The organism is Micromonospora sp. NPDC002296, assembly GCF_040296145.1.
GTDB lineage: Bacteria > Actinomycetota > Actinomycetes > Mycobacteriales > Micromonosporaceae > Micromonospora.
Genome location: NZ_JBEOWQ010000008.1, coordinates 134107 through 190652 on the forward strand (window position 1 = coordinate 134107; position 56546 = coordinate 190652).

Below are 56546 nucleotides of genomic sequence, written 5' to 3' on the forward strand. Positions count from 1 at the left end.
CGAGAGGCAGGGGTTTGATCCGCAGTGGGTGTCCGCGAATGGGAGTGGTCGGGCGTGAGCGGCGGAGGGTCTCGCTCCTGTGTGGCCGGTGTCTTCGTTGTTCTGGCATGGCGGGGACGGAGCGCCGTACACCGATCGTGGTGGTGCGAGACCGAGGACTCCCCATAACGGCGAGGGCCGACCGTAGGCGGGTGACCGCACTGACCGTATTGATTCACGAGTGGTGGTCGGGTGACCGGAGTCGCAGCGCCGATGCTGCTCCCGGTCAGCCCGGCGGCGCTGCGGCGGGTGACCCACGATGAGCCGGATAGGGCATACGTCGGCGTGTCGTGCTACCGGAGCAGGCCTGGTTGCGCAGGCTGTGCTGGCCCTGATTGCGTCTCCGGGAGTACTACCGTCAGGGGTGTGAGGAAGCGTGCTGCACGGTATGAGCCGCTGACGGTGGCGCGGTTGGGTGCCCTGCTCGTCGGGGCCGATGGGACGCGACGGTGGCGGTTGGTGGCGGAGTTCTTGGAGGAGTGCCGATGGGACGAGTTTCCCCCGCTTTGATGAAGCGGGTGCCGTTACAGTCGGCGTCAGGTGATACGGCGCATCACCTGATGGACAGCCTTGACCGCCACGGTCCGCAGCTCCGGCGTTCGCACCACTTTGCCGACGACAATGGCTCCCGCGACGGCGGTGGTCGCTACGGCCGGGCCGTGCTCGATGACCTTCTCCGTCGCGGCTTGCTGCCACGGCTGTGCCTGCCACAGCTCGCCAGGTCCCGCATCGATACCGACCAGCCCGTACAGATCCGTGACCAGCGCGGACAGCCGGTTACTAGCGTCGATGACCGCCGGCGACTTCCACGGGTGCCTGAAGACGTTCGCATTGGCGGTGCCGACAACGGTGTCCATCCGCGCCCGTAGCGCTGTGGTGCGCTCAAGGATGTGGTCAAGCTGCTTGCGCCGGTCGGCGCGGACACCGGCGCGGTAGGCGTCGACCCGGTCGGGGGTTTCCCGGCGCACCTGGTCAAGTTCGATCACGTTGAGGCCGTCTTCTAGCTGGAACGACCGGGCGATCACGACCAGCCACCGGTGTGCTTCACGTTCGGCCTTGCTGGCTTCCTCCGCGAGAGTCGCGATTCGGGTTTGGCTCTCCAGCTTCTTCACGATCCGTTCGAGCTGACCGAGGGCGTACCCGCGCGCGGTCCTGATCGTCTCGTACCCGCCTTGCACGGTGGACCACAGCGTCCCCGACACCTCTATTGTCTTTTCCCGGATTGTCATCGTCCGGTCGATCGTCGAACCGATGCTGTACATGGCGGCCAGCTCGCGGATCTCCTGGTTAGCGAGGATGTCGGTGACACCGGAGTCGATCCGCGACAGATAGGCGGTGATCCGCGCCATCTGTTGCTGGGCCGCGAGCTGCGAGATGATCCCGGCGACGCCCGCGACCGCCGCCGGGTTCAGCAACGACCCCGGCTCTTTCGCGAACTGCACGTACGTGCGGATACGACCCTTGACGCCTTTGATCACGCCGGTCGGTGCGCCCGTCCCGAAGTCAGCGCGCAAGCCGAACTTCTCACACAGCGCCGCCGAGTCCTCGGTTAGTTGAACCCACCGGAATGCGCCCGCTGCGATCTCCGTGCCCTCAGCGACGATCGCGGCCCCGGCCCCCAGGATCGCGTTGGCCTGCTCGCGGAAGTCCTGCGATTCGGTCCACCAGCCGTTTTCGACAAGGAACAGCTCGACGGCTTGCGCCTTACCGATGACCGCCAGGCCGTGACCGTCACTTATCAACTGAATGGCGTCGTCCATCCCTGGCCTTTCGATCGGCTACCGCCGTTGAGGTTAGTCGGACTGCTCCACCCGTGAACGCGGCGCCTCGCCACCGACGTGGCTACGTGAGTTCGGTGATGCCGTACAGGAATCGCAGCCGATGTCCGGTTGTGTCACTGAGGTTCCACGGGAGATTGGCCCGGGAGGGCTGGTCCAGCCCTGGGTGGTATCCAGGCACGCCGGTTAGCGGAGTGCGGAGCATGATCTGGTCGAGTGCGCTCAGGCAGGCGGGGAACAGCTTGTTGATGAGCTGTCGGCCCTCGAATATGAGCGTGCCCTCGAGCGGGTCGGCGGGCCGGGGCGCGCCGGTCCGCCGCACGGTGACGCTGTAACGGCCGGTGCCAGGCAGCCATTTCGCCGCAGTGGCGCCGCCGGGCGGCTGGACGCGGATCCCGAGATCGGCGGCGTCCCATCCGGTGTGCCCTTCGCGGAGGAAGCCACGGAGGTCGTCCTGGGTTCCGCTCTCCACGGTGACGTAGAACCTCTGTTTCTCCCTGGTCAGGTCGAGCGCCTCGTTATGGACGCTGTTGCGTAGCCATCGCAGGACCTGGAAGGCGCGCTGCATCTCGGTGCCGGCCGCAGTGGCATCGTAGAGGTCTTCCGCGATCGGCTCGAGCCGCTTTTGCCAACCGTTGCTCTTGGTGTACTGCCAGCCGACGCTTCGTCCGCCGTTCATGCCGAGCAGCAGATCGGTGATCCGGGCGGCGACGTCGAAGGCGCCGACGAGGGAGAACAGCAGGGAATCCAGTTCGCAGAGCAGTTCCTCCGGCTCGAACCCGGCCATGGTCGCTGCAAGCGCGAACACGCTGTCGCGGAACTGGAAGGCCCGCGAGACGCGGGTCAGCAGCGTCTTGTTGAGGTTCTCGATCCGCAGGTCACCGCCGGAGCGGTCGTGCCAGGCCCGTCCGGCCTGGTTCCACCGTTCGAAGGCAGGCATGGCCGTATACGCGCCACTGCTGCGCATCGCCGTGGGATGCCACTCGGCGACGGCGCCGCCGACGATCACCGGCTGGCGATGCCAACGTAGGTAGAGGCCGATCAGCGCGAGTGCCTCCGCTGATGAGACCAGGGGTGCCAGGAAGTCACCGTGCGGCCGGCCGCGTTCGGCGAGCAGCCACTCCCGGTCGGTTACGATAAGGTCGGCTTCCAGCACGGCACCGACCCGATAGAGCAGCGCCGCCTGCAGACCCTCATCCAGCGTGATGCCATGCTGTGACGCGAACGCGGCGCCTTCCTCGACAGCCTCTCCGTAGTAGTCAATCCCGGTGTAGCGCTCCCCGCGATCCGTCTTGACCTCGAACGACAGCGAATCCGGATCGAGCGGTTCTGGTTCGCCGAGGACCACGTCACCGACCTCGGCGAGGTCCTCACTTATCCGCAGGATCTCAAGCCTGGGATGGGTGAAGTAGCTGCGCAGGACCGTCGCTGCGTCGGGGTAGCCGGTGCTGCCGCCGGGCAGGAACGGGTAGCCGTGGTAGTCGCCGGCACCGTCAACCGGCCCGGCGACCAGCGGTGCGTCTATCAGAATCCGCAGCCGCGTCGCCTGCGCTCGGTCGAAGGGGTTCGGCGAGCGGGACGACCGCAGGACCGGCGGCGCGTACAGCGGAAGCGGCATCCGACCACTAAAGCACCACACTTCTGCGGCAGCGACCGAGAACCGCCCTCCGACGATGGCTGAGCCGCACTGGGGCAGGCAACCCTCCGTCGCCGCAGTGGCCGAACGGATTTCGACATTCACGAGCCGAACGGCCTACGAAGGTGATGTGGCCAAACGCAAAATCCAACCCGTGGTCGCGGCGGCCAACGCTACCCGAGCTCGCCCTGGCCGCGCCGATGACCACACACTTCACTCCGGAACAGCGAGTCGATTCGTGGCGCTCCTGACCGACGTGATCGTCAACTATCGCCAGGAATAACACCTGGAGCGGGCTCGCGCGGCGGCAGCGGGCGGACGCCATCGCGGCCCTCCGGCTTGGTAGCGCGGCCGCCCGCGACGGCTGACGGCGGGTGCAAACCAGGCTGACCGCTTGGCCGAATGCCCATTGAGCTGGCCAAACGTCCCGTCAGTGGGTGACCGGGGACGACGGTGGGCTGGTTCGCATGGTGCAACGTCCGGCCTACCGCATAACGTGATGTCGCTGTTGACCTGCGCTTCCGTGGTTCGCATGACCGGGACATAGCCTCGCAGCAAGGGTTCTGCACCTTTTTTGCTGGGTTGGTCATGACAGGGATGGGCCATGTATAGCCTGAGCTATAGTTGTCCCGTGACCAATGGGCCAGTCCGCCGCTGGGCGATCAGGACGACAGGCGATGTCCGTGACTGGTTACGGGCCCTGCGTCAGACCGACCCGGCGGCGTACCGGTCAGTGAACGCGGCGATCGACATGCTCGCCGAGACCGGTCCGGGTCTGGGGCGTCCGCTGGTCGACACTCTCCGGGGTTCGAGCATCAGCAACCTCAAGGAGCTGCGGCCGAGATCCGGCCGCGACGTCGCCATCCGGCTTCTGTTCGTCTTTGATCCATGGTCGCAGGCGGTGCTGTTGGTCGCCGGTAACAAGGCCGGAGACTGGACGCGGTGGTACGAGAACGCGATCCCGATCGCCGAGGTCGCCTACGAGGGTTGGCTAGCCTTCGAGAGGAAACGGAGGGAGGGCTGATGGTCGACTTCCATGACTGGGACGACATCCGCGCCGAGTTGCACGACGGGGACGACGACGCGCTCGACGCCGAACGTGCCCGCACCGAGGCGTGGGTCAGCGCGTTCCACCTCGCCGAGGAGCGCAAGCGTCTCGGTCTCACCCAGCGGCAGGTGGCCGAGTTGATGGGAGTCACGCCCGGTCGGGTGAGCCAGATCGAAAACGGCGACCTGGACGCCAACGAGGTGGCCACCCTCAGTCGGTACGCACGAGCGCTCGGCGCCCGGATGCGGATCATCTTCGACTACGGCAGCGACCTCCGTCAGATCGCCTGATCCCCGCGAGCCTCAGCCGACATCACGTACGACGAGGCGAGTCGTTCCGGCGAACCGCACCGCTCGGCAAGCCGAGGTCATCGAGCACCGTTCGGCGCCCGCAGGCTGGGCAAATCTAGGGGCAGCGGGTTGCCGGCGATCGTGGCGGTGTGGTTCGCATGGTGGTACCTCCGGCCCACCACATACCCACTCTGAGCTGCAAGAACTCCGACTGAAGATCATCCGGCACAACTTGGGCACAACTCAGATTTGATCTTGGCCGGTGGGATGCTTCGGCACCTTGGTGGGCTCTTGGAGGGCGCCGATCACGCTGCCGCCCAACGCCCGGGACTGCGACAGGATCAGCGGCAACACCGCCTGGACGCCCCGAGTCAACGACCGATCGCCGTAGCCGGTCACCGCCCCCAACTCGTCGATGATCAGCAGGTCGAGGGGGGGTTTCCCGCGACAGCTCGAAGGTCCGGCGCCCCTGCTCGGCCAAGACCTTCTTGCGGCCCTGCATGGTCTCCCAGAAGGCGCCCATCAGTTCCACGATGTCGGCGTCGGTCTCGGCGTACCGGTAGGACACCGGCCGCAGGGCGTTCAACTCGGTGCCCTTGGGGTTGACCACGTGCACCCGCACCAGGCCGTCACGGATCAACGGCGCGCACGCCCGCAACGCCATCCACGTGATGCTGTTCTTGCCCGACCCGGTGGCACCGGAGACCAGCCAGTGCTGACCGATCAGCGGCGCGTACCAGTCGGTGCCGTGCTCGGTCTCGCCCAGGTACACCCGGCCCAGGCTGGTCGCGTCGGCGTCGCCCGGCAGGTCCGGCGGGACGATCACCTGCGTGAACGGCTCGGAACGCTGCACGATCAGCGCGATCATCTGAGGGCGGACCCGCTCCACACCGACCCGTTCCGCCTTGAGCGCGACGGCCAGGGCGTCGGCGGCTTCCTCCCACAGCTTCGGCGTCTGCCCGAGGAGGAGACGCACGTACACCGTCTCCGTGGACGGGGAGTGCGACCGGATGCGGATGATCCGCGGCACGTTGATCACGCCCGTGACCCGGTGCACCGTGACCAGGTTGCACGCCTCAGTCACCCGAGCCCACCATGGCCCGAGGTAGGACCGCGACAGCCACCGACGACGAACCGCCCGCAACTGCGGCACCGCCACCGTCGACCACGAGTCGGGGTGACCCCGGTACCAGCCCACACCCGCCGCGACCGCACCCGCCACCACACCACCCGTGGTCACCGCCCCGAGCTGCGCCACACCAGCAGCCACAGCGGCCGGAGCAGCCACGAAGCCCGGGTGACGCGTGGCCCAACCCGCAACCCGCCATTCCCACCCTTGACGACGATTACCCATTTCCTACACCCACCTTCACCATTGATTAGCAATTAGTAATGTCGTGTTTTTGAGCAAGAGAAGGCCCGGATCGGATCACCGATCCGGGCCTTCCGTTGAACCTGTCTGTCAGGGCCTGCCGGTCGCAGACATGCGGATCGACACCGAGGCTGTATCAGTCAGTGAAGCGGCTAATGCCATCGAGCGGCTTATAGATCACTCATAACGCTACGCCCGTCACCCGCCAGCACGGCTAACTCCAGCAGGGGATCCTCGCCGCTCGGGGAGAATTCCGGCATGGCGTTGCATTTCGGTATTGTCACATCCGTCCACCCTCGTCGTTACGTTCGCCCTTCGCCAAACGCCAGGGTTTATCTCTCCGTAACGATCCGACTATCGTGAGTGAGAATTCCCGAAGAAGGAGAGGACCTCTCATGCCGTTGTCAGTGGCGGACCTCGCGGCGCCCGGAAAAGCACCGATCACGATCCTGTCGACGACCTTTCCGAACGTGTATCTGCGCATGGACGGCACCGGGGTGACGGCCTGGAACGGGTCTGGCAGTGGGATCGTCAACTGCCAGTTTGGCGCGGGACCCTACGAGAAGTTCAAGGTTCTCCCGCAGGCCGACGGCTCGTTCGCCTTCGCGTCGGCGACCTTTTCGAACGTGTATCTGCGCATGGACGCCGCCGAGTTGCCGCAGATCCCCGGGGGGCCGGGCGGTGGGACCGTCAACTGCCAGGTCCACGTGGGTACCCACGAGACGTTCAAGCTTCTCCCGCAGGCAGGTGGCTCGTTCTCCTTCGAGTCGACGTTGTTTCCGAATTCGTTTCTGCGCCTGGTCGGCTTCGGGGTGACGGCCTCCACCAACGGTGGCGGTGGGGTAGTCAACTGCCAGTTCGGCGCCCCGGGTGGCGATCACGAAAAGTTCTTTCTCAACGTGGCCGCCTAGCCACGGCCCCGTCAAGTCCCTGGAATACCTTGACTAGACGGCCCTGACCCGAACCCGCCCGACGCATCGCCGACGTCATCGCCTGGTCCATCTTCCGGCGGCGACATCAAGGGCGGGCCTGTGGCCCGCCGCCGTGCCCGCGCCGGGGCGCGCGTGCGGCCTCCGGCCGGTCACGCCCCGGCGCACGGCGTACCAAGAGGAGCGGTGACAGCCGCAGCCGCCGGTGACCGGACGCGCGGGATGCCGGAGTGTGCGTAGCTCCCGAACTCGACCGCGACAGCTACCGCGAGGGCGGCTGAACGGATAGGCCCTCCCCGGCCTAGCTAATGGCACGTCGGTCAGAGCCCCGCGACCCGGGGGGCAGACCGGTAGCGGCGCGGCAGCGATCGCCCCGCCCTCGGCGACGGCCAGTGCTACTCCTCCGCCGGCAAGTCGTGAAACCACCGCCGGGACGATACGGGCACCAGCAACAGGCCAACGATGGCTGACGCACCAACGATCTCTAGCAGCCCTAAGGCATCAGCCCCGGCGATCATGACGACGCCGTACACAACGCTGACGGTCGAGAAGAGGGTTGCCCAAAACCGGGCCCGCCCGCTACCACGCCACAGTCCGTAAGCCAACGCCAGGAGAAGAAGCACCTGCATCAACCCGATGACCATGGATGGACCACTCGCAAACATCGTCGTCGCCGGGAACACGATCGCCACGAGCAAAATCACCGATGCGGCGGCAACCGGCATAGGCACGCGTCGCTGACTTCGCTCGATCATCGGCTCATGGTAGGCGTCGTTCCCCCGGTCCACTAGCTAGAACGGGCCACCGTCGGAGCTGGTGCCGGGAATGCCGCGCAGGGGAGAGCCGGCAAGCCCCAAGCATGGGGGCGGCGCCCGCGCCATGGCCGTGCCGGGTCGGGTCGCGCTCCGCAGCGCGATGCACGCTCGCCGACTTCAATATCTTGTTCGCCCGGCGTAGTTCCGCGTTCTCCTTCAGCAGCCGCCGGTTCTCGGCCAGCACGTCGCTGCTGGGCCCGGTCATGCCGCTCGCCCCGTTGGCCTCGGCTTGGCGGATTCAGTTATGCGAGGCCTCGTGATCCACGCCGAGCTGCCCGGCCAGCCGCCGGATGAGGGGTTCGGGTCCGACTCGCGGCACCAACGCACAGCACGCTGGCGCAGCTCGTCGGGTGCTTCTTCGGTGCTGCCACAGAAACTTGCTCCCCACTGCCATCAGACCATGATCGGCTCGGGTACCGCGCAGTCACATTGACGGTGACGGCGCGGGGATGCAGGGTGCGTCCGACTCTGACGCGTGGGCACCTTGAACCATAGGTCGGACTTGACGTGAACCCGTAAATTCTCCGCTGGACCACTGGGAGTAGGTTCAAGGCGTTCGAGAACCGTCCTCAATGAACGGCCAGTTCGGACGTTCGGCGGAGACTCGATGGACGTCAGTGTGTGGTACTCATCGAATCCGTATGCAGTATCGGTCGGAGGTAGCGACATGGACGTAGGTGTGACGCCGGTGGCGGAGGCGGTGGTGCCGTTCGTGGCGGCCGCAGTCGGAACGTACGGCGCCGGCGTGGTGAACCGGATCCAAGAAGCGGCAGCCAGCGCCACGGTCGGCGTCGGTGGGCAGTTGCTCCGTCGCCTGCTGGGGCGTTCGGAGTCGGCGCCGGCGTTGACCTCGGCGGTAACGGACCTCGCCGTCGACACGTCCGACGAAAAGCGGCTGGCAACGCTTCAGCTGCGCATCTTGGATATTCTGCGCATGGATGAGCAGATCAGGGCGGATGTCGTCGGGATTCTCCAGGCGGCCAAGCCGAATGTCACCGCCTCGGGCACCCGTTCAGTCGCCGCCGGCACCATCAGCGGCGGCATCGTGATCACCGGTGACCACGCCCAGATCCCCCGATGACGACGCCGCCCTTCGGGCCCGCCGAGGAGTCGAGGCCGGATGCCCTGACCGACGGCGCCCCGGTCGGTGGCACGGCGGCGGGTGGCGACGCCGCCGACGTAACCCTCGACCGGCTGCTCGACGAGATTCGCAATTTGCAGTCCAGCTTCGATGCCAAGATCCGCTATGACGAGGTACGCGAGCACTCGGTCCGGTCGATGAGCGACGAGCTGACGGCGTATCGGGAGAACCAGGCGCAACTGCAACTGCGCCCACTCCTGATCGATTTGATCACGCTGCACGACGACCTGGCGAAGATCGGCGGGTCGGCCGATTGCACGGCGGACACCGCCAAGGTGCTCGGCCATTTCCGGGACGCCGTCGAGCAGATCCTCGCCCGCAACGGAGTGGAGCCGTTCACGGTGGAGAATGACGCGCTCGACCGCGCGCGGCAGCGGGTGATCAGCGTGCTGCCCAGCGGCGACCCGTCCGCGAACCGCAGGATCGCCGAGCGGTTGCGGCCGGGCTTCCAGTGGCACGACAGGGTGCTGCGTTCGGAGTGGGTGAGCGTGTATCGCTACGCCACGCCGAGCCCACCGATCGAGCCGACCGTCCCACCGACCCCACCAGCCGTCCCGGAAGCCGACGAAGGAGCCCTCCGTTGACCGACAGCCGCGTCTACGGCATCGACCTGGGAACGACCTACAGCTGCATCGCGCACTTCGACGACCGGAGCGGTCGACCCACCATCACCCCGAACATCGAGGGCGAGCTCACCACCCCGTCCGTCGTGCTCTTCGAGGACGAGCAGACCCGCGTCGTGGGTCGGGAGGCGAAGAACACCGCCGTCCTGGAGGCCGACAACGTCGTCGAAATGATCAAACGGGAGATGGGCAAGCCGGAATGGCGGCGGGAGTTCTTCGGCCGGGAGTACTCCCCGGAGGAGATTTCCTCGTACATTCTGCGCAAGGTGGTTGACGACGCCGAGCGCCACGACGAAGTACGGCCGAAGAAGGTGGTGATCACCTGCCCGGCGTACTTCGGCATTCCGCAGCGGGAGGCGACCGCGGCGGCCGGCCGGATCGCCGGCCTGGAGGTCCTGGAGGTCATCAACGAGCCGACCGCGGCGGCGATCGCCTACGGCAGCCAACACCCCGAGGACCAGGTGGTCCTGGTGTACGACCTCGGCGGCGGCACCTTCGACGTCACCGTCATCGAGGTCAAGGAGCGGGCGATCACGGTGGTCGCCACCGACGGCAAGCACGAGTTGGGTGGCCGGGACTGGGACGCGGAGATCGTCAAGTACCTCGCCGCGCAGTGGCAGGCCGAGCACCCGGGCGCAACGGGTGACCCGCTCGACTCACCGGAGACCGTCCAGGACCTGTGGCTGCGGGCGGAGAGCCACAAGCGGACCCTGAGCAACCTGACTCAGACAAAGGTGCCGGTGGTGCACGACGGCCAGCAGGTCACGGTGCCGCTGACCCGGGAGAAGCTCGACGACCTGACCCGGCATCTCCTGGAGGACACCGTCACCCTGACCAGGCAGGTGCTCCAGACCGCCCACGAGCTGGGCTACCCGAAGGTCGACCGACTGTTGCTGGTCGGCGGCTCGACGAAAATGCCGCAGGTCGTTGCCCGGCTGACGACGGAGTTCTCCTTTGAGATCAAGAGCTTCGAGCCGGACCAGGCGGTCGCCAAGGGTGCCGCGATCTACGGCCAGAAGCTCGCGATCGGCGACAAGGTCAGGAACAAGATCCTCAAGGGGATCGACTGCGCGCCGGAGCAGGTCGACCTCGCCCGCGTACCGGCGGAGGTCCGGAAGGCGGCCGAGGAGGCCGTCGCCACCGACCTCGGGCTGCGGCTGGACACGGTGCAACAACTGGGCGGCATGACGGTCAAGAACGTGGTCAGTCACAGCTTCGGGGTCCGCGCGCTGAAGGGCCCGGACAAGACCCCGGTCATCGCCAACCTCATCCTGGCCCAGCAGACGCTGCCGATGCAGGCCAAGGGCACCTTCGGCACCCTGCGCGACGGGCAGCCCTCGGTTGATCTGAAGATCTACGAGAACACCTCGCGGGAGAAGTACGTCGAGGACTTCGGCACCGGCGAGCAGGTGGGCGACGCGATCCTCGAACTGGCTCCGGGGCTGCCGGCGAACTCACCGATCGAGGTGACCTTCCAGCTCGACAACGAGGGCCGGCTGCTCATCACCGGCCGGGACGACTCCACGGGCGGCAAGCAGGTCACCGCCACCATCCAGACCAACCGGGCCCTCTCGGCCGAGCAGGTCGCGGACGCGATCGAGCACGGGCAGAGCATCCGGGTGATCGGTTGAGCGGCCGGCCCGGCGCGGCCGGCGATCCGGTGCCGCTCGCCGTCGGCATCGACCTCGGGACCACATACTCGGCAGTGGCGTGGGTCAACCCGGACGGGGATCCGGAGATCATCCCGAACGCCCTGGGCGAGCCGCTCACCCCGTCGGTGGTCGGTCTCGTCGACGGCCGCCCGGTGGTGGGGGCGCACGCGAAGGGGGAGCAGGCCCGGGGCGGGACCGAGGTGGCGCACCTGTTCAAACGGGCGATGGGCAACCGGGCCTTCGAATTCCCGCTCGGTGCCGAGCTGTGGAGCGCGCCGAGACTCTCCGCCCTGGTGCTGGGCCAGCTCAAGACGCAGGCCGAGGCGGCGCTCGGTCGGCCGGTGAGCCGGGCGGTGGTCACCGTGCCCGAGTACTTCACCCACCCCGAGCGGGCCGCCACGATGGAGGCGGCCCGGCTCGCCGGGCTCGATGTACCCCGCATCATCAGCGAGCCCACCGCCGCCGCCCTCGCCTACGGGCTGCGCCCGGGGCCGGGCAGCCGGACGGTCCTGGTGTACGACCTGGGCGGCGGCACCTTCGACATCGCCCTCGTCCGGATCGGACCGGACGAGATCCGGGTGCTGTGCAGCGCCGGCAACCACGAACTGGGTGGCCGGGACTGGGACGACCGGCTGGCCCAGCTCGTGCTGCGCGAGTTCCCCGGTGAGGCGGATGCTCTGGAGGAGGGTCCGGACGCGCTCCTGGTCGAGGTGGAGAATCTCAAGCGCGCCCTCTCCGCCCGGCAGTCGGCGGAGTTCCGGCTGGTCGTCAACGGCCGGTCGCTGATCTGCCGGATAGCCCGGGAGACGTTCGAGGAGGCCAGCCGGGACCTGCTGGACCAGACCGGCCGGCTCATCGACCAGGTCCTCCGGGAGGCGGGGCTGGGTTGGGCCGACATCGCCGGGGTGCTGCCGGTGGGCGGGTCGACCCGGATGCCGATGGTGCGACGACATCTCGAACAACTGTCGGGCCGGCCGCCGATGGGCGGCGTGCATCCCGATCACGCGGTGGCCCTCGGTGCGGCGGCGCAGGCCGCGATCCTGCTGGAGCAGGAGGCGGAGACGCGGCTGCGGCTGGACGGTTCCGCCGTGCCGGTCGAGCCGCAGCTGCGGCTCGACGCGCCGCGAAAGATCCACAACGTGGTCGCGCACGGCCTCGGCATGATCGCCGAGAATGCCGCAGGCGACCGGTATGTCAACAGCGTCCTGCTGCCGCGCAACCGGTCCATCCCCGGTGCGGAGACCCGGCCGTACCAGTTCCACCTGGACGGCAGCGGCAAGGAGTTGCTGGAGGTCTTCCTCACCCAGGGCGAGACCGACGACCCGGCCACCTGCGTCTACCTGGGCCGGTACCTGGTGACCGGATTCCCGGCGCGCGGCCGGCGTCAGGTCGTCGTCGACCTGACCTACGCCTACGACGACAACGCCATGGTCGCGGTGACCGCGACAGAGCGGCACACCGGCAGCGCGCTGCGGGTGGAGGTCGCCGGCCTGCCGGAGGACATCCCGCAGCGGTTCCTCGCACCGCCGGTCCGGACGGTCTCGCGCGAGCCGAAGAGCATCTACCTGGCCTTCGACCTCTCAGGCAGCATGGCGGGCGAGCCACTGCTGGAGGCACAGCGCGCGGCACGGGCCTTCGTCAGGCAGTTGGACCTCACCACCACCTCGGTCGGCCTCGTCGCCTTCTCGGACCGGGTGCGGGTGGGGCAGCAGGCGACCACCAACGCCACCCGGATCGAGGGTGCGATCCGTGACCTCCAGGTGGGGAGCACCGGCTACGGCAACGCCACCCACCCATTCGACGAGCTGCACAAGCTGCTGGCGTCGGTGCCCGGCCTACGCTTCGGAGTGGTGCTGGCCGACGGGGTGTGGGCGCGGCAGGATCTCGCCGTACGGCAGGCGCAGCGCTGCCACCGCGCGGACATCGACATCGTCGCCGTCGGGTTCGGCGGTGCCGATCGGGAGTTTCTGCGGCGGATCGCCTCCTCGAACGAACAGGCGCTCTTCACCGATCTCGGCCAGCTCACCGCCGTGCTCGGCACGATCGCGCGGGAGATCACCGAGGGCGCCCCAACGTCATGACCGGTCCGGACGAGGAGCGGCCCAACTTCTTCCTGCTGCTCGGGCTCGATCCCGCCGTGCCCTGGGACGAGGCGCTGTTCAACCGTGAGTTCGCGAAGCAGCGGGCGAGCTGGACGAAAGCGTCGGGCGGTATCGGACGGCGGGCCAGCGAGGCCAAGGCGAAGCTGTTCTGGAAAGAGCAGATCGACGGGGTCATGCGTGACCCCGAGCGGCGGGAGCAGGAGCAGGCCCGGGCCGGTCAGCTCCAGGAGGCCGCTCGGATCGCCCGTCGCGCGGAGCTGTCCGCCCGGCTCGATCTCCTGCTCGTCCGGGGTTTCCTGCTCGAGGAGGAGGTGGCGAAGCTCCGAACTGACTTCGCCGAGGTGCTCGAGTCGAGTCCGGAACTCAAGAGACGACTGGCCGCGGCCCCGCTGCGCCAGGCGCTCTCGGACGTTCCGGCACCGCTCGACCCCGCCCGGGAAGCGGAGATCCTCACCCATCTCGACGGGGTCAGGGCGCAGTCGCTGTACGACGTGTTGCATGAGGTCGACCAGGCGGTCACGCACACCAGCGCACGGGAAGTGCTGCTGGCCGCCGCCGACCAGCTCGCCGACAAGGCCCATAAGATCAAGGACAAGCGCAACCCCAAGGTGCTGCACTGGGAACGGCTCAGCAGCCTCGCCCGGGTCGTCTTCGGTTCCGATGACGAGCACCGCCGGCACGACGTCTCGATGCGGCAGGCCAGACTCCAGTCCCTGCTCACGGACTTCGAGGAGACCCTCTCCATCGCCGCTGAGGTGAGCGCCCCCCAGGTGGAGCTGTTCCTGCGGCGGGCGCGGGATCGCGGGATCGAGGACATCGAACACGCCAGGGGCTACTTCGTCGAATACTTCCGGGCACGGAAGTGGCCGGTGCAGCTGCCGGCAGAGGAGACCCAGCGACAGCTCGCCCGGCTGGTCCAGTGCGCGTACTGCCACGAGTTGAACAAACCCCGCGAGAAGGTCTGCCAGACCTGCGGGGAGAGCCTGCGGATCCCCTGCCCGAACTGCGGACAGGTCGAGCCGCGGTACGGCGGCGGCTGCCGCTGCGGTTTCCCGATCGGGCAGCGACCGCTGGTGGAAAGCCTCCTCGCGGAGGCGCGGTCGGCGGCGGAGCGGCTCGACCTGGAACGGGCGCGGCTCGACCTGGAACGGGCGGAGCGGATCTGGCGTCTCCCGCCCGACCGGGCCGACGAGCTGACCGTCCGGCTCCGCGACACACGACGGGCCCTGGACGAGACACGGGACCGGATCACGACGGCGGCGACGTCGGTCGAGCGGCTGATCCGGGAGCGCCGATTCGTCGCCGCCGTAGAGCAGTTGCGGGCCGCGCCGGACGGCCTGCCGCAACGGGACCAACTGCTGTCCCAGGCCGAGCGAGCCGTCGACCAGGCCCGGGAGCACTACCGGCAGGCGCGGCAGCCTGACCACACGTCGACTACCCGGGCCGAGCTGTACGCCGAGGCGCTGCGTGTCTGCGACGACTTCGAACCGGCCCGGGGCGAGCTCCAGCGCATTCCGCCGGAACCGCCCCGGAGGGTCCGCGCCGTGGTGGACGGGCCGGCCGCCGGGGTGCGGTTGGAGTGGCAGCCCTCCCTCGATCCGGACATCTCCTACGTGGTGGTCCGAGGCGTCGGCGTGCGGTCCCCGAGCTGTGTGGAGGACCTGCCCGACCAGCAGCGGGTCGGTACGACCGTCAGAACCAGCTGGCGGGACCGCAGGGCGGCCGAGGTGCCGGGCCGGACCCTGCGGTACGCGGTCTTCACCGAGCGACGGGGCACCTTCTCCGCGCCGGCCGCCGCCGAGCCGGTGCTCGTCGCCGCCGACGCCGCCGACGTACGCTGCACGGCCGAGGAGGGCCGGGTGGTGCTGACCTGGCGGGTACCCGAGCACGCCGTCCGGGTCGAGGTGCGCCGGACGGCACTCGGCTCCGGGGCGGACGGGGTGGTGTTGTCCGAGCTCGGGGTGGGCCGGGCCGTCGACACCGAGGTCCGCACGGGCATGCGCTACCGGTACACGCTACGGGTCGCCTACCGGGATGCCGCCGACGGTCTCTGGTGGTCGCCCGGGGTGGTCCTCGACGTCACCCCGATCGAGCGGCCGCTGCCGCCAGGGCCGCTGACCGCCGCCGCGAAGCCCACCACCACCGGCATGTACCGGCACCGGGTTCAGCTCCGCTGGCCGGCCGCAGAAGCCGGGGTCGTCTGGATCGTCCGCCAGGCCGGTGCCGGGTGGCTCCGGGAGGGCGAGGTGATGGCCGAGGATGCGCTGCACCGGGACGGCCTCATCCTGCGCGACGGGCCACCGGCCGATGACGTCTGGATCAATTCGGAGATGGACCTCTGCTCGTACTTCCCGGTGCTGCTGTTCGAGCACTCCGGGCACGTGGGCCGGCCCCGCCGGTACGCATACACCAACGAGCCGGCCGACGTCGAAGGCGAGTTCGGCGGCGCGACGGTTCGGCTGGGTTGGCGCTGGCCAGACGGGGTGGTGGCGGCACTGGTCGGGCACGACACGGCGAGACTGCCGGTCGATCCGACCGCCGCATCCGGCCAACTCGTGGTCGACCGGCTCGGCGGGGAGCCGTACGGCGGTGTCGAGGTGCCGGCCGGCGACGGCGGCGAGCTGTACGTCCTCGTCGCCGCCGTGGTACGTCGGGACGGCCTGGACTTCGTGACCTCGGGCGTACCCGTGCGGATCCGGCGGCCCGGCGTCCGGGTCGGATACGCGGTCCGGCACCTGAACCGGCGACGCCGGGAGCTGATCCTGTGGACCGAGCAACCGGTGACGCTGCCCGCGCTGGTCCTGGTCAGTCGGCCCGGGCGGCTCCCGTGCGCCCGGGCCGACGGTATCCGGGTCGCCGAAATACCGTCGGGCATGACGGTGACCGGTCAACGGACGGTTGCGCTGCCGCGCGGCACCGGTGACGAGTCGCATCACCGGCTCTTCACCGCCGCGGCGACGGACAGCGTGGCGGTGGAGTGGGAGACGTGATCAGCGATCAGCGCCTGATCAGGGCATCCGCCACGGCCCTGACCCGGTGTTGTCAGAGCTTGAACAGGTAGACGTCGATGGTGAGCGTCGAGGGCGGCGAGGCGAGGCTGAGGAACGGGCGGTAGACCGTACCCCGGAAAATGATCCGATCCCGGCCGAGCCCGGCGAGGGCGGCGTTGGCCCGGCCGGCGACCTGCAACGCCCTGTCGGTGTTGCCGCCCGAGGCGCCACCGAAGGTCAGCACCAGCCCCGCCCGGCGGTCCTTCAGGCCGGGGTGGGACCGGACCCGGTCCTGCAACGCCCGGGTCGCCCCGGGGTCGTTGGCCAGCAGGCCGCGCCAGTCGACCGAGGTCAGCCGGATGCTGACCGGTGCGAGTTCCAGCACCGGTTCGGGGGGCGGGGTCGCCGACGGCGACGGCGACGCGGACGCGGACGGCGAGGAGGTCGGCTCGGGCTCCGGCAGGAGCGGCGCCCCCATCGTCGTCGCCACGAGGTACGTCATCGCGAGCGCGAACATCAGATCGGCGAAGAGCCAACCGATGGTGCCGAAGACCTCGTTGCCCGAAGCCCGTCCGGCTGACCGGTGCCGTCTACGAGCCAGGAACCACATGCGCCATCCTCCCGCACCCGTTGGCCGAACTTCGGTCTCGCTCCGCTACCGGCCGAGGGGTCGCATCCAGCGTCCCCACCACCCGCCCCGGCCGCTGGCCGCCGCGAGGCCGGCCGCGACACCGGCCAGGTCCGTCGCGACCCGGTCCAGGTTGGTCGCGGTCGCGTGCAGCGCCCTGGTGGTCAGTTCGAGGGCGCTGCCGGTGGTGACCAGGTCCCGATCGACCTCGGCCAGCCTGTTGCTGGCGGCGACCACGTTGCCGGCCAGGGCCTCCAGGTCGGCACGGAGACGGCCGCTCATCGTCTCGGTGGCCTCGCGCATCGCGGTCGCCGCAGTCGTCATGCTCTGCGAGTTCTCGGTGAGCCGCGCCACGAAGGCACTCTGCGAGTTGTCGATCCGCCGCAGGTGCTCGTCGATGGAAGTGGCGGTGGCCGCGTACGTCCCGACGCTCCCGCCGAGCAGGTGGGCCGCTGCCGCCAACTCGGTCACCCCGCTAGCCAGCGTGGCGGCGCTGGTCTGGTACGTCTCGTGGTCGGCCCGGTACTCCCGCAGCGACTCCCGGAACCCTTCGAACAGCGGCGACATCTGCTGCTCGATGAGTTGCCGGTTGGCCGTGCCGGCCTGCTGGAGCACCTCCCTGGCCTGCTCGGCCGTGCCGGCGATCAGCTGGACGTTCTCGGTGCGTACTGCGACCATCGTGGCCAGGGTCTCCTCCGCCAGTCCGCCGACGAACTCCCTCCCCTTGGTGTGCAGTTCGGCGAGTTCCGTGCGGCCCTGGGCGTACAAGGCGGTCACCGCCTCCCGGCCCTCGGTGGCGAGTTGGATGTTCGTCTCGGCGAGGGCCCGGGTGTCCCGGACCGCCGCCTCGATGAGGCGCTGGGTCTCGCCGAGCACCCGCTGTGCGGCCGCAGCCCACTCCTCGGCGGTCATCGGCGACCGGACCGCGCTCATCTCGATGGCGAGGGCGAGCGCGCCGAGCGCGCCGTCGACCCGAGCGCGGAACCCGGCGATGACGCGGTTGGCCTCGGTCTCCCGCCGGTGCGCCAGCATGGTGAGGACCAGCACCAGCCCGAGCATGAGGAAGGCGAAGAGCGCCGTCTCGGCGAAGGTGAGGACGGGGGCACCGCCGAACCGCTGCTCCCAGAGCATGAGGAAGGGCTGCGTGGCCAACTCCGGCTCCGCCTGAAGTTGGCGGTGGTAGTGCCAGCTGGCCAGGCCGAGGAAGCACCAGGTCATCAGGAGCGGCACCAGGGCCGCCGCGTTGCGCCAGCCGTTCAGTGTGCGGGCCCGGGCGTGCTTGAGCTCCGAAAGTTCGTCGAGCGGGTGTTCGACGGCGATCATCCGCTCAAAGCCGGCGTAGTCGCGACGGGCGGCCGCCCGGTCCAGGGCCAGCAGGCGTTCCGCGTCCGACGTGGCACCGGCCTTAACCAGGTCGCCGTGCACCTCCCGAAGTTTCGCAGCCGCCTCGATGCCGTTCGGCTCCAACTCGGCCACGTTTTCGAACAGGTCGTGGTTCGTTTCGGCCTGGTTTGGTTCGGCGACCATGAACCGCTCCTCAGGAGTCAGCGCGGATGAGAGGGGAAATCAGCTGCCGGAGTGTTTCGACCCTAGTGATGCCGTGTACCGCACAGCAAAGTCGGTCCGTCCACTATGCACTGTACAAAGTGGTCTTACGTGGTTGTCGATCGGTCGCCTACCGGCCATCGAGTCGGGCGTTGATGTCCTCGAACGTAGGATGGTCCGGCGGAAAATTGTCCGTCGCGATCCGGAGCGCGCGCTTGAGCAGAGACACCTCCTCCCCGCGCTGCCCTCGCTGTTGGTAGCTGGCGGCGAGATTGACCAGCCGGAGCACCAGGTCGGGGTGGTGTTCCCCGCACACCTCCTCGGTGATGGCCAACGCGCGCTCCTCGATCGGAATGGCGCTGCCGGGCTGGCCGTGGTCGTAGTAGTAGTGTCCGAGGCTGCCGAGCCGCGCCGCGAGGTCAAGATTTCCGGACCCGTACGTCGCCTCCGTCAACGCAACCGCCCGACGTTGCACGGAGATCGCCCTGGCGTTCTGCCCGGCTGCGGCATGCGCCGAGGCGAGCCGGTCCAGCCGGGGCAGCACCTCGGGGTGGTTCTGCCCGAAGGCCCGCTCGGCGATCATCAACGCCCGGGTACGCAGCGCCACAGCCTTCTCCGGATCACCGGTCGCGGCGTACGACCCGGCGAGTCGGTCCAGCCGTTTGACGAGTGCGGGGTCGTCGGGGCCGTGGAGTTCCTCGACGATGCCGAGTGCCCGCTCGTCGAGGACGAGGGCCTGTTCGGTCTGCCCCACCGCTCGATGGCTCTCCGCCAGGTTCTCCACCCGCAGCAGCAGCTCGGCCTGGTCCGGCGAGCCCTCGGCGATCTCCAGCGCCCTTGTCTCCAGCGGGATGGCCTCCTCCGTCCGACCCAACTCGTAGTAGGCGAGGCCGAGCCGACCGAGTATCACGGCCACCTCGGGGTGGTGCGGGCCATGGACCCGCTCCACAATGGCCAGCGCCCGGCGGTGGACCGGGAGTACGTCCAGGTAGCGCTCCAGCCGGTCGTACGCCCCACCGAGGCTGCGGAGCGGGTCGAGGACCTCGACATGGTCGACGCCGTACTCCTCTCCGGCGACTTCGAGCTCGCGTTCCCGCAGCGGCACCTCCTCCGCCACCCGGTCCTGCTCGCGGTAGGTCGCGGCGAGGTTGTGCAGACGCAACAGCAGCTCCGACCGGGGCGCGCCGGGGTGGGCCTCGACGATGGCGAGCGCCCGCTCCTCCAGCGGCGCCGCCTCGGCGTACCGCTCGGCCTGGTAGTAGGCGGTGCCGAGCCGGCCGAGCCGTTCGGCCAGGCGCAGGTCTGCGGGGCCGTAGTTCGCCTCCGCGACCGCGAGCGCCCGCTCCAACGCCGCGACGGCCCGATGGTGCCGGCCCAGAGCCGGGAGGATGTCGACGATGATGTCGAGCCGTTCGATCAGCCCCTCGTGGTGCCGGCCGTGCGTAAGCTCGACGATCCCCAGGGCACGCTGGTAGAGCGCGTAGGCCTGGTCGAGCCGTTCCAGGTCCCGGTAGTTGTCGGCGAGGGCGTCCAGCCGGGGTACGAGGTCGGGGTGGTCCTCGGGCAGCAGGTTCCGCGTCACGGTCAGCGCCTGGCGGTTGGCCTCCGCCGCGTCGTCCAACCGGCCCAGGTTCTCGTAGACGTCGGCCAGGTTGCCGAGCGTGATCGCCACGTCGGCGTGGTCGTCACCGTACGTCTGCCGGGAGATCTCGACCGCCCGCTTCAGCAGCGGTGCCGCGTCCTCGAACCGCTCCAGCTCGTAGTAGCTGCTCGCGAGGCCGACCAGCCGGTTCGCCACGTCCCGGTGGTCGGGGCCGAAGTGGGTCTGGGTGATGGTCAGGGCCCGCTGGTCCAGCCCTCGGGCCTCCTCCGCCCGCCCGAGCATCCGGTAGGAGCTGGCCAGGGTACTCAGTCCGACGGCGACGTCCGGATGGTCGGGGCCGTGTCGGGACTCGACCATCCGCAGCACACGCTCGTCCAGCTCGGCCGCCTGTTCCGCCCGTCCCAGCTTTCGATAGGTGCCGGCCAGGTTGCTCAGCCGGATGGCGACGTCCGGATGGTCGTCGTCCAGGGCCGCGGTGACGATGTCCAGGGCGGCCTCTTCTAGCCGCAGTGCCTCGTCGTGCTCGCCGAGCGCACCCCGCATCTCGGCCACGGCGCCGAGGAACATCGCCAGGCCGGGGTGGTCCGACTCCAGCCGGCGTTCGGCGATGGCCCGGGCCCGCTGCACCAGCTCCAGCGCCTCGGTGATCCCGCCCAGCTCCCGGTAGCTGCCCGCCAGGTCGACCAGCCGGTACGCGACGGTGATGTGATCCGGCCCGAGTTCCTGCTCGCTGATCGTCAGGGCTCGGCGCTGCAACGGCACCGCTTCCCGGGTCTGGCCGAACTGCTGGTAGACCGAGGCGAGGTTGGCCAGGCAGTTCGCGACGAGCCGGCTGTCGGAGCCGTACGCCTCCTCGGTGACCCGCACCGCGCGCAGCAGCAGAGGTACGCCGTCGCCTGGCCGGCCGAGCGCGGAGTAGGTGATGGCGAGGTTGCTGAGCCGAGTGGCGATGGCGACATCGTCCGGGGCGAGGGTTCGCCTCGCCATGCGGAGCGCCTCCTCCTCCAGCTCGACCGCCTCGGCGTGCCGGCCCAGGTTCGAGTACGCTGCGCCGAGGTTTCCGAGCAGGGTCGCCAGCTCCGGCTCGTCCAGCTCCAGATCACGCCTGCCGATTTCGAGGGCGAGGCCGGCGAGCTTCGCGGTCTCCGCGTAGCGGCCCTGAACAGCGGCGAAGAGGCCGGCCTGGTTGAGTAGCTGACTCAGCACCTGGTCCTGGTTGCCGCCGCCGATGTTGTCGCCCAGCGCATGGACGTGGGGCAGCAGGCTCCACCACCGGGGCCAGCCGTCCATGTTCCCTTCCGGATCGCTCGGCATCGCCCCGGCGAGGAGGTCGACAGCCTGGCTGGCGGCCGGGGCGAGACCCGAAGCGGTCCGTTCCGTCGGCGTTCCGCGCAGCACCGCCTGCACCAGCCGGTGGATGCTCACCGACTCGTGGGTCAGGTTGATCATGCTGTACGAGGCGAGCAGGGCCAGCATCCGGTTCGCCTCGCCGACGCTCCCCCCGGCGAACGTGGCGACCAGGTCGCGTGGCAGGTCCGCCGGGCCGAGCCAGGCGAGCACGTCGAGCAGTTCGACGGCGCGCGGATCCTCGGCCAGCAGCACGTCGAGGGTGATCTGCCAGACCCGGCTGACCGCCCGCTCCTGCCGGGCCCCGGGCGCCATCTCCGCGATGAGCTCCGTGAGGCCGTCCTCCAGGCGGTCCGCGTACGAGGCCAGCGGCTCCGCCGTCGCCTTGACGTAAGCGGCGGCCTGTTGCAGGGCCAGCGGAAGGCAACCCAGCGCGGCGGCGATCCGCTGCGCGGCGGCGCGGTCACGCTGACCGGTCCGGCGGACCAACAGATCGATTGCCTCGGCGGGGTCGAGTATGTCGAGCCGGACGGGCTTGAGCCCGTGGTCGGCCCAGTCGAGGTGCCGCCGGGTGGTCACCAGGACGTGACCGCCGTCGGCACCGGCGAGGAACTGGGCGATGTCGGCGGGATCCTCGACGTTGTCGAGGATCAGCAACCAGCCCGGGTACCGCTGCAACCACGCCATCGCCCAGTCGGCCGCCGCCTCGGGCGGAGCGGCCAGCCCCGGTGCCAGCCGGCGGGCCACCTGGGCGAGGCCCTCGGTCAGGTTCGTCGGACTGTCGGCGGTGATCCAGAAAACCGAGGCGTACGCAGCCCGCTTCGCCGCCGCGTACTGCAGGGCCAGCTCCGTCTTGCCGACCCCGCCCAGCCCGGCGACGCTCTGCCCGACGACCCCGCTCCCGTCCGCCATGGTCAGCTCCAGTTCGGCGAGGGCGCGGTCCCGGCCGACGAACACCGGCGCCGGACGTCGGGGCGCCATCCACACCTTCCGCCAGCCGACCTCCTCGACCGGAGGCAGTTTCGAGTGATAGCGGTTGATGTTGATCGACGCCTTGTCGCCGGTCGCGATGACGTTGTTGCTGATGGCGCCGCCCGCGACCGACCGGTCGCCGGCCGCACTGACCCGCCTGGATCCCGGTTGGACGGGCCAGCCCCGCCGCTCATCGGGGCGGTTTCCACCATCGCGACTCAAACGACTACGTCCAATACCCATGATCTTTCAGAGTGGGGGCGGGTATCGATACTAACCGGATCCGCACAGGATTGATCGCCGACGAATCAAGGGGGCGAGCGGCCTCTCGAACTCCATCGCCCGCCCACCCGGCGTCCGTTTCCCCCCGAATGATCGATGAATTCGGGAACTCCCATGATCAGCGACCAACCGCGCCCGCTGACGGATTATCGACCGAACGTGGGCCGGCAGGCGATCAACATGTGCGTGCCCTGTGTCCGGCCGATCGCTCGGACCGCTCCCATCGACACCATTCTGTCCGACCGTGCAATTGGAGCACTCGACAGCGCCCCGGCCGTGGCACGAGCGGCCTCTCGTCCGCGAGGTGCGCCACCCTCAGCGACATCCGCCGACGCCGACGCCGTACGGGTCCCCCGGCCCCGTACGGCGTTCGCCCCCGTTGCGCCGACGTTCAGACCTCGACCGGTTGCCGTACCCGGTCGACGTCGTCGTGCGCCTCGCCATGGGAGAGGGCGGGCAGCCAGGCCAGCCAGCCCGGCAGGTACCAGTTCCGTTCCCGCAGCAGGACCATCACCGAGGGCAACAGCACGGCCCGGACGATGGTGGCGTCGATCAGAACCGCGACGGCCAGGCCGAAGCCGAGTTCCTTCATCGAGACCAGCGAGCCGGTGGTGAACAGCCCGAACACCGCGACCATGACCAGAGCGGCACTGGTGATGGTGCCTGCGGTGCCGCGGATGCCCCGGGACACCGCGAGCTTGTTCGGCCAGCCCCGGTCGTAGCCCTCGCGGATCCGGCTGAGCACGAAGACGTGGTAGTCCATCGAGAGCCCGAACAGGATCACGAAGAGGAACAGCGGCACCCAGTTGGTGACCGCACCGGCGGACTCGAAGTCGAGCACCCTCTCGCCCCAGCCGTGCTGGAAGACCAGCACCAGCAGCCCGTACGCGGCGGCGACGGAGAGCAGGTTGAGCACTATCGCGGTCAGGGCCACCACCAGTGACCGGAACGAGACGAGCAGCAGCAGGAACGCCAGGCCGAGCACGAATCCGAACACCAGTGGGGCGCTGCGCCCCATCGCGTCGTTGTAGTCGACCGAGGCGGCGGCCTGTCCGGTGAGCAGCGCCTCGGCCCCGTCGACGCCGTTGACCGTACGCGGGATGACGTCTTCGCGCAGGGCGCGTACGGCCTGCTCGGAGACGGTGTCGATGCCGGTGCCGGACAGTCCGGCGCTGACCACGGCGAGCGTCCGGTCGGGGTTGATCTCGACCGTCACCGGCTCGTGCAGCGCCCCGGTGGCCAGTGCCTCGGACCGGAACCGGCCGATGGCGGCGGTGAGCGCCGGGGTGGTGACGTCGTCGGCCCGGACCGCGAGTACGGCCGGGTCGCCGCCGCCGGGGAAGGCCGCCCCGACCTTGACGAACGTGTCCAGCGCCGGGGCGGAGGCCTGCAGCGTGGTGATGTCCTCCTCAGCGGTGCGCATGCCGAGCGCCGGCGCGGCGAGCGCCACCAGCGCGACGGTGGCCAGGATCGCGGACAGTCCCGGCCGGCGCAGCACCAGATCGAGGAACCTGGCCCAGCCCCGGCCGTCCGCCTTGCGCCGGTACAGCCCGGGCACCCGGCCGAGGTCGATCCGGTCGCCGATCTTGGACAGCACGGCCGGCAGCACGGTGAGTGAGCCGAGGGCGGCGATCGCGACCACCAGGATGGTGCCGGTGGCAAGGCTGGCGAAGACGGTGTCACGGGTGAGGAACATGCCCGAGGTGGCGATGATGACGGTCAGCGCGGAGATCAGCACGGCCCGGCCGGAGGTGGCCGCCGCGATCGCCAGGGCCCGTTCCGGGTCGGCGCCGCGGGCCCGTTCCTCCCGTTCCCGGCGCAGGTAGAACAGGCAGTAGTCGACGCCGACGGCGAGGCCCATCAGCAGCATCAGGTGCATCGTGGTGTTGACCGTGGGCACCAGCCGGCTGGCGGCGGCGAGCAGGCCGAGGGAGGCCAGGAACGCGGTCAGGGCCAGGCCCATCGGGAGTACGGCGGCCAGCAGCGCGCCGAACGCCACGATCAGGATGCCGAGCGTGACCGGGATGGAGAGCAGCGACAGCCGGTGCATGTCACCGGCGAGGATCTCGTTGAGCGACTGGTCCAGGCTGGCGTCCCCGGTCTGGGCCACCAGCAGGTCCGGAAACTCCCGTTGCACGACCGCGACGGCGTCGCGTACGGCGTCGACCCGGTCGACGGCGGTGTCCGCCGGCCCGGACAGGTCGAACGTGACCAGGGCCGAGTGCCGGTCGGCCGAGATCGCGTCGGCGCGCACGTTCTCCACCCGGCCGGTGCCCTCGACCGCGCTGACGGTGGCCGTGACGGCCTTGGTGAACGTGGGCGATTCGGCGAGTAGGTCGTCGCTGTGGATCAGCACCATCTCGCCGGCCCGGTCGGGGAAGCCCGCGGAGGCGATCAGTTCGCTGGCCCGGCCGGATTCGCCGTGGCCGTACGAGCCGTCGGCGGCCTGCACGGTGCCGAACACGGCGCTGAAAGCGGTCGCCACGACCACGAACAGCAGCCAGCCGACGATGGCGATGGTGCGGTGCCGGGCGCTCCAGCCCGCGATCCGCGCGGCAAGGTTGCCGGGCCGCTGGTGGCGCGGCCGGGCGTACGGGTCTTGCCGGGGTAACGGCGGCGGGAGAACGGTCGACGTGGTCATGCCTCAACGCTATGGACCCGCCGTTCGTGGATCGATCTAGCTCACACCCCGGTTTCCGGTAGGGCTGTCCGGGCTGGCGGGGTAGGGCAGACCCGACCGGGCCCACGCCACTCGCCGTCCGCCGTGAACTCCACATACGCCGCCTTCTGCCCGCAGCTGGGCACCCAACGACCGGCTGGCCGACGCCGGTCGACGGGAGCCAGCGCCGCCGCCTGCTTGGATGGGCGGGGCCGAGCTGAACCGGGACCCGCCCGGTGGCCTCGCGCGTCGGGCAGCCGTCTCAACTCTCGCCGGCGGGGTCGAAGAGGGAATCCGGTGGGCCGGCGGCGACCGGGGCGGCGCGGTGCTCCGGCGGTGGAAGCTGCCGCGCCGGCTGTCGGGAGTGCAGCCGCACGCCGGCCTCGCCGCGCCGCGCGGTCACCGGGACGGTGACCATTCGGACCGGTTCCGGCGGTTCGACGAAGCCACGGGCACCCCACCGCACCCAGATCGGCACCCGCCCGGCGTCGGCCTCGGCGAGGAGCTTCTCGACCGTACGGCGCCGGTCGGTGTGATCGACCTCGATCACCACGGGCGGCGCGGCGGGCCGGGCGCAGGCGATGTCGATGACGGATCGCTGCCCGGACATCGGCGGCGGAAGCGGCACCACGCTGGCCGCCCGCCGGTAGACCCGCCAGCCCTGCGCCGTGCCCCAGTCGGCGACCGCGTCGATGAGCAGTTCGGTGACCTGTTCGGTGGTGCGGTCCACGAAGGTCAGGGAGGCGAGTCGGCCGGACATCGACGCGGCCAGCCGCGCTCCGTCGTCTGGATCAGTCATGCCAGCCGGTTCACTCCTGCCCGTCCGTGGCCCGCGGCGGCAGGCCGATCATGCCGGTCCGACCCGCGGTGGCCCCATCCACCCAGTTTGCCGGGTCGCCGAGCCTCCCGGGAATTCGGGGCGGGATTGGAGCACCTGGGCTGGAGATCGATGGACGACTATCATCCGAGCATCCATCCAACTCGATCGGAAGGCGCTGAGTTGAAGAAGTTCGTGCGGAACGCCGTCCTGGCCACCCTGCTGACCGTCGCCGGCACCACGGCGGTCGTGGCCAGCCCGGCCATGGCCCTGCCGTACCCCAACGACAACGAGAGCATCACCTTCATCTACTACTCCGACGCCAGCAAGACCGTCGAGGTCGGGATGTACGTGTACGGCAACTGCCTGGAGGACTTCCAGTACGGCGTCCGTACCCGCTACTCCACCTGGCACCGGACGACCTGCCCGCCGAACCTGCCGTAACGGCCTGATGGGGCTCGGCGTCGACCGGGCCCCACCCGATTGGCCGCCTTCCGGTGCCCGGCACGGCCGGGTGACAGGTGAGCGGTCGGCAGCGGACGACATTCCTGGCACACCCCTCGGTCATAATGGGCCGCCATGGTCCACACAGAGCAGTCGGCGCCCCACCGCCCCGGGGAGGCCGACACAGTCCCGGGGCTCGACCTCGGCGTGGCCGGCTGCACGGACGCGGTCGAGATCGGTCGGGGCGGCTTCGGCGTGGTCTACCGCGCCTGGCAGCCCGACTTCTCCCGCTGGGTGGCGGTCAAGGTGCTCGCCGCCGACTGGCACGGCCCGTCCCGGGCCCGCTTCGAGCGTGAGCTCAGGGTGCTGGGGCGGCTCTCCGACCATCCGCACATCGTCACCCTGCACCAGGCCGGTCGGACGGCGGCCGGCAACCCGTACCTGCTGATGGCGTACGAGGAGGGTGGCTCGCTGGCCGACCGGCTGGCCGCCGCCCGGGCGGGCGGCGCACCCGGGGCGGAGTCGGCGGCGCAGCGATGGCCGGCGGCGGTGGCCGGCGGAATCACGGTGGCGGGGGCGCTGGAGACCGCACACCGGGCCGGCGTGCTGCACCGCGACGTGAAGCCGGAGAACATTCTGATCTCCCGGTACGGCGAGCCGAAGCTGGCCGACTTCGGGCTGGCCCGGCCCCGGGCGGCGGAGCCCGCCCCCGGGCGACGCCGGGTCACGACGAGCGTGCTGCACGCCGCGCCGGAGATCCTGCGCGGTGAGCCGGCCTCGGTCGCCTCGGACGTGTACGCGCTGGCATCGTCGGTGCTGCACTGGATCCGGGGCACGCCCGCCTTCGCCGAGGCACCGTCGGGCGCGGGGCCACCGGACGGGACGGAGCCGCTGGCGCGGCTGCTCCGGCGGGTCGCCGCCGATCCGGTGCCCGACCTACGGCCGGCCGGCGTACCCGAGGCGGTGTGCGTGGTGCTGGAGCGGGCGATGGCGAAGGACCCGGCGCTGCGCCATCCGACGGCGGTCGCGTTCGCCGAGGACCTCCAGCGGGCACAGCGCGCCGCCGGCCAGCCGGTCACCCCGCTCGTGCCCGGCGGCGGGGACGACGGGGCCGCCCACCAACGGCCGGACGACGCCCCGGCCGCCGACGGCGATCAGGTGCCGCCCCGGCCCCGGTTCTCGCTCAGCGCGCGCCGCCGGGCGGCCCTCGACCTGGACCTCACCGCCACCGTGCGGGGCCGGCAGTCGCCCGGGGTGCCCCGGCGCGCGCCGGGCCGTGCCGTCGGGTTGCTGGTCGCACTGGTGTCGGTGCTGGCCACCGGCTGGTCGGCGGCCCTGCCGGCCCCGGCTCCCATCGAGATGCCGGTGGAACTGACCTTCGGTGATCAGGAGGTCAACGTGGATTCCGCCGAGCAGACGCTGACCGTGCGCAACCCGGGCGACCGGGCGGTGCGGGTGACGGGGGTCGCGTCGACCGGGGCGGACGGCGGGGACCTCCGGGTCACCGCCGAGGGATGCACGGCCCGGCCGCTGGCACCCGGGCGGGCGTGCGAGGTACGGCTGCTCTTCGCCCCCCGCGCGCCGGGGCCACGCCGGCCGGTGCTGGCGCTGACCGTGGCCGGGTCGCCGGACCCGGTGACCGTCCGGGTGGTCGGGACCGGCCACCCGCGCCGGGCGAGCCGGGACGACGCGCCCCCGGGCCGCTGCTACGACGACGCCTACCAGGTGGGCACGTCGGCGTACGGGTACGCCGGCGGCCTGCGCGCGATCTCGGTGAAGCAGTACTGGTCGCCTGCCTGCCGGGCCGTGATGGCGTACGTCTGGGTGTGGAAGCAGTACCGGGACAACTCGGCGACTGACGGCGGCACCTGGGACGTCGACCTCACGGTCCGCCCCGGGACCGGGGCGGCCGGACCGTCGGGGTCGCCCGACGCGTCCGGGCCGATCGGGGTGCGGCAGCGGGCGACGGGGCAGCCGTTCGAGCTGTGGACCGAGCCGTTCCCGGTGGACGGCGGCTGCACCACGGCGACCGCCACCGTGACGAGCGTGCGGACCGGGGTGCCGACCAGCGCGACGACCGCGCCGTACTGCGGCGACTGACCGTTCGGAGGCGCGGGTGGCGGAGGGCTACTTCGAGGTGTACGGCGCGGGTGGCGTCCGGCTGGTGCCGTTGACCACCGACGCGCTGACCATCGGACGGGCGAAGACCAACGAGCTGCCCATCGACAGCAGGCTCGTCTCCCGCCTGCACGCCCTGGTCGAGCGCTACCCGTCCGGCTGGTCGATCCGGGACCTGGGCAGCACCAACGGCACCACGATCAACGGCAGCCCGGTGCGTCAGGCACAGATCCTGCGGGACGGGGACCGGGTGGAGGTCGGCCCGGCCCGGCTGCTCTTCCACGCCCCGTCGGAGCACCCCGGCACCCGGACCCTGCACGTCGAGCCGCCGCCCGCGCCGCCCGCCCTGACCCCGCGCGAGCAGGAGGTGATCACGGTGCTCTGCCGCCCGTACGTCTCCGGCGGCCAGCCGTTCCCCGAGCCGCCCTCGGTGCGCGCGATCGCGACCGCCCTGCACATCACGGAGAGCGCGGTGAAGAAGCACCTGACCCGGCTGTACGAGAAGTTCGACCTGACCTCCAACGAGGACCGGCGCCGGTCGCGGCTGGCCAGCGAGGCGGTGCGCCGCGGCTCGGCCGGCCAGCAGTCGGCCGCCCGCTGACCCGCCGCCCCGATCCGCCGCGCCCGGGAGTGCCAGCCGACGTGCCGTTCGTCCCGGCCGCACGGCTTCAGCGGCGGACGCCCACCCCGCCGAAACCGTGCGACACCCCGTCCCGCGGCTCGCCGTCGGGCCGCCAGTCGGCCAGCCAGGCCAGGCCCGGCCCGATCAGGTCGTACCCGTCGAAGAACCGCAGGATGTCGGCGCGGGTGCGGGGCACCAGCGGGGCGGTGCTCTACTGGTGGACGACCCGGCCCCGCTGCGCGGGCAGCGGCGGGGCGCCGTCGAGCGTCAGATGGGACAGCGGGAGCTGGCTGCCGGGGGCGGTGACGTCCGCACGCCCTGCTCGGGCGAAGTTGTGGCAGCCGCGACCGCCATCGACCCCGCGTGTCGTTGATCCGGTTGTGTCCGTCGCCGGTCTGCGGCGACGGTGGGCTGCGACGCCGGCAGGGTCGGCGCCGCCCGGTCGAGGAGGTACGCGATGACCCGTCAGCGAGAGACCGTCGAGGTCGACCCCGTGCTGTTCCGCGCCGTGTACGACTCACCGGCCTCACTGCCCGGCCGGCACCGCTGGGTGACGCCGGAGCACGACGTCCGCCGGATCGAGAAGCTGCTCGGGATGCCGGCGCGCAGCATCGGGGCACCCCTGTGGGTCAGCGGCGACGAGCCGGACTGCCCGAAGTGTGGTCGGCGGATGACCTGGCTCGACATCGTCTCGTCGGCGCTGCACGGCGTACACGACCCGTCGATGATCGCCCGGGTGATCCTCGGCGACCGCCGGTACGTCAACACGGAGGTGCCGGACGCGATCGCCGGCGTGTACTGCTCCGACTGCCGGACGCCCATCGAAGGGCTGCGCAGCTTCAAGTGCCACAACTGGGCGTACGCCTTCGAGGCGCTGGAGGAGGTCGTCGAGCGGATGTCGGGCGGCGTGCCCCGGCCGGCGCCCGACCAGTCGTGAGCTGCCCCGGGCCCCCACCGACCTTGGTCGTGGTGGCCACCTGACGTTCGTCCGGTGCGGGGACCCGGTTCAGTCGCCTACCGTGTGATCAGGTGAACGGAAGATGAACACTTGATAGGTTGAGGCATGATTGACGGTTTCTTGTCGGATGTTCCGCAGTTCAGCGTCGACTGGTACCGCGACATCGTCGACTTCGCGGACGACACGCCCGATTCGGTGCAGTGGTTCGCCGCGCACTTCACCGAGTGGTCGATCATCCTGCTCGGGCTCCTGTTCGTGGCGGCGGCCCTGCCGAGGCTGGGTGCCGGGCCGCGCAGCCTCGCGCTCGCCGTGGCCGCGCCGGTCGCGGTCGTCCTCGCGTACGGCGGCAGCGAGCTGCTCAAGACGGTGGTGGACGAGGAGCGCCCCTGCCGCACCCCGGCCGAGCTGGTGATCGTCGCCGGGCAGTGCCCACCCGTGGGCGACTGGTCCTTCCCGAGCAACCACTCGACGATCGCGGGCGCGCTGGCCGCCGTGATCCTGCTGCTCTCCCCCCGCCTCGCCTGGTACGCGGTCCCCCTGGCCGTGCTGGCCGCGTTCTCCCGCACCTTCGTCGGCGTGCACTACCCGCACGACGTGGCCGCCGGCCTGCTCCTCGGTGCGCTGGTGGCCACCGTCGGCACCCCGCTGCTGGCCCGGCCGGTCGCGGGGGTGCTGCGCCGCCGGGAACGCCGGGCCGAACGCCCGGTGGCCGACGCCAGCCGGGGCCGCTGACGAAAGGGCCTCGGTCATGGGGTGAGGAGCAGGGTGACGACCGTGCCGAGCACCAGGAACGGACCGAAGGGCAGGTGGCTGGACCAGCGGACCCGGCGGGCCAGCAGCAGCGCCAGGCTGGTCAGCGCGGAGAGCGTGAACGTCACCAGCACCCCGAGCACCAGGACCGGCCAGCCGTACCAGCCGAGCAGCGCACCCACCCCGAGCGCCAGCTTGGCGTCGCCGAGGCCGAAGCCGCGCCGCCCGAGCACCAGGGTGGTGGCGGCGAAGCAGAGCGCCAGGCCGGCCCCGGCCGCCGCCGCCCGCAGCCAGGCAGCGGGCCCCTCGGCGGCCAGCGCGGCCACCCCGAGCAGCGCCTGGACCCCGACGGCCGCCGGCCAGGTGAGCCGGTCGGGCAGCCGGTGCACGGCCGCGTCGACGAAGACCAGCGGCACCGCCCAGCCGAGCCACCAGGCCAGGGCCGCCCGCTCGCCCGGCGACCCTCCCACCGACACGAGCACCGCCAGCGCCGCGAGCACGGCGACCTCGACCGTGCCGGGCGGCGCGCCGACCCGGGACCGGCAGGCCGGACAGCGGGCCGCCGGCCCGAGCGCCGGCCAGGGCCGATCGAGCGCGAGCGGCATGCCGCAGGTCGGGCAGGCCGTCCGGTCCGGCTCCCCGGACGGTACGGCGTACCGGGCGACCGCGAGGCGGAGCACCGGGGCGACGGCCAGGACCGCCGCCAGTCGCGCCCACGGCCGCCCTCGCGACCCGGCGCGTGTCCCCGGCACGGCCGGCGGGACCGGCCCGACCGACGCGGACTCGACCGACGCGGACTCGACCGGCTCGACGGGTGCCGCGAGCGGCCGGGACGGGGGGTCAGCGGGCATGTCCGGCTCCCGGGCCGGCCGGACGGCCGGGTCGGGGAGGACACGGTGAGTCACTTTCGACTCGCCCTCGTGTAGCGAATGATGCCGAATCCGACCCGGCCACACCCCGCCATGGCCCAGCGGGGCCGCCCGGCCGGCGGGGCGGCCGGCCGGGCACGGTAGGCACCCCGACCTGCGGGCAATTCGGACCCACCCTCCCGGAGCGGGCCGGCTGACCGGCCGAAAGGACCACGCACCCCGCACCCGCAGCCGACGGCACGGCCGTCATGGTGCCATCCGAGGGCGGCCCCGACCCGCGATGTCCGGCCCCGTACGTGCCATCCCCCATTACCACCCAACCGTCACCGAGAGTGTTTGCATGAATTGCCTCTGTTGCATCGGCAGGCGTCAGCTTATGCTCGCCCCTTGAGTACGACGCAACCCCGCAAGCGGCGTCGGAGGCAACGCGAGGGCATCGATTCACGGCTTTTCTAAGATCAGCACAGGCGAATACCGCGGTGACGCAACAGGGTCCGGATGACATCATCCGGCCGCGTTGCCGCACGCCCGGGGGCGGTCGGCGTGCCGCCTGGCCGGGTCGCCAGCAAGGAGGGGCGGCGTTGCGAGCACAGCACCCCGGCCGATGGACGATCTTCCTGGTCGCGGTCCTGGCGGTCGGCCCGGTCGCCGCCTGCGGCACGGAAGCCGAGACCACGACGCAGCCCCTGTCAGCGGCGCCGAAGACGGCCCAGAGCCATTCGGCGGCCGAGGAACGGGCGGCCCGAGAATCGGCGCTCACCGCATATTCCGGATATCTCGCGGCGTCCCGGACGGCGAACCGACGCGGCGATCCGTTCCACCCGGAACTGACCAGGTTCCTGGCAGATCCATTGCTGACCCGGGTTCGACTGGCAATTCGCGACGCGAAGGAGCACGGTGCCATGCGTACCGGAACGCTCGTTTCCGATCCCACCGTCACCTCCGTGAGCCTGGACGGCGTCCCGGCCACGGTGGAGATCCAGGACTGTGTGGACGCCACCGGCTACCGGCTGGTCTACACGAAGACGAAGAAGGTGGTGCCCGGCTCGGGCGGCGGGCGGCACCTGGCCACCGCGACGGCCACCCGGTATGCGGACGGCCGCTGGCTGATCAGCTCCGGCGCCGCCCACGAGGACCAGCCGTGCTGACCCGGGGCGGACCGGCCGGCGCGGCGCCGGGCCGGCCCGGCACACCAGCGGTACGTCCACGGCCCGCCCACCGCCGGCTCCGCGACCCGCGGCCCGGACGGCTGCTCGCGGGGATCGGCCTGGCCCTCGTGCTCGCGGTCGCGGCGGCCCCGCCCACCGCCACCGTCGCGGCGGCGGCGGCCCGGGGTGGCGGGGTGGAGTGCCCCATCGGCCAGAACGACTGCAACATCTGGGACGACGACCCGGGCACCCCGGGCGGCGGGGGCGGGAACCCCGGCGGCGGGGGCGGCGACGACGGGCCGGCCGGCAAGTGCCAGTGGGGCGGCAAGGTCATCCCCTGCTACGACAGCATCCTCGGCTGGTTCAACAACGACGACGGCTGCTACTACAAGCTGAAGCAGCCGCAGCCGCCGGGCACCCCCGAGGGCAAGCAGTGGTACCAGCTCACCTGCAACGGTGGGGACCTCGGCAGCCTCCGCGAGGAACTGTTGGACGCCCCGCCGCCCGGCTTCGGCGCCCCGCCCGACCCGGAGGAACTGGCCCGCCGCGCGCTCGCCTCGATCTCGCTGCTCCCGCCCCGGGCGTCGGTCGCCCCGCGCAAGAGCAAGGGCCCCGGCCTGGTCGGCCTGCCCGTGTGGATGTGGGCCAGCCCGGGGGACGACTACTTCGGCCCGCTGACCGCCTCGGCCTCCGACCGAGGGCTGACGGTGACCATCACCGCCACCGTGAAGCGGATCGTCTGGGACATGGACAACGGCGAGCAGGTCACCTGCGACGGCCCCGGCACCCCGTACACGGCGGACGGCCCGCAGGCCGGCGGGCGCTCCCCCGACTGCGGCTACCACAGCGGCTACACCAGGGCCGACACGTACCAGGTCAGCGCCACCACCTTCTGGAACGTGCACTGGGTCGGCGGCGACCAGAGCGGCGACATCCCCCAGACCCGGACCAGCGGCACCGTCCAGATCGAGATCGACGAGCTTCAGGTGGTGACCCGGTGAGTCTGGCGACGCGCAACGACACGGGGCCGGTGGACGCCCCCATCGCCCCGCCCAAGGTGCTCCGGCAGCGCCGGGTCCGCCCCGGCCTGCTCGGCCTCGCGGTGCTGCTGATCGCCCTCGGTGGCCTCGGCGCGGCGTTCGCGGTCACCTCCGTCCGGGCCACCGGCAGCTACCTCGCGGTGGCCCGGCCGGTGGAGGTGGGCCGGACGCTCAGCGCCGACGACCTGGTCACCGTGCAGGTGGCCGGCGGGCAGGGGCTGCGGCCGGTGCCGGCGGGACAGCTCAACGAGGTGGTCGGCAAGCGGGCGGCCGTCGCACTGGCCCCGGGCACCCTGCTCACCCCCGCCCAGCTCACCGACGACCCGCTGCTCGGCCCCGGCCAGCAGCAGATCTCCCTCGACCTCTCCCCCGGCCAGGTGCCGGCGAAGCGGCTGCACCCCGGCGACCGGGTGCTGCTGGTCAGCACCCCGAACCGCAACGCCGACGGGCAGAGCGCCGGCAGCACCCGGTTCGAGGCCACCGTGATCGACACCGCGACGCCGAGCAGCAGCAGCGTCGTGGTCTACGTGGCGCTCACCGCCCGGGACGTGCCGGCCATCGTGGCGCTGGCCGCCCAGGACCGGATCGCGGTCGTGCTGACCGGGGCAGCCTGACCATGGCCATCATCGCGCTGGTCTCGGCGAAGGGCTCGCCCGGCGTCACCACGACCACGCTGGCCTGCGCCCTGACCTGGCACCGGCGGCTGGTGCTCGCCGAGTGCGACCCGTCCGGCGGGTCGGTCCTCGCCGGCTACCTCGGCGGGGTGCTGGACGGCCCCCGGGGCATCGGCGAACTGGCCGTCGGGGAGCTGCGCGACGGGAGCCTGGAGTCGGCGTTCTGGTCCCAGCTCGTCGACCTCGACGCGCCCCGCCGGGAACGGCTGCTGCTGCCCGGCGTCATCGACCCGGCGCAGGCCGGCAGCGTCACCCCGCTCTGGCACCGGTTCGCCGACTTCTTCCTCGACCTGGAACGCGGCCGGCCCCCGTACGACGTGCTCGTCGACTGCGGGCGGCTCCAGGTGGCCAACCCGCCGTGGCCGATCCTGCGCGCCGCCGCCGTGGTCCTCCTGGTCACCCGGGCGAAGCTGCCCGATCTCTCCGCCACCCGGTCCATGATCCGGGCGATCGAGCGGGACTTCACCGAGCACCGGGTACCGCCCGGCACGCTGCGGCTGCTGCCGATCGGCGACGGACACGGGCGCGGCGAGATCAGCAAGGCGCTGCGGCTTCCGGTGATCGCACGGCTGCCGGAGGACCCGCGTACCGCGGAGGTGCTCACCCTCGGCGGCACCGTGCGGGCCGGCCGGCCGCTGATGCGCGCGGCCGGCGCCCTGGAGGTGCCGATCCGGGCGCTGCTGGACCGCCGCCGGGCCCGGCTGGCCTGGCCGGCCGCCCAAGGGGTGCCGGATGCGGTTTGAGCCGGTGTCGCACGACCCCCGGGTCCCGCAGCAGCAGGGCGCGACCTCCATCGCCCCGCCGCTGCCGCCAGCCCCGAACGGGCGTCACCAGCAGCCGGTCCCGCCGGTTGGCCCCGCCCCGCCGCCGACCGTCGCGCCGACGCCGCCCCGGCCCCGGGTCGACTTCGCCGTGGTCCGGGAGCTGCGCCGGGAGCTGAGCGAACGACTCACGCTGTGGCAGCGCGGCCGGGAGTTCGACGCCGACGCCGAGGACGTCGAGCGGGCCCGCCTCGCCGTCGCGGTGGTCGCCGAGTACGCCGACGCGGTCCGCCGGGCCGGCACCCCGATGCCCGCCGGGGAGGAGCGGCTGCTGCTCGACCAGGTCACCGCCGAACTGGTCGGCCTCGGGCGGCTCCAGACGCTGCTGGTCGACGACACCATCGAGGAGGTGCACATCCTCGGCTGCGACCAGGTGCGCATCGCCCGGCACGGCGGCGGGGTCGACTGGGCCGACCCGATCGCCGACAGCGACGACGAGCTGGTGGAGATCCTCCAGGCGGCGGCCCGCCGGGCCGGGGCGACCGAGCGGTCCCTGTCCACCTCGAAGCCCACCCTGGACCTGCAACTGCCCGACGGCAGCCGGCTGGCCGCCGTGTTCCTGGTCAGCCACCGCCCGTACGCGGTCATCCGCAAGCACAACACCCTTGAGGTGAGCCTCGACGACATCGCCGGCGGCCGGGGCGACCTGGACGAGATGATCGACCCGCTGCTGCGCGACTTCCTGCGGGCGTCCATGCGGGCCGGGCTGAACATCATGGTCGCCGGGCTGGCCGGGGCGGGGAAGACCACCGTCATCCGGGCGCTGATGGACGAGATCCCGGCCGACGAACCGTACGTGCTGCTGGAGGAGAGCCGGGAGCTGCTGCCCGCCCGCCGGGGGCACAAGCACCGGGCGGTGATGAGCTTCGAGGCCCGGGAGGGGCACGGCGAACGCGGGCTGGACGGCCGCCCGGCCGGCGAGGTGAGCATCGCCGACCTGATCCCGGTGTCACTGCGGATGGGCGTGCTGCGGATCATCGTCGGCGAGGTGCGGTCCCGGGAGATCGTGCCGATGCTCCAGGCGATGACCACCAGCCGCGGATCGATGTGCACCATCCACGCCCGCAGCCCGAGCGGAGTGGGCGAGCGGATCGTCGAGCTGGCGCTGTCGCACGGCCGGGAGATGACCGTCGACCAGGCCCGCCGGATGGCCGGCAACGCCCTCGACCTGATCGTCTACGTCACCGTCGAGGACGAGACCGCGATCGGTGGCCGCAAGTACCGCTTCGTCTCCCACGTGGAGGAGGTGATCGGGGTCGGCGAGGGCAGCCGGATCACCACCACCAGCGTCTTCGGTCCGGGGTCGGACGGCCGGGCCGTCCCCCGTCACCTGCCCGAACGCGTCCGCGACCAGCTCCTGCGGGTGGGCTACGACGCCCGGCTGCTGGGCCGGTGGATCGAGGCCGGAACCGGGGCGTGGCGGCGTCCCCGGCACACCCGGCTCGGCGTCAGGCCGGTGACCCGGTGACGCCGAACATCGAACTGATCGCCGTGGTGTCCGGCGCGGCATGCGTGGCCGGACTGGTGCTGGCGGTGGTGGCGCTGGTCGGCACCACCCGTCCCACCGGCCCGGCTCCGGGCGCGGGCCCGGGTGGCGGGCTGCGCCAACTTTGGCTCGGCTCCGGCACCACCGCCCGGGAGCAGCGCAACCACCAGGTGCTGATCGGCGGCGCGGTGCTCGGCGGCGCACTGGCGTTCCTGCTCACCGGGCTGCCGGTGGTCGGCCTGCTGGTCGCCGTGGCGGTGCCCGGCGCACCGTGGCTGTTCGCGGTCGGCCGCGCCGAGCAGCGGGCCATCTCCCGCATCGAGGCGGTCGGCGAGTGGACCCGCCGGCTCAAGGACGTCTCGTCCACGGGCCAGGGCCTCCAGCAGGCCATCCTCGGCACCATCGCCACCGTGCCCGAGGAGATCGCGGAGGAGGTACGGACGCTCGCCGCCCGGCTCCAGGCCGGCTGGCAGGCCCGCACGGCCCTGCTCGCGTTCGCCGACGAGATCAGGGACCCGGTCTGCGACCAGGTGGTGGCGGCGCTGATCCTGCACCTGACCGACCGGGGCGAGCGGCTCGGCGACGTGCTGGGCTCCATCGCGAGCGCCGCCGGCGCCGAGGTGGCCACCCGCCGGGAGGTCGAGGCCAAGCGCACCCAGCCGCGGTTCGCGGTCCGGTTCCTCACCGGGATGACCCTGCTGACCCTGGCGTACGGCCTGGTCAACACCGAGTACATCCGCCCGTACGGCACGCCGGTGGGGCAGCTCGTGATGGCCGTGCTCGGCGGGGCGTTCATCGGGCTGCTGGCCTGGGTGCGGGTGATGAGCCAGCCGCCCCGGCCGGCACGCTTCCTGCCCGCCCCGGACCCGACGGAGGCGATCGCGTGAGTGAGCTTGCGAGCCCCGCAGCCGCGAGCGAAAGGCGGTACCGGTGAGCGCGAGGAGTGAGCTTGCGAGCCCCGCAGTCGCGAGCGAAAGGCGGTACCGGTGATCCTCAACTGGCAGCTCACCGTCGCCGTCTGCGGCGGCGCGGCGGTGGGGCTCGGGGTCTTCCTGGTGGTCCGGGAGGCGCTGCCGGCCGCACCGGCGCTCGGCCCCGCACTGCGCAGGCTGCACCAGCCGCCGGGCGCCGGCCGGACCGCCGCGAGCGGTGCGCAGCGCCTCGACTGGGTCGGCGGGCTGGCCCGCTGGCTGCGTCCGCCGCACCGGCAGCTCGCCCTGATCGACCGTACCCCCGAGCAGTACGCCCTGTCCCTGCTGCTCTCCGCGCTGGTCGGCCTGGTCGCCCCGACCCTGGCCGGTGCGGTGCTCTTCCTCGGCGGGGTGTCCGTGCCGGTGTTCGTACCGCTGCTGGGGAGTTTGGGGATGGCGCTGGTCGCCGCCCTGGTGGCGCACCGCAGCGTGCTGACCCGCGCGGACGCCGCCCGGGACGAGTTCCGCCAGGCGGTCTGCACCTACCTGGACCTGGTGGCGTTGCAGCTCTCCGCCGCGCACGGCCCGGTGCAGGCCCTGGAGCGGGCCGCGGCGGTCTGCGACGGCTGGGTCTTCGACCGGATCCGGGAGTCGCTGCGGATCGCCCAAATGCAGATGCACTCGCCCTGGGACGAGCTGCGCGAGCTGGCCGAGAAGATCGGCATCCCGGAGCTGGGCGACGTCGGGGCGATCATGCGCTCCGCCGGCAGCGAGGGCGCGCAGGTGCACGAGACGCTGCGCAGCCGGGCCGACTCGCTGCGCGACCAGATCCGCACCGACAACCTGGCCCGGGCCGAGGCGGTCACCAGCCGGCTGGACATCCCCGGCTCGCTGCTGGTCTTCGTGCTGCTCGGCTTCGCCGTCTACCCGTTCCTCGCCCGGTTGTGAAACCCCTCCCCAGTTCGAAGGAGCACGTCATGCACCTCATCGCCTATCTGCACATCGCGTTGACGACGCGACTGACCGAGCTGCGCCGCGACGGCGAGCGCGGCGACAGCCCGGTGCCGACCGCCGTGATCATCTTCGGCCTGGTCGCGGTCGCCATGGCGGTCACGGGTTTCGCCCTGGCCAAGGCCAACGACTGGATGAACGCCATCCCGGGTAACACCGCCCCGCAGGCCCCGAAACCGTGACGGGCCGCCCCGCACGCGCGGACCGGAGCCGGTCGGCACCCGCCGACCGGCCCACCGGCCTGCGCGCACCGGGGCGGGCGCGCGACAGCGTACGGCGGCGACCGGGCGGGTGGGCGCGCGACGGCCTACGGCGGCCACCCGGGGAGGCGCCCCGGGGGCTGCTGGCCGGGGCCCGGCGGAGACTCGCCGACGGCCCGGCCGAGCGGGGCGCCAACCCGGTGGAGCTGGCCGTCGTGATGCCGGCGATCCTGGTGCTGCTCTTCGCCTCGATCCAGGCCGCCGCCTGGTTCGTCGCCCGGGCCACCGCGCTGAACGCCGCGCAGAGCGCGGTCAACGCCCAGCGCGTCCTTCAGGCTCCCGACGGGGCCGGGGAACAGCGGGCGGCCGACTTTCTCACCTCGGCCGGTGACTGGCTGGTCGGCTGGGACTCGCCGGGGCCCGACTGCGTCACGGACGCCACCGAGGTGACCTGCACGGTGACCGGCACCGCCCTCTCGGTCGTCCCCTGGGTGAGCTTCCCGGTGCGGCAGACCGCCCACGGCACGGTCGAACGGTGGACGACGGGATGAGCGGCGTGCGGAGACGTGCCGTGCCGGCCGACGACCGACGCCGGTTCCGGCGCCGACCGCGGCGGGACGAACGCGGTTCGGTCGCCGTCGAGGTGGCCGTGCTCGCCCCAGCGTTCCTCGCGCTGCTCGTGCTGGCCGGCGTGGCCGGGCGTACGGCGATCGCCCAGGAGGCGATCGAGTCGGCGGCGCACGATGCCGCCCGGGCCGCCTCCATCTCCCGGGACGCCGCCACCGCCCGGCAGCAGGCCCTGGCCGCCGCGAGCAGCCAGCTCGACTGGCAGCGGGCGAACTGCGCCGGCCAGCCGACGCTCACCTTCAGCGGCTCGGTGGGCGGCGATGCGGTCAGCTTCGACGAGGCCTTCGCCAGCGATCCCGGCGAGCCCGCCGCCGTCACCGTGCGGGTGGCCTGCACGGTGTCCTTCGCCGACATCGACCTGTCGCTGCTGCCGGCGATGCCGACCAACCGGACGGTCTCGGCCGCCTTCACCTCCCCGCTGGACCGCTACCGGAGCAGAACTCTCGGGTTCGGGACTGCTGAAGCAGGTTCTGCGGCGTACCCGAGTGTGGGTGGCGTGTGATGAGCGTGGGCGTTCGCGCGGGTTCCGGAACCGGCGACGGTGCGATTCGACGCGTTGGGCCCGCACCGTGGTCGGCGCAGGTCGCTATACGCGCTCATGACACTTCCGACGAGGTCGGGACCGCCCGCCGGCTTCGCGGCGACGACGGACGGGTCAGTCTGTTCCTCGCGGCGGGGATGATCGGCGTCCTCGCGATCATCGGGCTGGCCTTCGACGGCGCCGGTCAGCTGCGGTCCATGCAGCGGGCCGACAACCTGGCCGCGGAGGCGGCCCGGACCGGCGGCCAGTCCATCGACCGGGCGAAGGCCATCGAGGGCGGGCCCAAGGTGATCGACCAGGTGGCCGCCAGGGCCGCGGTGAACAGCTACCTCGCCGCGGCGGACGTAACCGCCTCCTCCGTCGAGTTCCCGGTCGTCGGCGGGGAGACCCTCATCCGGGTGCACGTCACGGTCACCTACGACCGGTACATGCTCGGCTTCTTCGGCTTCGGCAACACCGTCACCGTCTCCGGTGAGGCCACCGCGCGGGCCCTCACCGAGGACCCGTAGGAAGGGAAGGAACGCCATGGCCGCACCGGGTCGCTCCGCCGCACGGCGGACCGGACAGGTCCTCACCGGGTTCGGCGCGCTGGTCGTGCTGATCGCGGTGCTGGTCGGGGGGCCGGTGGCGCTGATCGCGTTCGCCGGCAACCCGCTCCCCGACCACGTGCCCACCCTCGCCGAGATCGGCGCCACGCTGACCAGCCGGGACGACGGCCGGCTCTTCCTGCGGGCGCTGGCCCTGGTCGGCTGGTTCGGCTGGGCCACCTTCGCCTTCTCGGTGCTCGTGGAGCTGGGCGCGCACTCGCTGCGCCGGCCGGCACCCCGGCTGCCCGGAATCAGCCGGCAGCAGCGGGCCGCGGCTGCGCTGGTCGGTTCGGTGGCCCTGATCATCGCGGCGAGCCCGGCCGCGGCCAGCGCGGCGACGGTGCTGGCCGGCCCGTACCCGACGGCGGCGCAGCCGGCCGTCGCCGCGGCGGTGCCGGCGGCACGCCCGGTGACCGCGACGCTCCCGGTCAGCGCGCGGACGGCGTCGCCGGTCGTGGTCACCACGGCGGCTCAGCTCCCCGAGCCGGTGGAGCCGACGGTGTACCGGGTGGCGAAGGGCGACTACCTGGGCGAGGTCGCCGAGCGCTACCTCGACGACTTCGAGCGGTACCGGGACGTGGCGAAGCTGAACCGGTTGCACGACCCCGACCGGATCCGCCCGGGGCAGCTCATCAGGCTGCCCGACGGCGCGGGCGACGCCGGGGCCCGTACGCACGCCACCGGCCGGCTGGTGGTCCGGCCCACGGCCCCCGCACCCGGCGGCGCGGTCGCTCCCCCGCCCGCGACCCCGGCCACCCCGCCGGCCGCCGAAGCGCCCGCGACCCCGGCGACGACGCCGCCCGCGAAGCCGCAGTCCACCCGCCCGGCACCCGCGCCGCCGGCCACCCAACCGTCGGCCGAGTCGACCCGCGGCAGCCAGCAGGTGGCCCAGCCGCCCTCCGGGCCGCAGCCGGCAATGGCCGCCGGGGCTTCCCGGGTGAGTGAGGAGGACTCGGTGAACCGCCCGCTCGCGGTCTCGGCGGTGCTCGCCGTGGCCAGCATCGTCGGGGCACAGATCGGCGCGGTCCTCGGGCTGCGCCGCCGGCCGGGCATCGCCCGGGCCGCCGCCGGCGCGCGGGCCCTGGTCTCCGGCCGACACCGCCGGAACTGACGCCGGAGGCCCCACCCCCGCCCGCCCTGCACACGCTGTCACGGATTGTGTGGTCATGGCGCGCGCCGATGCCACAGTTCCCGCGCAAGAGCGGTTCGCCGGATGGGCCCGGCGATGGCGCCGGGGCGGCGGGAGCGGCGCCTACGGCGGGCGTGGGAACGGTCAGGGCAGTCGGGCCTGCAACACCCCGTCGACCACCCGGGTCGGCAGGATCTGCTGGTCGTTCCCGGACGGCCCGTGCATGACCTCGCCGCCGTTGAGCCGGAACGCGCTGCCGTGCCACGGGCAGACCACGCAGGCGTGCCCGTCGATCTCGGTGACCTCGCCCTCGCCGAGCGGACCGCTCTGGTGCGGGCAGCGCTCCAGCATCACGGTGACCTCGTCGCCGTGCCGGTAGAGGATCACCGAGACGTCGTCCATCTCGCGGGTGACCAGCGTCCGCTGCGGCAGCCCGGCGAGGTCCGCCAGTGGGTGCCAGCCGTCGCTGATCAGGTGCATCTCGGACACGCTCTGGTTGACCTGGGCCCCCTGCTTGTACGCCAGGTGCCCCCCGAGGTACGCCCCCGCGCTCACCGCGCTCAGGCCGAGGTACGCCAGCGCCCGCCCGGTCCCGTGCCGCCCGCGCAGGCGGGCGGCCAGCGAGCCCGCGTACAGGGCCAGGCCGACGGTGTTGGCGGCGGCGTGCACCAGGCCGATCCGGCGCTGGTCCCGGGCGAGGGCCGCCCAGTCGTTCAGCCCGGCGACCGCCGCCGGGAGTGCGCTGATCGTGCCCAGCCCGACCAGCGTGGTGGCCGCCCGACGCTGACCGGGCATGAGGTCCAGCACGGCGGCGCTGATCCAGGCACCCACCGGCACCTGCACCAGCGCCGGGTGCAGCGGATGCCCGAGGAAGACGCCGTGCAGCAGGTCGCGCACCCGCTGCGGGCGGATGGTGGCCTGGACGGCGCGCTGCAACCGGTCCCCGGCCCGGTCCAGCGCCGAAGTCTGTTCGATTCTCGTCAAGAGTGCCCGCATCCCGTCCGGCTTCCCGGCAGGAGCGGTCGCAAACCGGTCGGCGGTGACGAGCCCGTCGCCATACATGCCGGCCGGCAGTCCCGGGGACACGGCCGACACCGCCGCCGCACCCGCACGTCACCGGCGGTGGGTCCCGCGCCACCGGCCGCCCGGCGGCGCGGGACCCGGCGGCTACTGCCAGGGGCCGCTGCGGCAGATGAACCTACCGGTGTCGCTGTACTGGGTCACGCTGCCGTCGAAGTAGCTGTAGCTGACCCGCACCTGCAGGCCGATGTTGGAGTAGGGGCAGCCGGCGAAGAGGGTCGGTCCGGCGCTCGTGAAGGTCCCGACGCTGCCGGAGTACCAGGTGACCGTCCAGGTCGTCGTGCCGGTGCTGGTGGCGTCGCAGTAGAACTGCGACCCGCCGGACTCGCAGAAGGGCGCGGGGGCGCTGGCCAGGGCCGGGGTGGCTACGGCGGCGGTCAGGCCGAGGGCGGTGAGGACGGAGGCGAGCAGGACCCTGACGGTGGCACGCATGAAGATCCTCCCGAACGTAGCGGGTTGAGGACTGAGGGTGAATGCCACGCTATCCCAGCAATCGAGGTTCATGAATCAGCCGTTCGCCGGTCGGTTACCGCCCAACGGTCGTGGTGCACCGCCTCGGCGAGAGGGCGCTTCCGCCGCCACCCGTGCCGTTCCAGGTCCGGCACGGTCGCCAGGTGGGTGACCGGCCCGAGGCAGAGCCACGCCACCGGCCGGATGCCGTCCGGGATGCAGAGCAGCCCGGCCACGAACGGCTCCCGGTAGAAGGAGACCCAACCGACGCCGAGCCCCTCGGCGGTGGCGGCGAGCCACAGGTTCTGGATGGCCAGGCAGACCGAGTAGAGGCCGGAGTCGGCGATGGCGTGCCGCCCGAGGACAGCCGGGCCACCCCGCGCCGGGTCGTAGGTGACCACGATCGACAGGGTCGACTCCAGCACTCCGTCGATCTTGATCCGGGCGAACCGCTCGGCCGCCTCGCCGTCGAGGGTGGCGGCGAACGTGTCCCGTTCGACCTGGACGTGCTCGTGGAACCGGCGGCGGGTCCCGGCATCCCGGACCAGGACGAAGTCCCACGGCTGCGAGTATCCGACGCTGGGCGCGGCGTGCGCCGCGTCGAGGATCCGGTGCAGGGTGTCCGCCGGCACCGGCTCCCCGGTGAACTCGGCCCGGACGTCCCGGCGGCGGTGGATGGTGTCGTAGATGTTCACAGGCAGGCTCCCGCTGCGCTCGGCCCACCGCTGCGGTGGGCACCCGACGCGAGGCCGGTCTTCGGACTCCCGGATCGACGCCCGACCGTCCGCCTTCCCAGCCGTGCGGCCAGTGGCTGCGCGTGACGCGCGTGGACGGCGGCTCCCCGGTCACCGCGGCGGGCCCGTGCCGGATTCCCACCGGCTTCCCGATTCTCCCCGCAGGCGCGAGGCACCTCACATGATCGTGCCGTCGCCGATGCTAGCGCCCCGCCCGTGCGCCGTCGGGACGGACGGGCCGCTACGGTCGTGTCGGGGTGGACGCCACCACCCCAGGGGCCGGCCCGCCGGCCACCTCGGCCCGCACCGCCGGCCCGCGGCCGAGGGCCGGAGCCGTCCGACCGGGAGGCACGCCGATGGGGGTACGGGTCGAAAGCGCCGGGGCCGTGACCACGGTGATCCTGGATCAGCCGGCGGCGCGCAACGCCGTCGACGGGTCGACCGCCCGGGCCCTGGCCGACGCGTTCCGGGCCTTCGAGGCCGACCCGGAGGCGGCGGTGGCCGTGCTCTGGGGGGCGGGCGGAACGTTCTGCGCCGGGGCGGACCTGAAGGCGATCGGCACCCCCGGCGGCAACCGGGTCGAGCCCGACGGCGACGGTCCGATGGGCCCGACCCGGATGCGACTGTCCAAGCCGGTGATCGCGGCGATCTCCGGGTACGCCGTGGCCGGGGGGCTGGAGCTGGCCCTCTGGTGCGACCTGCGGGTGGCCGAGTCCGACGCGGTGCTCGGGGTCTTCTGCCGGCGGTGGGGGGTGCCGCTGGTCGACGGGGGTACCTTCCGGCTGCCCAGGCTAATCGGCGAGAGCCGGGCGATGGACCTGATCCTCACCGGCCGACCGGTGCCGGCCGAGGAGGCGTACGCGATGGGTCTGGTGAATCGACTGGTCGCGCCGGGTACGGCCCGGGTGGAGGCCGAGCGGCTGGCCGCCGGGATCGCCCGCCACCCGCAGACCTGCCTGCGCAACGACCGGGCGGCGGTGCTGGCCGGCGCCAACCTGACCGAGCCGGAGGCCCTCGCGGTCGAGCTGGCCCACGGCGCGGAGTCGCTGGCGGCCGACGCGGCGGCGGGTGCGGCCCGCTTCGCCGCGGGCGCCGGCCGGCACGGCGCACCCGCGTCTCCCTGATCGTCCGCACCGCACCGGCACGACCCCGTGCGCGTCGGACGATCAGGGAACCAGCGGCGGCGCTACCTCAGGTTGCGCAGGGCGTCCTCGACGGCGCGGTGGAACGTCGGGTACGCGTAGATCATGTTCCGGAGCTGGGTCAGCGGGACCGCCGCGTGCACCGCCACCACCAGGCCCGACAGCACCTCGCCGCCGGCCGGGCCGACCGAGGTCGCGCCGACCAGGACGCCCCGGTCGGCGTCGGCGACCAGCTTGATCAGTCCGTCGGCCCGGTGGATCCAGCCCCGGGTGGACGCGCCGAGCCGGCTCACGCCGACCTGCACGTTGATGCCGCGCTCGCGGGCCTGCCGCTCGGTCAGCCCGACCGCGCCCACCTCGGGGTCGGTGAAGGTGACCCGGGGCAGCGCCCGGTAGTCGGCGTGCGGCACGCCGCCGGCGATCCCGGCCCCCGCCGTGCTCGCCGCGCCGCCGACCGCGCTGGCGGTGCCGCTGGCGTCCGGGCCGGACCGCGCCCGCCGGACACGGTCGAGCACGTCGGCGACCACGATGGCCGCCTGGTACATGGCGATGTGGGTGAACGCGCCCTCGCCGGTCAGGTCGCCGACCGCCCAGAGGGCCCCGGCGGCGCGCATCCGGTCGTCGACGGCGAGGTACCGCTGGGACGGGTCCACCCCGACGGCGTCCAGCCCCAGCTCGTCGAGGTGCGCCCGCCGGCCGGTCACCACCAGCAGCTTCTCGGCGGTGAACTCGACGCCGCCGGCCGCGCTGAGGGTGAACGCCCGCCCGTCGTGGTCGACCCGCTCGGCCTTCACCCCGGTGGAGATCCGCACCCCGTCCGCGCGCAGCGCGGCGGCGGCCACCTCGGACGCCTCGGGCTCCTCGACGGCGAGCACCCGTTCCGCCGCCTCCACCACCGTCACCGCCACCCCGAACCGGGCGAAGACCTGGGCCAGCTCCAGCCCGATCGCGCCGCCGCCGAGCACGAGCAACGACCCGGGCAGCTCCTCGACCTCGACGGCCTGGTGGTTCGTCCAGTACGGGGTGTCGGCGAGCCCGGCGATCGGCGGCACGGAGGGCCGGGTGCCGGTGCCGAGCACGATCCCATGCCGGGCCTGGAAGACCTGGTCGCCGACGCGTACCCGGGCGGGGCCGTCGAGCCGGCCGCTGCCGCGCACGAACCGCCCGCCCTTGCCGGTGAACCGTTCCACCGCGACCCGGTCGTCCCAGGTGTCGGTGGCCTCCGCGCGGATCCGCTTCGCCACCGGCGCCCAGTCCGGCTGGACCTCGGCCGTGCCGGCGAACTCGTTGACCCGCCGGGCCTCGGCGATCGCGTTCGCCGCCCGGATCATCATCTTGCTCGGGATGCACCCCCAGTACGGGCACTCCCCGCCGACCAGGCTCCGCTCGATGCCGACGACGTCGAGGCCCGCCTCGGCGAGGCGGCCGGCCACCTCCTCGCCGCCGACGCCGAGCCCGACCACGACCACGTCCACCAGTTCCGGTTCCACCATGCCGCCAGCATTCCGCACCGCGCCACCGCACCGCACCGTGTCGCCTGCCGGCGTCCGCGCGTCTCCCCTACCGTGGCCGGATGCGCCCACACTTCGGCCCGGTCCGGGACTGCTTCCACGACCTGTTCTCCACCGGCCGGGAGACGGGGGCCGGCCTCGCCGTCTGGTACGACGGCCGGCCGGTGGTCGACCTCGTCGCCGGCGTCGGCCGGCCGGGCCGGCAGTGGGCACCGGACACCCTGGTCAACGTGTACTCGGTCGGCAAGCCGGTGGCCGCGCTGTGCCTGCTGGCGCTGGTCGACCGGGGCCGGCTCGACCTCGACGACCCGGTCGCCGACCACTGGCCGGGGTTCCGCGCCCCGGCCACCGTCCGGCAGGTGCTCAGCCACACCGCCGGGCTGCCGGCGTTTCCGGTGCCCCGCCCGGCCGGGGCGGTCGCCGACTGGGACCTGCTCTGCGCCGACCTGGCCGCCGCCGAGCCGCAGTGGGAGCCGGGGACGGTCGCGGGCGAGCACGCCTGGACGTACGGGCATCTGGTGGGCGAGCTGGTGCGGCGGGTGGACGGGCGGCCGGTGGGCCGGTTCCTGGCCGACGAGATCGCCGGCCCGTGGCGGCTCGACCTGGCCTTCGGCCTGGGCGCGGCGGACCAGCGGCGGTGCGCCGAACTGTCGTACGCCGATCCGGGCTGGCCGGCCCGGGCGCTGGGCGAGCCGGGGTCGCTGCGGGCCCGGGCGCTGGGCAACCCGGCGGGCGGGCTGGACCTGGCGGTGCTGAACAGCCCGCTGTGGCGGGGCGCGGAGGTGCCGGCGGTGAACCTGCACGGCACCGCCGCCGCCCTGGCCCGGCTCTACGCCGGTCTGCTGGCCGGCGGCGTCCTGGACGGGGTGCGCCTGTTCGGCCCGGACCTGGTCGCCGAGGCGACCCGGACCCAGTACGACGGCCCGGACCTGGTGCTGGACCGCCGGGCCTGCTGGACGCTGGGCATGCAGCGGGAGCCGGACGGGAGCTGGGGCATGGGCGGGATCGGCGGCAGCAGCGCCTGGGCCGACCCGGAACGGGGCTACACGTTCGCGTACGCCACCGCCCGGCTCGCCGACCACGACCGGGTCGACGATCTGGTGGAGGCCCTGCACTCCTGCCTGTGACGAGGGGCACCGGGCTCAGGCCCGGCCAACCGCCGGCCCCGGCCCGGGAACCACGACCGGGGTGCCGGCCGGGGTGAGCATGGCCCGCCCGGCGACGGCCATCCGTCGCCGCCGGGGCACCAGCGCCCGCCGGGTGAACACGTCGTAGTCCTGGGCGGCCACCTCGTCGAGGATGCCGCCGTAGAGCACGTACGCGGTCCGCATGCAGGCCTGCGAGGCGGGCGAGAGCAGGGTGACGCCCGGGGCGGCGGCCTCGTAGTGGGCCTGGGCGCGGGTCACCTCGTACTCGATCAGCTCGCGGATCTTCGGGCTGGTGCGGCGGCGCGCGGCGGCGGCGTACAGGTCCTCGCGGGTGACGTCGAACTTGGCCAGGTCCTCGTCCGGCAGGTACGTCCGGCCGCGTGCCAGGTCCTCGGCCACGTCCCGGATGAAGTTGGTGAGCTGGAAGGCGAGGCCGAGCTGCCGGGCCGGCTCCCGGGCGGCGGCGGGGTCGGTGCTGCCGAGGATCGGCAGCATCATGGTGCCGATGACGGCGGCCGAACCCTCCATGTAGTCGAGCAAATCGTCGTAGGTCGGGTACGCGGTGACCGTCAGGTCCATCGCCATGCTGCGCAGAAACGACGCGAAGTCGGACCGGTCGAGGTCGAAGACGGCGATGGTGTGCAGCACGGCGGGCAGCAGCGGGTCGCCGACCGACGCGCCGTTCAGCCCGGCCAGGAAACGGGCCGACCAGTCGTCGAGCCGGGCGGACCGCTCGGCGGGTGGCAGCTCCTCGGTGCGGTCGACGATCTCGTCGGCGTACCGGGTGAATCCGTACAGGGCGTGCACGTGTCGCCGTTTCCAGGCGGGAAGCAGCCGGGTGGCGAGATAGTAGGTGCGGCCATGACGTTTGTGCAGATCACGGCAGCGGCCATAGGCGGCTGCGAGGTCGGTGTCCACTGACCCTCCTCGAACTATCGACGCATCAATCGACGCAACTCGTAACCCTAGGGTACGCTCGCCCGCATGGCCAACGACGCAGTTGCGGGTGACACCCTCCGCGTCGCACCGGCACAGCCGGGAGCGACGGACGATCCGGTCCGCGGCGTGCTGGCCGCGTTCGCCAACGACCTGGCCCAGGGGTTGGACGACACCCTCACGACGTTCCTGGCCGCCGAGGTCGCCTCGCTCGCCGAGATCGACACGGAGATGGGCGGCTTCGCCTCGACCGCGCGCGACTGCGTGCTGGCCGGCGGCAAGCGGGTCCGCCCGACCTTCGCGTACTGGGGGTGGCGGGGCGGCGCGGGCAGCGACGAGCCGCTCCGGACGGTGCTGCCGGCGCTGGCGGCCCTGGAGCTGCTGCACACGTTCGCGCTCGTGCACGACGACGTGATGGACGCCTCCGACACCCGGCGCGGCCGGCCGACCGCGCACCGGGCCGCCGCCGCCCGGCACGTCGCCGCCGGGCACGCCGGCGACCCCGACCGGTTCGGCGAGGCGGTGGCCGTGCTCATCGGCGACCTCTGCATGGTCTGGGCCGACCGGCTGATGTCCCGCGCGGCCGTGCCGCCGGCGCGGCTGCTCGACGTCCGGCGCTGCTACGACCAGATGCGGGTCGAGACGATCGCCGGGCAGTACCTCGACGTCCTGGGCGAGAACGACGCGGCGAACTGGTCGGTGGACCGGGCGCTGCGGGTGGCCCGCTACAAGACGGCCAGCTACACCGTCCAGCGGCCACTGCTCTTCGGCGCCTGCCTGGCCGGCGCCGGCGCCGACGCGCCGCTGACCGCCGCGTACACCCGGTACGGCCTGGCCGTCGGCGAGGCGTTCCAGCTCCGCGACGACCTGCTCGGGGTCTACGGCGACCCGGTGGCCACCGGCAAGCCGGCCGGCGACGACCTGCGTACCGGCAAGCCGACCGCGCTGCTGATGTTGGCCCGGCAGCTCGCCACCCCGGCGCAGCGTCGGGCGCTGGACCGGGCCGGCGCGGTCACCGGAGCCCGGGAGGTGTCCCGGCTGGCCCAGGTGGTCGCCGGCACCGGGGCGGTCGCCCGGGTCGAGCGGATGATCTCCGACCGGGTCGCCGAGGCGCTGGCCGCGCTGGACACCGCGCCGATCGACGAGACCACGCGCACAGCACTGACGGGCCTCGCCACCGCCGCCACCGACCGGCGGGCATGATGAGCGACATTTCGAAGGAGGTGGTCATGTGCGGACCGTGACGGGACGTACGGACCAGGTGGTGGTCGTCGGCGCCGGGCTCGGCGGGCTGGCCTGCGCGCTGCACCTGGCCGGCGACGGCCGGCAGGTGACGGTGGTCGAGCGGGAGCCGGTGCCGGGCGGCCGGGCCGGGCGGCTCGGCGTCGACGGGTACGAGTTCGACACCGGACCGACCGTCCTCACCATGCCCGACCTGATCGACGAGGCGCTCGGCGCGGTCGGCGAGCAGTTGGGCGACTGGGTCGAGCTGATGCCGCTGGACCCGGCGTACCGGGCGTACTACCCGGACGGCTCGACGCTGGACGTGATCACCGACACCACCCGGATGGCGGCCGAGATCGCCTCCGTCTGCGGCCCCCGGGAGGCCGACGGGTACCTACGCTTCGTCGACTACGCCCGGGAGCTGTGGCGGCTGGAGCGGGCGGACTTCATCGAGCGCAACCTCGACGCCCCGACCGACCTGCTCACCGGCAACCTGCTGAAGCTGCTGGCCAACGGCGCGTTCCGCCGGCTCCAGACGAAGATCGGCCAGTTCTTCCGGGACCCACGCACCCAGCGGATCTTCTCCTTCCAGGCGATGTACGCCGGGCTCGCCCCGCACGACGCGCTGGCCATCTACGCGGTCATCGCGTACCTCGACTCGGTGGCCGGGGTCTACTTCCCACGCGGCGGTATCCACGCGGTCTCCCGGGGGATGGCCGGCGCGGCGGAGAAGCACGGCGTGCAGATCCGGTACGGCACCACGGTGACCCGGGTGGAGACCGCGAACGGCCGGGCGACCGGCGTGCTCACCACGGACGGCGAGTTCATCCCGGCCGACGTGGTGGTGCTCAACCCCGACCTGCCGGTCGCCTACCGGGACCTGCTCCCCGCTGCCCGGCAGCGCCGGCTCACCTACTCGCCGTCCTGCGTGGTGCTGCACGTCGGCTCGCGGCAGGGCTATGAGAAAATCGCCCACCACAACATCCACTTCGGACGGTCCTGGAAGGGCACGTTCGACGAGGTGATCCGGCGAGGGGAGCTGATGACCGACCCGTCGCTGCTGGTCACCAACCCCAGCCGCACCGACCCGTCGGTCGCCCCGGCCGACCGCCACACCTACTACGTGCTCGCCCCGGTGCCCAACCTCGACCGGGCCCCGTTCGACTGGCGCGGTGACCTGACCCGCCGCTACACCGACCAGCTCGTCGGGACGCTGGAGGAACGCGGATACGTCGGCTTCGGCGACGGCGTCGAGGTGCTGCGCACGGTCACCCCGGCCGAGTGGGCCGAGCAGGGCATGGCGGCCGGAACCCCCTTCGCGTCGGCGCACAGCCTCTTCCAGACCGGCCCGTTCCGCCCGTCGAACCTGCACCGAACGCTCGACAACGTGGTGTTCGTCGGCTCCGGCACCCAGCCGGGAGTCGGCGTGCCGATGGTCCTGATCTCCGGCAAGCTGGCCGCCGCCCGCATCACGGGGCCGGTCCGGTGAGCGGCCGGGAGGACCACCTGGTCGAGCTGGTCGACGACGACGGCCGGGCACACGGCGAGGCATCGGTGGCCGCCGCCCACCAGCCGCCGGGCCGGCTGCACCGGGCCTTCTCGGTGCTGCTGGTCGACCCGGACGGCCGGGTGCTGCTGCAACGCCGGGCCGCCGCCAAGACCCGGTTCCCGCTGCGCTGGGCCAACTCCTGCTGCGGCCACCCGGCCCCGGGCGAGTCGCTGTTCGAGGCCGCCAACCGGCGGCTGGGCGAGGAGTTGGGCACCGGGCCCGTCGACCTCACCGAGGTCGGGGTGTACGTCTACTACGCGGAGGACCCCACCACCGGACGGGTCGAGTTCGAGTACGACCACGTGCTGCGCGCCGACGTGCCGGCCGACGCGCTCCTGCGTCCCGACCCGGACGAGGTCGCCGAGCTGCGCTGGGTCGACCCGGCGACGCTGGAGACCGACCTGGACGTCGACCCCCGCGCGTACGCGCCCTGGCTGGGCGGGGTGGTGAACCGCCTGCTGCATCCCTCCGGACCGGCGACGGGAGCCCCCGGGCCCAGCGCGGCCCCGGCCGGCCTTCCGGCGGACGACGCGTCGGAGCGGCCGGGTGGCCGATGAGGCGCTGAGCGCGGGGGCCGTGGCACGCCGACTGGGCGTCGCGGTCACCACGCTGCGCACCTGGCACCAGCGCTACGGACTCGGCCCCAGCCAGCACGTGCCGGGCCACCACCGGCGGTACACGGCGGCCGACCTCGCGCGCCTGGAGACCATGCGCAAGCTGACAGCGGAGGGGGTCACCCCGGCCGAGGCGGCCCGCTGGGCCCGGCAGGCACCGGTACCGGGGTCGGCCGGCGAAGTGCCCACCGGCGCCCTCGCCGAGGTCCGCACGGTCAGGGTCCGCGACGGCGGTGGCCAGGCCATCCCGGTCGGGCGGGCCGGCCCGGCGGCCCGTGGGCTGGCCCGGGCCGCCATGCGGCTGGATTCGGTGGCGATCGGCGAGGCGATCGCCCGCGCCCTGGCCGCCGACGGCGTCGTCGCCACCTGGGACAGGCTCCTGCGGCCGGTGCTCGCCGCCATCGGCGAGCGGCACGCCGCCACGGCCGGGCTGATCGAGGTGGAACACCTGGTGTCCCGATGCGTCTCCGAGGCGTTCGCCACCGTCCCGCGGGTCGGGACGGCCACCGATCCGGCCCGGATCCTGCTCTCCTGCGCCGACGAGGAGCAGCACACCCTGCCGCTGGAGGCGCTGGCCGCCGCGCTGGCCGAGGCCGGCATGGCGTACCGGATGCTCGGTGCCCGGGTGCCGGCGGCGGCCCTGGTCGAGGCGGTCAACCGCACCGGGCCGGCCGCCGTGGTGGTCTGGTCGCACACCCGGGCCACCGCCGACCCGGCCCAGCTCACCGTGCTGCTGGCCAGCCCGCGCCGGCCCCTGTTGGTGCTGGCCGCAGGCCCGGGCTGGTGGGCCGAATCCCTGCCGGCCGGCGTGGTCCGCCCGGTCGACCTCGCCGAGGCGGTCTCGCTCGCCCTCGCGGTACGCGACTCCCTGGCCCGGCCGGCAGGAGACTGACCCGCACTGCCATTTTCACCTTTCGTCCACTAGCGTCGGGTGGCCCACGTACCCGGCCCCTCGGAGTGACGATGAGTGAACGTGCCGCCCTGGCGTTCGGCATCAGCCTGATCCTGTTCCTCGCCGGCTGCGGCGAGCGGACGACCGGCCGCTCCCCGGAGGCCGCCGCCCCCTCGCCGGCGGCCTCGACATCGCCGAAACAGACACCGCGGCCCAAGCCGAGCGCCTCGGCCAAGCCGACCCGGACCGTCCCGTCGCGGCTTCGCCCGCAGCCCACCACGCTCCCGCCCGGGCTGCGCCGGACCAGCGGTGGGAGGGCGGTCGCGTTGACGTTCGACGACGGGCCCGATCCGGTCTGGACGCCGAAGATCCTGGACCAGCTGCGCCGCGCCGGGGCGAAGGCCACCTTCTGCGTGATCGGCACCCGGGCCCGGGCGCACCCCGAGCTGATCGCGCGGATCGCCCGGGAGGGCCACCAACTGTGCAACCACAGTTGGCGGCACGACCTGGACCTCGGCCGGCGGCCGGTCGCCGAGATCCGGGCCGACCTGGTACGCACCAACCGCGCCATCCAGGCGGCGGTGCCGGGCGCCAAGGTGCCGTTCTACCGCCAGCCGGGCGGGAAGTGGACCCCGGAGGTCGTGGCGATGGGGCGGCAGCTCGGCATGCGGCCGTTGCACTGGAGCGTCGATCCGCAGGACTGGGCCAAGCCCTCCGCCCCGACGATCACCCGTCGGGTGACCGGCGCCGTCCGGCCCGGTGCGATCGTGCTGATGCACGACGGCGGCGGGAACAGGGCCGCCACGATCTCCGCCTGCGCCCACCTCATCGGCGACCTGAAGCGGCGCTACGGGCTGGTCCGGCTCGGATGAGCCGGTACTGACCTGCGGTTTTGCGGGCGAGCGCGCCCTCGGCCATACCGATTTGTTTCGCGGGCCGCCCGTCACGTATGCTTTCGAAGCCTCCGGCGGGGCCGGATGGGAGCAAGTCCGCTTGAAGTTGCGAGTGTGCAATGATGGCGGGGCCGCCCTCATCGTCTAGCGGCCCAGGACGTCGCCCTTTCAAGGCGGTAGCACGGGTTCGAATCCCGTTGGGGGCACGACCGGCGCAAGCCGGAGCAACACCAGCCAGGTCCTGTGGAGCAGTTGGAGTGCTCGCCGCCCTGTCAAGGCGGAGGTCGCGGGTTCAAGTCCCGTCAGGACCGCAAGCGCTGATCGCCGCGCGTACCATGCGCGGCGTTCTGCGTATCGGAGCAGGTTCCCTGCCGGCGGTGATCCCGCCTCTTGGGTACCATGAGCCGAGCGGCACGGCCAGGTAGCTCAGTTGGTACGAGCGTCCGACTGAAAATCGGAAGGTCGGCGGTTCGACCCCGCCCCTGGCCACATAGCCTTTCGCCGGGCTACTGAAGCGCCGACCAGCGGAAACGCCGGTCGGCGCTTCTGCGTGCAGGGTGGGCCTGCGAGGAATGTCGGCGAACGCCGGCCGCGCGACAGGAAGAGCGACGACGCGACGGTCGCGCCAGGGCCTGCGTCGAAGTTTGGACGCCCGTCTCGCGCCCATGTTCACCATCCTGCCGCGTCCGCAGGTGGATCGCCGCTGTCCGTAATCCGGACGCGAACTTGTCCGGTTCCGGGCACGTACGAAGCTGCACGCTGGGGCATCAGCCGGTATGGTCCGGGCCTATGGGACAGGAGATGGCCGAACCGGCAGACGTCCGACAGGACGTCGCGCAGTACTCGCTGCGCAGCAGTCTCCTCGTCCCCGCCTCCGCCGAGCGGGCCTTTGCCGTGTTCACCGGCGCGCTGACCGACTGGTGGGTCCGGGAGTACACCTGGTCCGGCCCGGCGGCGCTGGCGGAGCTGGGCATCGAGCCCCGTGCCGGAGGCATGCTCTACGAGATCGGCCCGTACGGCTTCCGGAGCGACTGGGGTCGGGTGCTCACCTGGGACCCGCCCCGGCGGCTGGTGTTCAGCTGGCAGATCGGCCCGGACCGGGTGCCGGTTCCCGACCCGGCGCAGGCCAGCGAGGTGGAGGTGCTGTTCCTGCCGGAAGGGCCGGAGCGGACCCGGGTGGAGGTCGAGCACCGGCACTTCGACCGGCACGGCGAGGCCGCCGAGGGATACCGGCAGGCGCTCACCGCGGGCTGGCACGAACTGCTCTCCCGCTACCTGGCCTCGGTCACCCGACCCTGACCCGACAGGCGACCGCAGGGTCAGTGGGGGAGTTGCCGGGTCCGGGTGGCGGACAGGCGCTGGCCGCCGAGGTCGGCGCGGCGGCCGGCCGCCGCGCCCGAGCCGAAACCGGTGCCGGCGAGCCGGCGCGGCGCGGCGGTGCGCAGCCGGGGGTAGGCCTCGGCCACCCGACGCTGGACCCGGTCCGAGCGGTCGGCCAGCACGAGCGCGACCGAGGGCCCGCCGGAGTCGGCGACCGCCCCCGCCTCCGCCTCGACCAGCCGCGCACCGACCACCTGGGCGAAGCCGGCGAGCCAGGAGCGCCGGAACGCGGCCGGGTGCTCCCCCACCGGGACGACCGCCCCGGCCAGCCCGTGCGCCGCCTGCACCAGCAGCGAGGTGAAGAGCAGGTCGACCCGTTCCAGGTCGCTGGCGAAGCCGAACAGGTGCATCGCGAAGCCGCTGCCGTGCCGGCGACGGACGCAGCGGCAGCGCAGCGGGGCGGCGACGGCGGCGAGCAGGCCGGCCTTGTCCCGGGCGTACGGGGCGACGACCTCGACCACCCGGTCGCCGACCGGGTCGGTGGTCGGGTCGCGGGCCGCCAGCAGGGCCCGGTCCACGCCGTACCGGGCGATCAGCTCGGTGGCCTTGGCGGTGAACGCGGCCGACTCCTCCGGCGTGCAGGCCGGGTCCTCGGCCTTCGCCAGCAGCTTGCGCACCTTGACGAGCATGGCCTCCGACATGCCACCAGAGCTATCACACCGCCCCGGACGCTGTTGGGCCAGCGGTGAGATCTATCGACCCGTATCATCGTTGCGCTTGGTCAGCCGTCCGGTACGGACGGTCAGTCACACTTGGAGGCGCCCATGTCATCCCCGGTCGTCCGCCTGC

At 72.3% G+C, this 56546-nt stretch carries 50 protein-coding genes, 3 tRNA genes, 2 pseudogenes and 1 riboswitch (1 of these 56 running past the window's edge); of the genes and pseudogenes, 37 read left to right on the top strand and 18 right to left on the bottom strand.

The genetic code is table 11. The annotated features are described in order from the left end of the window. Window positions 1-575: 575 nt before the first annotated feature. Together ABT023_RS09740 and ABT023_RS09745 are read right to left on the bottom strand one after the other, a co-directional pair. Entirely contained in the window at window positions 576-1799 is a 1224-nt protein-coding gene (locus tag ABT023_RS09740; protein WP_350883574.1) for a hypothetical protein, read from the bottom strand. An 82-nt stretch (window positions 1800-1881) separates the two neighbouring features. After that, window positions 1882-3435, bottom strand: a complete 1554-nt coding sequence (locus tag ABT023_RS09745; protein WP_350883576.1) for a hypothetical protein — start codon at window positions 3433-3435, stop codon at window positions 1882-1884. A 649-nt stretch (window positions 3436-4084) separates the two neighbouring features. Here ABT023_RS09745 and ABT023_RS09750 point away from each other — a divergent pair. Together ABT023_RS09750 and ABT023_RS09755 are read left to right on the top strand one after the other, a co-directional pair. Continuing rightward, a complete protein-coding gene (locus ABT023_RS09750; protein WP_350883577.1) occupies window positions 4085-4477 on the top strand; it encodes a type II toxin-antitoxin system RelE/ParE family toxin in 393 nt (130 codons plus the stop codon). After that, the gene (locus ABT023_RS09755) at window positions 4477-4791 is read left to right on the top strand and encodes a transcriptional regulator (protein WP_132405216.1); all 315 of its coding nucleotides are present in this window, start codon (window positions 4477-4479) and stop codon (window positions 4789-4791) included. Before ABT023_RS09750 ends, ABT023_RS09755 begins: the two co-directional genes overlap by 1 nt. A 279-nt stretch (window positions 4792-5070) precedes the next feature. Here ABT023_RS09755 and ABT023_RS09760 read toward each other — a convergent pair. After that, a pseudogene (locus tag ABT023_RS09760) lies at window positions 5071-5875 on the bottom strand (ATP-binding protein); the annotation flags it as partial. 683 nt (window positions 5876-6558) lie between these two features. Between ABT023_RS09760 and ABT023_RS09765 the strand changes: the two are divergent. Then, the gene (locus ABT023_RS09765; RefSeq protein WP_350883579.1) at window positions 6559-7074 is read left to right on the top strand and encodes a fascin domain-containing protein; all 516 of its coding nucleotides are present in this window, start codon (window positions 6559-6561) and stop codon (window positions 7072-7074) included. Between the two features lie 413 nt (window positions 7075-7487). On the opposite strand, the gene ABT023_RS09770 is transcribed toward ABT023_RS09765, so the two are convergent. Together ABT023_RS09770 and ABT023_RS09775 are read right to left on the bottom strand one after the other, a co-directional pair. After that, window positions 7488-7847, bottom strand: a complete 360-nt coding sequence (locus tag ABT023_RS09770; RefSeq protein WP_350883581.1) for a hypothetical protein — start codon at window positions 7845-7847, stop codon at window positions 7488-7490. A 163-nt stretch (window positions 7848-8010) separates the two neighbouring features. Beyond that, window positions 8011-8145 (bottom strand): annotated as a pseudogene (locus tag ABT023_RS09775) (IS3-like element ISMyma3 family transposase); the annotation flags it as partial. Between the two features lie 429 nt (window positions 8146-8574). On the opposite strand from ABT023_RS09775, the gene ABT023_RS09780 reads away from it, so the two are divergent. From ABT023_RS09780 to ABT023_RS09800, 5 genes are read left to right on the top strand one after another with little or no spacing between them, the layout of a single operon-like run. After that, on the top strand, window positions 8575-8988 hold the full coding sequence (locus ABT023_RS09780; protein ID WP_350883583.1) for a hypothetical protein: 414 nt from the start codon (window positions 8575-8577) through the stop codon (window positions 8986-8988). Further along, window positions 8985-9632 carry a nucleotide exchange factor GrpE gene (locus tag ABT023_RS09785; RefSeq protein WP_350883584.1) on the top strand — a complete coding sequence of 216 codons (648 nt, stop codon included), beginning with the start codon at window positions 8985-8987 and terminating at the stop codon, window positions 9630-9632. The genes ABT023_RS09780 and ABT023_RS09785 overlap by 4 nt, the downstream gene beginning before the upstream one ends. Then, window positions 9629-11302 (top strand): Hsp70 family protein, encoded by a 1674-nt coding sequence (locus tag ABT023_RS09790; protein ID WP_350883586.1) that lies wholly within the window; start codon window positions 9629-9631, stop codon window positions 11300-11302. Before ABT023_RS09785 ends, ABT023_RS09790 begins: the two co-directional genes overlap by 4 nt. Beyond that, window positions 11299-13404, top strand: a complete 2106-nt coding sequence (locus tag ABT023_RS09795) for an Hsp70 family protein (RefSeq protein WP_350883588.1) — start codon at window positions 11299-11301, stop codon at window positions 13402-13404. The genes ABT023_RS09790 and ABT023_RS09795 overlap by 4 nt, the downstream gene beginning before the upstream one ends. Then, on the top strand, window positions 13401-16415 hold the full coding sequence (locus ABT023_RS09800) for a hypothetical protein (RefSeq protein ID WP_350883590.1): 3015 nt from the start codon (window positions 13401-13403) through the stop codon (window positions 16413-16415). The genes ABT023_RS09795 and ABT023_RS09800 overlap by 4 nt, the downstream gene beginning before the upstream one ends. Before the next feature lie 52 nt (window positions 16416-16467). Here the strand turns inward: ABT023_RS09800 and ABT023_RS09805 are convergent, their stop codons facing one another. The 5 genes from ABT023_RS09805 to ABT023_RS09825 form a co-directional block, all read right to left on the bottom strand. Beyond that, window positions 16468-17025: a hypothetical protein gene (locus ABT023_RS09805; RefSeq protein WP_350883592.1), complete on the bottom strand. Its 558-nt coding sequence runs from the start codon at window positions 17023-17025 to the stop codon at window positions 16468-16470. A 45-nt stretch (window positions 17026-17070) separates the two neighbouring features. Continuing rightward, a complete protein-coding gene (locus ABT023_RS09810) occupies window positions 17071-18570 on the bottom strand; it encodes a hypothetical protein (protein WP_350883594.1) in 1500 nt (499 codons plus the stop codon). Window positions 18571-18718: 148 nt separating this feature from the next. Further along, window positions 18719-22519, bottom strand: coding sequence for a tetratricopeptide repeat protein (locus ABT023_RS09815; protein WP_350883596.1), 3801 nt, complete (start codon window positions 22517-22519; stop codon window positions 18719-18721). Between the two features lie 664 nt (window positions 22520-23183). Beyond that, window positions 23184-25433 carry an MMPL family transporter gene (locus tag ABT023_RS09820; RefSeq protein ID WP_350883598.1) on the bottom strand — a complete coding sequence of 750 codons (2250 nt, stop codon included), beginning with the start codon at window positions 25431-25433 and terminating at the stop codon, window positions 23184-23186. Window positions 25434-25713: 280 nt separating this feature from the next. Next, window positions 25714-26250, bottom strand: a complete 537-nt coding sequence (locus tag ABT023_RS09825) for a hypothetical protein (protein ID WP_350883600.1) — start codon at window positions 26248-26250, stop codon at window positions 25714-25716. 201 nt (window positions 26251-26451) lie between these two features. On the opposite strand from ABT023_RS09825, the gene ABT023_RS09830 reads away from it, so the two are divergent. The 3 genes from ABT023_RS09830 to ABT023_RS09840 all read left to right on the top strand — a co-directional run bounded on the left by ABT023_RS09830 (window position 26452) and on the right by ABT023_RS09840 (window position 29431). After that, the gene (locus tag ABT023_RS09830; protein WP_350883602.1) at window positions 26452-26712 is read left to right on the top strand and encodes a DUF6289 family protein; all 261 of its coding nucleotides are present in this window, start codon (window positions 26452-26454) and stop codon (window positions 26710-26712) included. A 135-nt stretch (window positions 26713-26847) separates the two neighbouring features. Then, on the top strand, window positions 26848-28812 hold the full coding sequence (locus ABT023_RS09835) for a protein kinase domain-containing protein (protein WP_350883604.1): 1965 nt from the start codon (window positions 26848-26850) through the stop codon (window positions 28810-28812). A gap of 16 nt (window positions 28813-28828) precedes the next feature. Beyond that, window positions 28829-29431 (top strand): FHA domain-containing protein, encoded by a 603-nt coding sequence (locus ABT023_RS09840; RefSeq protein ID WP_350883606.1) that lies wholly within the window; start codon window positions 28829-28831, stop codon window positions 29429-29431. A gap of 67 nt (window positions 29432-29498) precedes the next feature. Here ABT023_RS09840 and ABT023_RS09845 read toward each other — a convergent pair whose 3' ends face one another. After that, complete coding sequence (locus ABT023_RS09845) at window positions 29499-29648, bottom strand: SAM-dependent methyltransferase (RefSeq protein ID WP_350883608.1); 150 nt, start codon at window positions 29646-29648, stop codon at window positions 29499-29501. A gap of 261 nt (window positions 29649-29909) precedes the next feature. Between ABT023_RS09845 and ABT023_RS09850 the strand changes: the two genes are divergently transcribed. After that, window positions 29910-30389, top strand: coding sequence for a DUF8243 domain-containing protein (locus ABT023_RS09850; RefSeq protein WP_350883610.1), 480 nt, complete (start codon window positions 29910-29912; stop codon window positions 30387-30389). Between the two features lie 126 nt (window positions 30390-30515). Then, the gene (locus ABT023_RS09855) at window positions 30516-31142 is read left to right on the top strand and encodes a phosphatase PAP2 family protein (RefSeq protein WP_350883612.1); all 627 of its coding nucleotides are present in this window, start codon (window positions 30516-30518) and stop codon (window positions 31140-31142) included. Window positions 31143-31156: 14 nt separating this feature from the next. On the opposite strand, the gene ABT023_RS09860 is transcribed toward ABT023_RS09855, so the two are convergent. After that, on the bottom strand, window positions 31157-32011 hold the full coding sequence (locus ABT023_RS09860; protein ID WP_350883614.1) for a prepilin peptidase: 855 nt from the start codon (window positions 32009-32011) through the stop codon (window positions 31157-31159). 599 nt (window positions 32012-32610) lie between these two features. Between ABT023_RS09860 and ABT023_RS09865 the strand changes: the two genes are divergently transcribed. From ABT023_RS09865 to ABT023_RS09920, 12 genes are all read left to right on the top strand, one after another. After that, window positions 32611-33177 carry a hypothetical protein gene (locus tag ABT023_RS09865; protein ID WP_350883616.1) on the top strand — a complete coding sequence of 189 codons (567 nt, stop codon included), beginning with the start codon at window positions 32611-32613 and terminating at the stop codon, window positions 33175-33177. Further along, the gene (locus tag ABT023_RS09870) at window positions 33171-34178 is read left to right on the top strand and encodes a hypothetical protein (protein WP_502890628.1); all 1008 of its coding nucleotides are present in this window, start codon (window positions 33171-33173) and stop codon (window positions 34176-34178) included. Before ABT023_RS09865 ends, ABT023_RS09870 begins: the two co-directional genes overlap by 7 nt. Continuing rightward, the gene (locus ABT023_RS09875; protein ID WP_350883618.1) at window positions 34175-34831 is read left to right on the top strand and encodes an SAF domain-containing protein; all 657 of its coding nucleotides are present in this window, start codon (window positions 34175-34177) and stop codon (window positions 34829-34831) included. Before ABT023_RS09870 ends, ABT023_RS09875 begins: the two co-directional genes overlap by 4 nt. A 2-nt stretch (window positions 34832-34833) precedes the next feature. Then, the gene (locus ABT023_RS09880; RefSeq protein WP_350883620.1) at window positions 34834-35634 is read left to right on the top strand and encodes a CpaE/TadZ family protein; all 801 of its coding nucleotides are present in this window, start codon (window positions 34834-34836) and stop codon (window positions 35632-35634) included. Continuing rightward, window positions 35624-37180: a TadA family conjugal transfer-associated ATPase gene (locus ABT023_RS09885; protein WP_350883622.1), complete on the top strand. Its 1557-nt coding sequence runs from the start codon at window positions 35624-35626 to the stop codon at window positions 37178-37180. Before ABT023_RS09880 ends, ABT023_RS09885 begins: the two co-directional genes overlap by 11 nt. After that, window positions 37129-38085, top strand: coding sequence for a type II secretion system F family protein (locus tag ABT023_RS09890; RefSeq protein ID WP_502890630.1), 957 nt, complete (start codon window positions 37129-37131; stop codon window positions 38083-38085). The genes ABT023_RS09885 and ABT023_RS09890 overlap by 52 nt, the downstream gene beginning before the upstream one ends. Before the next feature lie 102 nt (window positions 38086-38187). Next, complete coding sequence (locus ABT023_RS09895) at window positions 38188-39057, top strand: type II secretion system F family protein (protein ID WP_350883689.1); 870 nt, start codon at window positions 38188-38190, stop codon at window positions 39055-39057. Window positions 39058-39086: 29 nt separating this feature from the next. Next, a complete protein-coding gene (locus ABT023_RS09900; RefSeq protein ID WP_350883626.1) occupies window positions 39087-39302 on the top strand; it encodes a hypothetical protein in 216 nt (71 codons plus the stop codon). A 158-nt stretch (window positions 39303-39460) separates the two neighbouring features. After that, on the top strand, window positions 39461-39871 hold the full coding sequence (locus ABT023_RS09905; RefSeq protein ID WP_350883691.1) for a TadE/TadG family type IV pilus assembly protein: 411 nt from the start codon (window positions 39461-39463) through the stop codon (window positions 39869-39871). After that, entirely contained in the window at window positions 39868-40449 is a 582-nt protein-coding gene (locus ABT023_RS09910) for a TadE/TadG family type IV pilus assembly protein (RefSeq protein ID WP_350883693.1), read from the top strand. Before ABT023_RS09905 ends, ABT023_RS09910 begins: the two co-directional genes overlap by 4 nt. A gap of 176 nt (window positions 40450-40625) precedes the next feature. Beyond that, the gene (locus ABT023_RS09915) at window positions 40626-40997 is read left to right on the top strand and encodes a hypothetical protein (RefSeq protein WP_350883628.1); all 372 of its coding nucleotides are present in this window, start codon (window positions 40626-40628) and stop codon (window positions 40995-40997) included. A 16-nt stretch (window positions 40998-41013) separates the two neighbouring features. After that, window positions 41014-42186 carry a LysM peptidoglycan-binding domain-containing protein gene (locus ABT023_RS09920; protein WP_350883630.1) on the top strand — a complete coding sequence of 391 codons (1173 nt, stop codon included), beginning with the start codon at window positions 41014-41016 and terminating at the stop codon, window positions 42184-42186. Between the two features lie 162 nt (window positions 42187-42348). Here the strand turns inward: ABT023_RS09920 and ABT023_RS09925 are convergent, their stop codons facing one another. The 3 genes from ABT023_RS09925 to bluB all read right to left on the bottom strand — a co-directional run bounded on the left by ABT023_RS09925 (window position 42349) and on the right by bluB (window position 44429). Further along, window positions 42349-43200 (bottom strand): Rieske (2Fe-2S) protein, encoded by an 852-nt coding sequence (locus ABT023_RS09925; RefSeq protein ID WP_350883632.1) that lies wholly within the window; start codon window positions 43198-43200, stop codon window positions 42349-42351. A 171-nt stretch (window positions 43201-43371) separates the two neighbouring features. After that, on the bottom strand, window positions 43372-43716 hold the full coding sequence (locus ABT023_RS09930) for a hypothetical protein (protein WP_350883634.1): 345 nt from the start codon (window positions 43714-43716) through the stop codon (window positions 43372-43374). A gap of 68 nt (window positions 43717-43784) precedes the next feature. Continuing rightward, window positions 43785-44429 carry a 5,6-dimethylbenzimidazole synthase gene (gene bluB, locus ABT023_RS09935; protein ID WP_350883636.1) on the bottom strand — a complete coding sequence of 215 codons (645 nt, stop codon included), beginning with the start codon at window positions 44427-44429 and terminating at the stop codon, window positions 43785-43787. 35 nt (window positions 44430-44464) lie between these two features. Then, window positions 44465-44663, bottom strand: a riboswitch (cobalamin riboswitch). A 161-nt stretch (window positions 44664-44824) separates the two neighbouring features. On the opposite strand from bluB, the gene ABT023_RS09940 reads away from it, so the two are divergent. Next, window positions 44825-45592: a crotonase/enoyl-CoA hydratase family protein gene (locus ABT023_RS09940; protein ID WP_350883638.1), complete on the top strand. Its 768-nt coding sequence runs from the start codon at window positions 44825-44827 to the stop codon at window positions 45590-45592. A gap of 62 nt (window positions 45593-45654) precedes the next feature. On the opposite strand, the gene ABT023_RS09945 is transcribed toward ABT023_RS09940, so the two are convergent. Then, complete coding sequence (locus ABT023_RS09945) at window positions 45655-47100, bottom strand: dihydrolipoyl dehydrogenase family protein (protein ID WP_350883695.1); 1446 nt, start codon at window positions 47098-47100, stop codon at window positions 45655-45657. Window positions 47101-47183: 83 nt separating this feature from the next. Between ABT023_RS09945 and ABT023_RS09950 the strand changes: the two genes are divergently transcribed. Then, entirely contained in the window at window positions 47184-48248 is a 1065-nt protein-coding gene (locus ABT023_RS09950) for a serine hydrolase domain-containing protein (protein WP_350883640.1), read from the top strand. Between the two features lie 15 nt (window positions 48249-48263). On the opposite strand, the gene ABT023_RS09955 is transcribed toward ABT023_RS09950, so the two are convergent. After that, a complete protein-coding gene (locus tag ABT023_RS09955) occupies window positions 48264-49187 on the bottom strand; it encodes a phytoene/squalene synthase family protein (protein WP_350883642.1) in 924 nt (307 codons plus the stop codon). A gap of 66 nt (window positions 49188-49253) precedes the next feature. On the opposite strand from ABT023_RS09955, the gene ABT023_RS09960 reads away from it, so the two are divergent. The 9 genes from ABT023_RS09960 (at window position 49254) to ABT023_RS10000 (ending at window position 55676) form a co-directional block, all read left to right on the top strand. Further along, window positions 49254-50408: a polyprenyl synthetase family protein gene (locus ABT023_RS09960; RefSeq protein WP_350883644.1), complete on the top strand. Its 1155-nt coding sequence runs from the start codon at window positions 49254-49256 to the stop codon at window positions 50406-50408. Between the two features lie 28 nt (window positions 50409-50436). Next, the gene (gene crtI, locus ABT023_RS09965; RefSeq protein ID WP_350883646.1) at window positions 50437-51918 is read left to right on the top strand and encodes a phytoene desaturase family protein; all 1482 of its coding nucleotides are present in this window, start codon (window positions 50437-50439) and stop codon (window positions 51916-51918) included. Beyond that, a complete protein-coding gene (gene idi / locus ABT023_RS09970; RefSeq protein ID WP_350883648.1) occupies window positions 51915-52535 on the top strand; it encodes an isopentenyl-diphosphate Delta-isomerase in 621 nt (206 codons plus the stop codon). The genes crtI and idi overlap by 4 nt, the downstream gene beginning before the upstream one ends. Beyond that, the gene (locus ABT023_RS09975) at window positions 52525-53484 is read left to right on the top strand and encodes a MerR family transcriptional regulator (RefSeq protein ID WP_350883650.1); all 960 of its coding nucleotides are present in this window, start codon (window positions 52525-52527) and stop codon (window positions 53482-53484) included. The genes idi and ABT023_RS09975 overlap by 11 nt, the downstream gene beginning before the upstream one ends. A 71-nt stretch (window positions 53485-53555) precedes the next feature. Continuing rightward, a complete protein-coding gene (locus ABT023_RS09980; RefSeq protein WP_350883652.1) occupies window positions 53556-54356 on the top strand; it encodes a polysaccharide deacetylase family protein in 801 nt (266 codons plus the stop codon). Window positions 54357-54510: 154 nt separating this feature from the next. Beyond that, window positions 54511-54583 (top strand) — tRNA-Glu (locus ABT023_RS09985). A gap of 31 nt (window positions 54584-54614) precedes the next feature. Beyond that, window positions 54615-54688: transfer RNA gene (locus ABT023_RS09990), tRNA-Asp, on the top strand. 104 nt (window positions 54689-54792) lie between these two features. Next, window positions 54793-54866 (top strand) — tRNA-Phe (locus ABT023_RS09995). A gap of 300 nt (window positions 54867-55166) precedes the next feature. After that, entirely contained in the window at window positions 55167-55676 is a 510-nt protein-coding gene (locus tag ABT023_RS10000) for an SRPBCC family protein (protein WP_350883654.1), read from the top strand. A gap of 20 nt (window positions 55677-55696) precedes the next feature. Here ABT023_RS10000 and ABT023_RS10005 read toward each other — a convergent pair whose 3' ends face one another. Continuing rightward, the gene (locus ABT023_RS10005) at window positions 55697-56398 is read right to left on the bottom strand and encodes a DUF2786 domain-containing protein (RefSeq protein WP_350883656.1); all 702 of its coding nucleotides are present in this window, start codon (window positions 56396-56398) and stop codon (window positions 55697-55699) included. 123 nt (window positions 56399-56521) lie between these two features. Here ABT023_RS10005 and ABT023_RS10010 point away from each other — a divergent pair, with 123 nt between their 5' ends. After that, window positions 56522-56546, top strand: partial view of a hypothetical protein gene (locus ABT023_RS10010; protein WP_350883658.1) — the 5' portion only. Its footprint extends 419 nt past the window's final position; 25 of the gene's 444 nt are visible here — the first part of the coding sequence; it begins with the start codon at window positions 56522-56524; its stop codon lies off the right edge, out of view.

What these genes read in the sequence shown, in the direction of transcription:
- ABT023_RS09950 (WP_350883640.1), top strand. Translation starts at nt 47,184, where the DNA reads ATGCGCCCACACTTCGGCCCGGTCCGGGACTGCTTCCACGACCTGTTC.
- ABT023_RS09755 (WP_132405216.1), top strand. Translation starts at nt 4,477, where the DNA reads ATGGTCGACTTCCATGACTGGGACGACATCCGCGCCGAGTTGCACGAC.
- ABT023_RS09800 (WP_350883590.1), top strand. Translation starts at nt 13,401, where the DNA reads ATGACCGGTCCGGACGAGGAGCGGCCCAACTTCTTCCTGCTGCTCGGG.
- ABT023_RS09960 (WP_350883644.1), top strand. Translation starts at nt 49,254, where the DNA reads ATGGCCAACGACGCAGTTGCGGGTGACACCCTCCGCGTCGCACCGGCA.
- ABT023_RS09980 (WP_350883652.1), top strand. Translation starts at nt 53,556, where the DNA reads ATGAGTGAACGTGCCGCCCTGGCGTTCGGCATCAGCCTGATCCTGTTC.
- ABT023_RS09860 (WP_350883614.1), bottom strand. Translation starts at nt 32,011, where the DNA reads ATGCCCGCTGACCCCCCGTCCCGGCCGCTCGCGGCACCCGTCGAGCCG.
- ABT023_RS09780 (WP_350883583.1), top strand. Translation starts at nt 8,575, where the DNA reads ATGGACGTAGGTGTGACGCCGGTGGCGGAGGCGGTGGTGCCGTTCGTG.
- ABT023_RS09915 (WP_350883628.1), top strand. Translation starts at nt 40,626, where the DNA reads ATGATCGGCGTCCTCGCGATCATCGGGCTGGCCTTCGACGGCGCCGGT.
- ABT023_RS09925 (WP_350883632.1), bottom strand. Translation starts at nt 43,200, where the DNA reads ATGCGGGCACTCTTGACGAGAATCGAACAGACTTCGGCGCTGGACCGG.
- ABT023_RS09765 (WP_350883579.1), top strand. Translation starts at nt 6,559, where the DNA reads ATGCCGTTGTCAGTGGCGGACCTCGCGGCGCCCGGAAAAGCACCGATC.
- ABT023_RS09815 (WP_350883596.1), bottom strand. Translation starts at nt 22,519, where the DNA reads ATGGCGCCCCGACGTCCGGCGCCGGTGTTCGTCGGCCGGGACCGCGCC.
- ABT023_RS09940 (WP_350883638.1), top strand. Translation starts at nt 44,825, where the DNA reads ATGGGGGTACGGGTCGAAAGCGCCGGGGCCGTGACCACGGTGATCCTG.
- ABT023_RS09805 (WP_350883592.1), bottom strand. Translation starts at nt 17,025, where the DNA reads ATGTGGTTCCTGGCTCGTAGACGGCACCGGTCAGCCGGACGGGCTTCG.
- ABT023_RS09855 (WP_350883612.1), top strand. Translation starts at nt 30,516, where the DNA reads ATGATTGACGGTTTCTTGTCGGATGTTCCGCAGTTCAGCGTCGACTGG.
- ABT023_RS09835 (WP_350883604.1), top strand. Translation starts at nt 26,848, where the DNA reads ATGGTCCACACAGAGCAGTCGGCGCCCCACCGCCCCGGGGAGGCCGAC.
- ABT023_RS09825 (WP_350883600.1), bottom strand. Translation starts at nt 26,250, where the DNA reads ATGACTGATCCAGACGACGGAGCGCGGCTGGCCGCGTCGATGTCCGGC.
- ABT023_RS09820 (WP_350883598.1), bottom strand. Translation starts at nt 25,433, where the DNA reads ATGACCACGTCGACCGTTCTCCCGCCGCCGTTACCCCGGCAAGACCCG.
- ABT023_RS09930 (WP_350883634.1), bottom strand. Translation starts at nt 43,716, where the DNA reads ATGCGTGCCACCGTCAGGGTCCTGCTCGCCTCCGTCCTCACCGCCCTC.
- ABT023_RS09885 (WP_350883622.1), top strand. Translation starts at nt 35,624, where the DNA reads ATGCGGTTTGAGCCGGTGTCGCACGACCCCCGGGTCCCGCAGCAGCAG.
- ABT023_RS09850 (WP_350883610.1), top strand. Translation starts at nt 29,910, where the DNA reads ATGACCCGTCAGCGAGAGACCGTCGAGGTCGACCCCGTGCTGTTCCGC.
- ABT023_RS09745 (WP_350883576.1), bottom strand. Translation starts at nt 3,435, where the DNA reads ATGCCGCTTCCGCTGTACGCGCCGCCGGTCCTGCGGTCGTCCCGCTCG.
- ABT023_RS09770 (WP_350883581.1), bottom strand. Translation starts at nt 7,847, where the DNA reads ATGATCGAGCGAAGTCAGCGACGCGTGCCTATGCCGGTTGCCGCCGCA.
- ABT023_RS09740 (WP_350883574.1), bottom strand. Translation starts at nt 1,799, where the DNA reads ATGGACGACGCCATTCAGTTGATAAGTGACGGTCACGGCCTGGCGGTC.
- ABT023_RS09810 (WP_350883594.1), bottom strand. Translation starts at nt 18,570, where the DNA reads ATGGTCGCCGAACCAAACCAGGCCGAAACGAACCACGACCTGTTCGAA.
- ABT023_RS10005 (WP_350883656.1), bottom strand. Translation starts at nt 56,398, where the DNA reads ATGTCGGAGGCCATGCTCGTCAAGGTGCGCAAGCTGCTGGCGAAGGCC.
- ABT023_RS09920 (WP_350883630.1), top strand. Translation starts at nt 41,014, where the DNA reads ATGGCCGCACCGGGTCGCTCCGCCGCACGGCGGACCGGACAGGTCCTC.
- ABT023_RS09910 (WP_350883693.1), top strand. Translation starts at nt 39,868, where the DNA reads ATGAGCGGCGTGCGGAGACGTGCCGTGCCGGCCGACGACCGACGCCGG.
- ABT023_RS10000 (WP_350883654.1), top strand. Translation starts at nt 55,167, where the DNA reads ATGGGACAGGAGATGGCCGAACCGGCAGACGTCCGACAGGACGTCGCG.
- ABT023_RS09785 (WP_350883584.1), top strand. Translation starts at nt 8,985, where the DNA reads ATGACGACGCCGCCCTTCGGGCCCGCCGAGGAGTCGAGGCCGGATGCC.
- ABT023_RS09880 (WP_350883620.1), top strand. Translation starts at nt 34,834, where the DNA reads ATGGCCATCATCGCGCTGGTCTCGGCGAAGGGCTCGCCCGGCGTCACC.
- ABT023_RS09900 (WP_350883626.1), top strand. Translation starts at nt 39,087, where the DNA reads ATGCACCTCATCGCCTATCTGCACATCGCGTTGACGACGCGACTGACC.